This is a genomic window from Klebsiella sp. SWET4 (assembly GCF_024296565.1).
Taxonomy (GTDB): domain Bacteria; phylum Pseudomonadota; class Gammaproteobacteria; order Enterobacterales; family Enterobacteriaceae; genus Klebsiella; species Klebsiella variicola.
In genome coordinates, this window is sequence record NZ_JANCOB010000005.1 from 285,461 (window position 1) to 341,102 (window position 55,642).

56 protein-coding genes and 1 pseudogene (1 of these 57 only partly in view) are annotated in these 55,642 nt (G+C 57.5%); 32 read left to right on the plus strand and 25 right to left on the minus strand.

Features of this window, described 5'->3' with window-relative positions:
- Positions 1–75: 75 nt before the first annotated feature.
- On the minus strand, positions 76–315 hold the full coding sequence (locus tag NKJ21_RS14500; protein ID WP_012542928.1) for a DUF1435 domain-containing protein: 240 nt from the start codon (positions 313–315) through the stop codon (positions 76–78).
- Positions 316–385: 70 nt separating this feature from the next.
- Between NKJ21_RS14500 and NKJ21_RS14505 the strand changes: the two genes are divergently transcribed.
- The 3 genes from NKJ21_RS14505 to fhuF all read left to right on the plus strand — a co-directional run bounded on the left by NKJ21_RS14505 (position 386) and on the right by fhuF (position 2,526).
- Positions 386–556 carry a hypothetical protein gene (locus NKJ21_RS14505; RefSeq protein ID WP_012542929.1) on the plus strand — a complete coding sequence of 57 codons (171 nt, stop codon included), beginning with the start codon at positions 386–388 and terminating at the stop codon, positions 554–556.
- A 23-nt stretch (positions 557–579) separates the two neighbouring features.
- A complete protein-coding gene (locus NKJ21_RS14510; RefSeq protein WP_008807534.1) occupies positions 580–1,626 on the plus strand; it encodes a GGDEF domain-containing protein in 1,047 nt (348 codons plus the stop codon).
- 111 nt (positions 1,627–1,737) lie between these two features.
- Positions 1,738–2,526, plus strand: a complete 789-nt coding sequence (gene fhuF, locus NKJ21_RS14515) for a siderophore-iron reductase FhuF (RefSeq protein ID WP_016160257.1) — start codon at positions 1,738–1,740, stop codon at positions 2,524–2,526.
- A gap of 48 nt (positions 2,527–2,574) precedes the next feature.
- On the opposite strand, the gene NKJ21_RS14520 is transcribed toward fhuF, so the two are convergent.
- Positions 2,575–3,918 carry a PTS cellobiose transporter subunit IIC gene (locus tag NKJ21_RS14520; RefSeq protein WP_008807536.1) on the minus strand — a complete coding sequence of 448 codons (1,344 nt, stop codon included), beginning with the start codon at positions 3,916–3,918 and terminating at the stop codon, positions 2,575–2,577.
- 333 nt (positions 3,919–4,251) lie between these two features.
- On the opposite strand from NKJ21_RS14520, the gene NKJ21_RS14525 reads away from it, so the two are divergent.
- Positions 4,252–4,710 carry a YbaK/EbsC family protein gene (locus NKJ21_RS14525; protein ID WP_008807537.1) on the plus strand — a complete coding sequence of 153 codons (459 nt, stop codon included), beginning with the start codon at positions 4,252–4,254 and terminating at the stop codon, positions 4,708–4,710.
- A 5-nt stretch (positions 4,711–4,715) separates the two neighbouring features.
- On the opposite strand, the gene bglJ is transcribed toward NKJ21_RS14525, so the two are convergent.
- The 4 genes from bglJ to pobA form a co-directional block, all read right to left on the minus strand.
- A complete protein-coding gene (gene bglJ, locus NKJ21_RS14530) occupies positions 4,716–5,390 on the minus strand; it encodes a DNA-binding transcriptional activator BglJ (RefSeq protein ID WP_022065583.1) in 675 nt (224 codons plus the stop codon).
- On the minus strand, positions 5,351–6,073 hold the full coding sequence (locus tag NKJ21_RS14535; protein ID WP_008807539.1) for a LuxR C-terminal-related transcriptional regulator: 723 nt from the start codon (positions 6,071–6,073) through the stop codon (positions 5,351–5,353). The genes bglJ and NKJ21_RS14535 overlap by 40 nt, the downstream gene beginning before the upstream one ends.
- A 264-nt stretch (positions 6,074–6,337) precedes the next feature.
- The gene (locus NKJ21_RS14540; protein WP_023297031.1) at positions 6,338–7,219 is read right to left on the minus strand and encodes a helix-turn-helix domain-containing protein; all 882 of its coding nucleotides are present in this window, start codon (positions 7,217–7,219) and stop codon (positions 6,338–6,340) included.
- Between the two features lie 16 nt (positions 7,220–7,235).
- On the minus strand, positions 7,236–8,420 hold the full coding sequence (gene pobA, locus NKJ21_RS14545; protein WP_022065581.1) for a 4-hydroxybenzoate 3-monooxygenase: 1,185 nt from the start codon (positions 8,418–8,420) through the stop codon (positions 7,236–7,238).
- Positions 8,421–8,701: 281 nt separating this feature from the next.
- Here pobA and NKJ21_RS14550 point away from each other — a divergent pair, with 281 nt between their 5' ends.
- The 6 genes from NKJ21_RS14550 (at position 8,702) to opgB (ending at position 14,433) form a co-directional block, all read left to right on the plus strand.
- Entirely contained in the window at positions 8,702–9,478 is a 777-nt protein-coding gene (locus NKJ21_RS14550; RefSeq protein ID WP_008807542.1) for a threonine/serine exporter ThrE family protein, read from the plus strand.
- Complete coding sequence (locus NKJ21_RS14555; RefSeq protein ID WP_012542936.1) at positions 9,469–9,942, plus strand: threonine/serine exporter; 474 nt, start codon at positions 9,469–9,471, stop codon at positions 9,940–9,942. The genes NKJ21_RS14550 and NKJ21_RS14555 overlap by 10 nt, the downstream gene beginning before the upstream one ends.
- Before the next feature lie 102 nt (positions 9,943–10,044).
- Positions 10,045–10,584, plus strand: a complete 540-nt coding sequence (gene dnaT / locus NKJ21_RS14560; protein WP_049138961.1) for a primosomal protein DnaT — start codon at positions 10,045–10,047, stop codon at positions 10,582–10,584.
- Between the two features lie 2 nt (positions 10,585–10,586).
- Positions 10,587–11,324 carry a DNA replication protein DnaC gene (gene dnaC / locus NKJ21_RS14565; RefSeq protein ID WP_008807545.1) on the plus strand — a complete coding sequence of 246 codons (738 nt, stop codon included), beginning with the start codon at positions 10,587–10,589 and terminating at the stop codon, positions 11,322–11,324.
- A 65-nt stretch (positions 11,325–11,389) separates the two neighbouring features.
- Positions 11,390–11,884, plus strand: a complete 495-nt coding sequence (locus tag NKJ21_RS14570; protein WP_008807546.1) for a DUF2501 domain-containing protein — start codon at positions 11,390–11,392, stop codon at positions 11,882–11,884.
- 257 nt (positions 11,885–12,141) lie between these two features.
- Positions 12,142–14,433 (plus strand): phosphatidylglycerol--membrane-oligosaccharide glycerophosphotransferase, encoded by a 2,292-nt coding sequence (opgB, locus tag NKJ21_RS14575; RefSeq protein ID WP_012542938.1) that lies wholly within the window; start codon positions 12,142–12,144, stop codon positions 14,431–14,433.
- 60 nt (positions 14,434–14,493) lie between these two features.
- Here the strand turns inward: opgB and NKJ21_RS14580 are convergent, their stop codons facing one another.
- The 9 genes from NKJ21_RS14580 to NKJ21_RS14620 form a co-directional block, all read right to left on the minus strand.
- The gene (locus NKJ21_RS14580) at positions 14,494–15,444 is read right to left on the minus strand and encodes an Rpn family recombination-promoting nuclease/putative transposase (RefSeq protein WP_164875686.1); all 951 of its coding nucleotides are present in this window, start codon (positions 15,442–15,444) and stop codon (positions 14,494–14,496) included.
- A 133-nt stretch (positions 15,445–15,577) separates the two neighbouring features.
- Positions 15,578–16,588, minus strand: a complete 1,011-nt coding sequence (locus NKJ21_RS14585; protein ID WP_008807549.1) for an SIS domain-containing protein — start codon at positions 16,586–16,588, stop codon at positions 15,578–15,580.
- A gap of 17 nt (positions 16,589–16,605) precedes the next feature.
- A complete protein-coding gene (locus NKJ21_RS14590) occupies positions 16,606–17,667 on the minus strand; it encodes an SIS domain-containing protein (protein ID WP_110227814.1) in 1,062 nt (353 codons plus the stop codon).
- Between the two features lie 12 nt (positions 17,668–17,679).
- Positions 17,680–18,531, minus strand: a complete 852-nt coding sequence (locus tag NKJ21_RS14595) for a PTS system mannose/fructose/sorbose family transporter subunit IID (protein ID WP_012542940.1) — start codon at positions 18,529–18,531, stop codon at positions 17,680–17,682.
- The gene (locus NKJ21_RS14600; RefSeq protein ID WP_008807552.1) at positions 18,509–19,288 is read right to left on the minus strand and encodes a PTS mannose/fructose/sorbose/N-acetylgalactosamine transporter subunit IIC; all 780 of its coding nucleotides are present in this window, start codon (positions 19,286–19,288) and stop codon (positions 18,509–18,511) included. The genes NKJ21_RS14595 and NKJ21_RS14600 overlap by 23 nt, the downstream gene beginning before the upstream one ends.
- A gap of 16 nt (positions 19,289–19,304) precedes the next feature.
- Positions 19,305–19,775 (minus strand): PTS sugar transporter subunit IIB, encoded by a 471-nt coding sequence (locus tag NKJ21_RS14605; RefSeq protein ID WP_012968994.1) that lies wholly within the window; start codon positions 19,773–19,775, stop codon positions 19,305–19,307.
- Between the two features lie 14 nt (positions 19,776–19,789).
- A complete protein-coding gene (locus NKJ21_RS14610) occupies positions 19,790–20,212 on the minus strand; it encodes a PTS sugar transporter subunit IIA (RefSeq protein ID WP_012542942.1) in 423 nt (140 codons plus the stop codon).
- A gap of 99 nt (positions 20,213–20,311) precedes the next feature.
- The gene (locus NKJ21_RS14615) at positions 20,312–23,077 is read right to left on the minus strand and encodes a sigma 54-interacting transcriptional regulator (RefSeq protein WP_063266765.1); all 2,766 of its coding nucleotides are present in this window, start codon (positions 23,075–23,077) and stop codon (positions 20,312–20,314) included.
- Positions 23,078–23,177: 100 nt separating this feature from the next.
- Entirely contained in the window at positions 23,178–24,008 is an 831-nt protein-coding gene (locus NKJ21_RS14620) for a GNAT family N-acetyltransferase (RefSeq protein WP_072121947.1), read from the minus strand.
- A 32-nt stretch (positions 24,009–24,040) separates the two neighbouring features.
- Here NKJ21_RS14620 and NKJ21_RS14625 point away from each other — a divergent pair, with 32 nt between their 5' ends.
- Entirely contained in the window at positions 24,041–24,574 is a 534-nt protein-coding gene (locus NKJ21_RS14625; protein ID WP_023339545.1) for a GNAT family N-acetyltransferase, read from the plus strand.
- Positions 24,575–24,602: 28 nt separating this feature from the next.
- Here NKJ21_RS14625 and NKJ21_RS14630 read toward each other — a convergent pair whose 3' ends face one another.
- From NKJ21_RS14630 to NKJ21_RS14650, 5 genes are all read right to left on the minus strand, one after another.
- A complete protein-coding gene (locus NKJ21_RS14630; protein WP_254732957.1) occupies positions 24,603–25,613 on the minus strand; it encodes an Ldh family oxidoreductase in 1,011 nt (336 codons plus the stop codon).
- 11 nt (positions 25,614–25,624) lie between these two features.
- Positions 25,625–27,226 (minus strand): APC family permease, encoded by a 1,602-nt coding sequence (locus tag NKJ21_RS14635; RefSeq protein ID WP_117143417.1) that lies wholly within the window; start codon positions 27,224–27,226, stop codon positions 25,625–25,627.
- A 15-nt stretch (positions 27,227–27,241) separates the two neighbouring features.
- Positions 27,242–28,846, minus strand: coding sequence for an aldehyde dehydrogenase (NADP(+)) (locus NKJ21_RS14640; RefSeq protein ID WP_064144621.1), 1,605 nt, complete (start codon positions 28,844–28,846; stop codon positions 27,242–27,244).
- 14 nt (positions 28,847–28,860) lie between these two features.
- The gene (locus NKJ21_RS14645; protein WP_008807565.1) at positions 28,861–29,781 is read right to left on the minus strand and encodes a dihydrodipicolinate synthase family protein; all 921 of its coding nucleotides are present in this window, start codon (positions 29,779–29,781) and stop codon (positions 28,861–28,863) included.
- A 151-nt stretch (positions 29,782–29,932) separates the two neighbouring features.
- A complete protein-coding gene (locus NKJ21_RS14650) occupies positions 29,933–30,757 on the minus strand; it encodes a helix-turn-helix domain-containing protein (protein ID WP_008807566.1) in 825 nt (274 codons plus the stop codon).
- Positions 30,758–31,067: 310 nt separating this feature from the next.
- On the opposite strand from NKJ21_RS14650, the gene NKJ21_RS14655 reads away from it, so the two are divergent.
- From NKJ21_RS14655 to NKJ21_RS14670, 4 genes are read left to right on the plus strand one after another with little or no spacing between them, the layout of a single operon-like run.
- Positions 31,068–32,015, plus strand: coding sequence for a 4-hydroxyproline epimerase (locus NKJ21_RS14655; protein WP_016160240.1), 948 nt, complete (start codon positions 31,068–31,070; stop codon positions 32,013–32,015).
- Positions 32,012–33,121: an FAD-binding oxidoreductase gene (locus NKJ21_RS14660; RefSeq protein ID WP_016160239.1), complete on the plus strand. Its 1,110-nt coding sequence runs from the start codon at positions 32,012–32,014 to the stop codon at positions 33,119–33,121. The genes NKJ21_RS14655 and NKJ21_RS14660 overlap by 4 nt, the downstream gene beginning before the upstream one ends.
- Positions 33,118–33,381 (plus strand): (2Fe-2S)-binding protein, encoded by a 264-nt coding sequence (locus tag NKJ21_RS14665; RefSeq protein ID WP_012542953.1) that lies wholly within the window; start codon positions 33,118–33,120, stop codon positions 33,379–33,381. The genes NKJ21_RS14660 and NKJ21_RS14665 overlap by 4 nt, the downstream gene beginning before the upstream one ends.
- Positions 33,362–34,624 (plus strand): FAD/NAD(P)-binding oxidoreductase, encoded by a 1,263-nt coding sequence (locus NKJ21_RS14670; RefSeq protein WP_012969002.1) that lies wholly within the window; start codon positions 33,362–33,364, stop codon positions 34,622–34,624. The genes NKJ21_RS14665 and NKJ21_RS14670 overlap by 20 nt, the downstream gene beginning before the upstream one ends.
- A gap of 3 nt (positions 34,625–34,627) precedes the next feature.
- Here NKJ21_RS14670 and hpaR read toward each other — a convergent pair whose 3' ends face one another.
- Positions 34,628–35,068: a homoprotocatechuate degradation operon regulator HpaR gene (gene hpaR / locus NKJ21_RS14675; RefSeq protein WP_002887503.1), complete on the minus strand. Its 441-nt coding sequence runs from the start codon at positions 35,066–35,068 to the stop codon at positions 34,628–34,630.
- 64 nt (positions 35,069–35,132) lie between these two features.
- On the opposite strand from hpaR, the pseudogene NKJ21_RS14680 reads away from it, so the two are divergent.
- From NKJ21_RS14680 to NKJ21_RS14735, 12 genes and pseudogenes are all read left to right on the plus strand, one after another.
- Positions 35,133–35,297: pseudogene (locus NKJ21_RS14680) on the plus strand (hypothetical protein).
- A gap of 58 nt (positions 35,298–35,355) precedes the next feature.
- The gene (locus NKJ21_RS14685; protein WP_012969003.1) at positions 35,356–35,988 is read left to right on the plus strand and encodes a fumarylacetoacetate hydrolase family protein; all 633 of its coding nucleotides are present in this window, start codon (positions 35,356–35,358) and stop codon (positions 35,986–35,988) included.
- Positions 35,985–36,749, plus strand: a complete 765-nt coding sequence (locus NKJ21_RS14690; RefSeq protein WP_008807571.1) for a fumarylacetoacetate hydrolase family protein — start codon at positions 35,985–35,987, stop codon at positions 36,747–36,749. The genes NKJ21_RS14685 and NKJ21_RS14690 overlap by 4 nt, the downstream gene beginning before the upstream one ends.
- On the plus strand, positions 36,746–38,212 hold the full coding sequence (gene hpaE / locus NKJ21_RS14695; protein ID WP_008807572.1) for a 5-carboxymethyl-2-hydroxymuconate semialdehyde dehydrogenase: 1,467 nt from the start codon (positions 36,746–36,748) through the stop codon (positions 38,210–38,212). Before NKJ21_RS14690 ends, hpaE begins: the two co-directional genes overlap by 4 nt.
- Before the next feature lies 1 nt (position 38,213).
- Positions 38,214–39,071, plus strand: coding sequence for a 3,4-dihydroxyphenylacetate 2,3-dioxygenase (gene hpaD, locus NKJ21_RS14700; RefSeq protein ID WP_002887492.1), 858 nt, complete (start codon positions 38,214–38,216; stop codon positions 39,069–39,071).
- 9 nt (positions 39,072–39,080) lie between these two features.
- The gene (locus NKJ21_RS14705) at positions 39,081–39,461 is read left to right on the plus strand and encodes a 5-carboxymethyl-2-hydroxymuconate Delta-isomerase (protein ID WP_008807573.1); all 381 of its coding nucleotides are present in this window, start codon (positions 39,081–39,083) and stop codon (positions 39,459–39,461) included.
- 108 nt (positions 39,462–39,569) lie between these two features.
- Positions 39,570–40,373, plus strand: a complete 804-nt coding sequence (hpaH, locus tag NKJ21_RS14710; protein WP_002887487.1) for a 2-oxo-hept-4-ene-1,7-dioate hydratase — start codon at positions 39,570–39,572, stop codon at positions 40,371–40,373.
- Positions 40,374–40,383: 10 nt separating this feature from the next.
- A complete protein-coding gene (gene hpaI, locus NKJ21_RS14715) occupies positions 40,384–41,181 on the plus strand; it encodes a 4-hydroxy-2-oxoheptanedioate aldolase (RefSeq protein WP_023297016.1) in 798 nt (265 codons plus the stop codon).
- A gap of 21 nt (positions 41,182–41,202) precedes the next feature.
- A complete protein-coding gene (gene hpaX, locus NKJ21_RS14720) occupies positions 41,203–42,561 on the plus strand; it encodes a 4-hydroxyphenylacetate permease (RefSeq protein ID WP_004222447.1) in 1,359 nt (452 codons plus the stop codon).
- Between the two features lie 9 nt (positions 42,562–42,570).
- Positions 42,571–43,461 carry a 4-hydroxyphenylacetate catabolism regulatory protein HpaA gene (gene hpaA, locus NKJ21_RS14725; protein ID WP_110197200.1) on the plus strand — a complete coding sequence of 297 codons (891 nt, stop codon included), beginning with the start codon at positions 42,571–42,573 and terminating at the stop codon, positions 43,459–43,461.
- A gap of 225 nt (positions 43,462–43,686) precedes the next feature.
- Entirely contained in the window at positions 43,687–45,249 is a 1,563-nt protein-coding gene (hpaB, locus tag NKJ21_RS14730) for a 4-hydroxyphenylacetate 3-monooxygenase, oxygenase component (protein ID WP_002887473.1), read from the plus strand.
- A 19-nt stretch (positions 45,250–45,268) separates the two neighbouring features.
- Positions 45,269–45,781 (plus strand): 4-hydroxyphenylacetate 3-monooxygenase reductase subunit, encoded by a 513-nt coding sequence (locus NKJ21_RS14735; protein WP_002887467.1) that lies wholly within the window; start codon positions 45,269–45,271, stop codon positions 45,779–45,781.
- Between the two features lie 74 nt (positions 45,782–45,855).
- Here NKJ21_RS14735 and NKJ21_RS14740 read toward each other — a convergent pair whose 3' ends face one another.
- Both NKJ21_RS14740 and NKJ21_RS14745 read right to left on the minus strand, forming a co-directional pair.
- Entirely contained in the window at positions 45,856–46,566 is a 711-nt protein-coding gene (locus NKJ21_RS14740) for a transcriptional regulator (protein ID WP_074183194.1), read from the minus strand.
- Positions 46,567–46,693: 127 nt separating this feature from the next.
- Positions 46,694–47,317, minus strand: coding sequence for a hypothetical protein (locus NKJ21_RS14745; protein ID WP_008807579.1), 624 nt, complete (start codon positions 47,315–47,317; stop codon positions 46,694–46,696).
- Between the two features lie 384 nt (positions 47,318–47,701).
- On the opposite strand from NKJ21_RS14745, the gene NKJ21_RS14750 reads away from it, so the two are divergent.
- The 4 genes from NKJ21_RS14750 (at position 47,702) to NKJ21_RS14765 (ending at position 52,073) form a co-directional block, all read left to right on the plus strand.
- Positions 47,702–49,852, plus strand: coding sequence for a carbon starvation CstA family protein (locus NKJ21_RS14750; protein ID WP_008807580.1), 2,151 nt, complete (start codon positions 47,702–47,704; stop codon positions 49,850–49,852).
- Positions 49,853–49,962: 110 nt separating this feature from the next.
- Positions 49,963–50,166: a YbdD/YjiX family protein gene (locus tag NKJ21_RS14755; RefSeq protein ID WP_002887451.1), complete on the plus strand. Its 204-nt coding sequence runs from the start codon at positions 49,963–49,965 to the stop codon at positions 50,164–50,166.
- A gap of 11 nt (positions 50,167–50,177) precedes the next feature.
- Complete coding sequence (yjiA, locus tag NKJ21_RS14760; RefSeq protein ID WP_008807581.1) at positions 50,178–51,134, plus strand: GTPase; 957 nt, start codon at positions 50,178–50,180, stop codon at positions 51,132–51,134.
- 393 nt (positions 51,135–51,527) lie between these two features.
- On the plus strand, positions 51,528–52,073 hold the full coding sequence (locus NKJ21_RS14765; RefSeq protein ID WP_004204167.1) for a YfaZ family outer membrane protein: 546 nt from the start codon (positions 51,528–51,530) through the stop codon (positions 52,071–52,073).
- A gap of 96 nt (positions 52,074–52,169) precedes the next feature.
- Here NKJ21_RS14765 and NKJ21_RS14770 read toward each other — a convergent pair whose 3' ends face one another.
- Positions 52,170–53,540 (minus strand): NAD-dependent succinate-semialdehyde dehydrogenase, encoded by a 1,371-nt coding sequence (locus NKJ21_RS14770; RefSeq protein WP_022065036.1) that lies wholly within the window; start codon positions 53,538–53,540, stop codon positions 52,170–52,172.
- 162 nt (positions 53,541–53,702) lie between these two features.
- Positions 53,703–54,617, minus strand: coding sequence for an Rpn family recombination-promoting nuclease/putative transposase (locus tag NKJ21_RS14775; RefSeq protein ID WP_239270609.1), 915 nt, complete (start codon positions 54,615–54,617; stop codon positions 53,703–53,705).
- A 217-nt stretch (positions 54,618–54,834) separates the two neighbouring features.
- On the opposite strand from NKJ21_RS14775, the gene NKJ21_RS14780 reads away from it, so the two are divergent.
- A protein-coding gene (locus tag NKJ21_RS14780) for an AraC family transcriptional regulator (RefSeq protein WP_016160229.1) crosses the window boundary here: on the plus strand, positions 54,835–55,642 show its 5' portion. 8 nt of this gene lie beyond the right edge of the window; 808 of the gene's 816 nt are visible here — the first part of the coding sequence; the start codon lies at positions 54,835–54,837; its stop codon lies off the right edge, out of view.

Sequence of the window (55,642 nt, forward strand, 5' to 3'; positions counted from 1 at the left end):
TCAGGTGTTAGTGTCCTTACGGACGTGGGGGTTCAAGTCCCCCCCCTCGCACCAATATTCTTTTCTCTTCCGGCATTATCCCCCCAGTTTAAAATCCAGAATCATCAGCATTATTCCACCAATCAATGCAACGCAAGATGGCAGCAGGATAAAGTGGCGCAGTTGACGATGCCATATCATCGCTGCGGACATCAGCATGCCCACCGTGACCAGCGCCCGCCACACATCGGCCGAGACTCCGGCATACCCGAGAGCGGCAATCAGCACGCCGGGAACCACCACACCCCAACCACTCCCTAATGCCCGCTGCAACATGGTTTCACCTCTCAAAACGATAATGATAACCAATATCATATGATAACATTTATCATTTGTCATTTGCGATGTGCTTTGCGTCTTTTTCTTTACGTTCGCGGTAATGACATACATTCATGAAGGTGATAAATTAAGCGGATTATCGATATATATTAAATATTTTGCTTATTTTGCAAATAACCTTTTTTTGCACATTGTTATCAGACTCTTCATTTTTGGCTTTCATCATTTTGAAATTTAACGACTAATAATGATTCTTCCGATATGACTGCACAAACCTGGCGAGCACACTACGCACAAAAATATCAATATTCCTTACGGCTTTTTTTACTGCTTAATTTCATTTCCTCCTCTCTGTCGCTGGTCAGCCCACTATTTACGGTAGTTCGTTTTACGCTGCCCTGCGCCCTGATCGTGGCCTGCAGCGGGCTGTTGCTGCTCTGGCACTGGAAATGGCCGCAAGCGAAAATAAATATTCCGGCTATCTCGTTGTTATTTGGCATGCTCTGGGCATGGCACGTGGTGGCAAAAGCGATGCTATTGACACCGCCGCATTTTAACTATCTGGTAATCGCCCTATTAAGCATTCTGTTTATCGGCACCATCGCTTTTTCCAATAATATCACTGCCTTTACCCTTCACTCTTTACCGACTTTCCTTATCTGCCTGATAATGTCAGAGGGGGAACAATGGTTGCGCATGACCTACTGTTTTGTGCTGCCTATTGCCGGTATTACCCTGCAAAATATTATCCAGAAGCGCAACGATGCCTTCACGCAAGGATTAATGGATAAACTGATGCAGGAACGCAACACGCTCAACGATCTCAGTATGCTGGATCCCCTGACCGGTTTGTATAATCGCCGCGGGCTACAGAACCGCCTCGACACCCTGCTGGCACTGGACGGCGACAACCACTTTGTGCTGCTCCTCGATATCGATCACTTTAAAGCCTATAACGACCACTATGGCCATATGATGGGCGACCAGGCGCTGATTCGCGTCTCTGCCGCGATCCGCAACGCCGTGCGCTCACGCGATATTGTCGCTCGTTTTGGTGGGGAAGAATTTATGGTCCTGCTGACCAACAGCAGCGAGGAAACCGCCTGGCAGGCTGCCGAACGCATTCGCCAGCGGGTCTATGATCTGAAGATCCCGCATATGTTTAATGAAAGTGTCGCCACCAACGTGACCATCAGCATTGGCCTGACGCCGCTCATTGATGACAACATTGAGCAAGCGCTGGCACGAGCCGATGGCGCACTGTATGAGGCCAAAAATAAAGGACGCAATATTATTCTTGCCAGTTAGCTTTTCCTTCGCGCGCCGCGGTATCGCGGCGCCGACAAACTCCTTGCCATGCCGCCTGCAAACAACTAATATCAGGAATCATTATCATTTAGATTTGTATCTGGAAATCAAATGGCCTGGCGCTCCCTTTCTCTTAGCGACGAACTCATCTGGCGGGCTCCCTTCCCGACGGCTGAACGCGCGCTGGCGGAGAGTCTTCGGGCAAAAATCACTGCCCTGCGCCCTCATCTGCTGGATTTCCTACGTCTGGATGAGCCTGCCCCGCCGCATGCGTTAACGCTCGCCGAGTGGTCGCAACCCATCGCGTTACGCTCCCTGCTGGCCACCTGGTCCGATCATATCTATCGTCATCAGCCCACGCAGCCGCGTGAACAGAAGCCCCTGCTCTCGCTCTGGGCCCAGTGGTATATCGGCCTGCTGGTGCCGCCGCTGATGCTGGCGCTGCTTAATGAACCGCAGGGACTCAGCCTGGCGCCAGAACATTTCCATGTCGAATTTCACGAGAGCGGTCGGGCTGCCTGCTTCTGGATTGATGTGCATAACGATGCCAGGATAGCAGCGCTTTCACCGCAGGCGCGGATAGATGCCCTGGTGATTCGTACCCTGCAGCCGGTTGTTGAGGCGCTGGAAGCGACGGGCGAGATCAATGGCAAACTTATCTGGAGTAATACCGGCTATCTGATCAACTGGTATTTAGGTGAAATGCGCACGCTGCTGGGCGATGAGCAGGTCGCCGCTCTGCGTCAGCACTGCTTCTTTGAAAAACAGCTCGCCGATGGTCAGGATAACCCGCTGTGGCGAACGGTGGTGCTGCGTGAAGGGCTGTTAGTCCGACGCACCTGCTGCCAGCGCTATCGCCTGCCGGATGTCCAACAGTGCGGCGACTGCACGCTGAAATAACGCCCCCTACCTCAAAATTAACGGGCGGCCCTTGCCGCCCGTTGCTATTTATGCGGTCTGTTGACTCTCCTGCTCCGCTCGCTCGGCCTCTTCCGCTTCCTGAGCAAGCAGCTGTTTCTCATACACCTTAAAGAACGGGAAGTAGATAATCGCCGACACGCAGGCCAGAACGATCACCAGAACCGCCGCCCGAAAATCCCAGCCCAGCGCCCAGGCGCCGCCAATCGGTGCTGGCGCCGTCCACGGTACCACCGAGATAACGCGGCCAATCAGATCCAGCTTCATTGCTGCCCAGGCCAGCACCGCGTTCACCATTGGCGCCAGCAGGAACGGAATAAAGAACACCGGATTCATGACGATAGGCGTCCCAAAGATAACCGGCTCGTTAATGTTAAACAGGCTTGGCACCACGCTCAGACGGCCAATGGAGCGCAAATGCGCTGAGCGGCTACGCAGATAACAGAACACCAGCCCCATGGTCGCCCCGGAACCACCAACCACTATGAAGAATGTCCAGAACGCCTCCATGAAGATATGCGGCAGAGGCGCCCCCTGGGCCAGCGCCTGCTGGTTCATACCGAGGTTGGTCAGCCAGAACATCTGCAGCATCCCGGACACAATCGCGGCACCGTGGATCCCGGCGAACCACAACAGGTGGCCAATAAGCACCGCCAGCAGAATTGCCGGCAGAGAGTCGGCTGCCGAAACGAGCGGTTTGAAGATGGCCATAATGGCCTGCGGGATCAGCATGTCAAAATGGTGCTGGATAAACAGACTCAGCGGATACAGCGTCAGCACGACCACCAGCACCGGGATCAACAGATCAAAGGAGTTTTTGATCATCGGCGGAACCTGGTCCGGCAAGCGGATCCCAATGTTGTGCGCTTTCAAAAAACGCATCATTTCCACGCAATAGATCGCCACCAGAATCGCGGTAAAGATCCCGGTCCCCCCGAGGCTATCCACCGGCAGCGTGCCATTGGTCTTCGGCGCGGCAATCAGCAAAAAGGCCATGATCGACAGCATTGCGCACATAAAGGGATCGAGCTGATTGGATTTCTCGTAGTGCTTACCGAGGTTATAGGAGATCGCCGCGCAGATGTAGATCGACATGATCCCCATCGTCATATCAAAGGGGGTCAGAATACGCCCCTCAAATTCTTTTGCCAGATCCAGCCAGGCGCGAGCAAAACCCCAGGTGGTATCCGGTGAGAAAGGTGGATAAGCAAACACCAGCAGGAACGATCCGACGATCATAAATGGCATCGCTGAGATAAAACCGTCACGGATAGCCATGACGTGACGCTGCGATGAGATCCGCCCTGCTATGGGGCTTATGTAATTTTCTACAAAGCGAAATATCAAATTAAACGCAGCATGGTTAGCAGACATAGTAGCCCTCCTGACAGGCTATTGATACTGGCCCAACAACGATTACCCTGCCGTTACGATGACCGCTTTTTGATGCAGCAGGCCGCTGATGGATTACCGGCTATACTGCTCATGACGCAACGATTCATACACGGCTCTTATGTTATAAATAAAGTGAGAAGTGACTGTTCCAGTATTCATCTCTACGCGCACAACCGCAACCGGTTACAGTAACCGGTTACGGTGAATGTGAAGGAGATCGACAAAATAGAAAGAATCTGGATTGTCCGCGCTGTTATTTACACTCCGCCAGGCTTGTGACAGATTTAACCAGGCTTAAATCAGGAGAATCCAATGAGTCTGCAGTCTGTACGGCAGTTTTTTGCCGAACACGCCCCCGATATCGAAATTATTGAGTTAAATCAGAGTACCGCCACCGTCGCGCTCGCCGCTGCCGCACACAACGTTGAGCCTGGACAAATCGCCAAAACGCTGTCGCTCAAGATCAAGGATAAGATTGTACTGATCGTCGCCAGGGGCGATGCGCGGCTGGATAACAAAAAGCTGAAAGAGACCTTTGGTGCGAAGGCCAGAATGTTAAGCAGCGATGAGGTGGTGACCTGGACCGGTCATCCGGTAGGCGGCGTGTGCCCTTTTGGTCTGGAAAATCCGCTGGCCGTCTATTGCGACGTCTCGCTCAGGCACTATCAGGAGGTGCTACCCGCAGCGGGAGCCATTCACAGCGCCGTTCGTATTGAACCAGAACGATTGGCGCAGCTCACCGATGCGACATGGGTAGACGTGTGTTTATAGCCGCGTTACGCCACCTGTTTAACGGCGTTGTTCGCGCCGCTCATCGGTAAATGCAGCAAGATATCCGCCGCGTTTAATAAACCGATATCTGAGCGAACCCCGAGCTTGGTCATGGCGTTAAATTTATGCGCGCGGATAGTTTTAATGTTCCGGTTCAGCTGTATCGCAATATCAGAAAGCGAATATCCCCACGACATATACCGAAGGATGGCGTGCTCCGTTGGACTTAGCGGATCGTTGCACGCCTCTCTGTCGCAAAATTGTTCGCTGCCGCTGAGGTGATGATTGTCCAGCAACTGTAACAAACGCTCCTGTAACCCGCGTCGCGGCGCGGATTTATTCAGTATGCCGTGCAGACAGGCCGGCATAAGATGGCCGATCAGATGCATTTCACTTTCATTATTAGCCAGAATAATTGCCTGGACTTCCGGCCGACACCGCGCCATTTCATGAACAAAAAGCAGACTCTCAGCTCGTGAAGAACGGCTTCCCGAAAGAGAAAAGATAATGGCCGACCAGGAAAACGATGTTTCCGCCGCCCTGAGCATACTGACATTTTTAAAGAGATGAATATGATATCGGCTATTATCTTCACGACTAAAGATATAGCGCCAGGCCATTTCCGTCATCACACATTTTTCTACGATGGCGACATGGCGGGTTGTGCTATTTTTTTCCATTCCATTTGCTCCCCGTAAGCTGAATTGATATTCAGCTCTTGCATTCCCTGCACGCTGTTGATCCAGGCATACATTTCAGCATTGCTTCGCAGTGATAAGCGTCGCATTGCGCTATTTTTCTGCGCACTGATGGTTTTATTGCTCTTTTTCAACAGCGCAGCGATCTGATTGATTCCCCATCCCTTTGCCAGAAGACGCAAAACCTTGCGTTCCGAAAGGGTCAGCATCGCCGCAGAGTGGTAGCTTGCGAAATCGCTATCCTCGTCTCCGGTGAACAACGTCCGGCTAATTTGCTCAGCGGCACGACTGCCGGCGCAAATCACCTCAATCAACCGGTTAACCGGCTCACTCTCCGAGATCAGCGAACTTTCAGGGCGAATTAAAAGCTCAACGGCCAATGGATAGAGGCTGTCACTGACCATAAAAACCCAGTGAATATCACGATACTGCGTCATCAGAGAGTAATACCGTTCGCAGACGGCACGGGGATGCGCAATCTCGCCGGAGATATCCGCGACGACCAGCACTGCCCGCCGCAGTTGCAAAAGGGTGAGCTCATCATGAGAACGACAAAAACTGAGTTCGTAATCAGGGAGATTTTCATTGAAGATAACCTTTAACCCTGACTGCATGACGGGAATTTTACTAATAACAACACCAAACTTACCTTGTCCTGGTAACATAACACCTCCGCTTCCTGTCGAAGTTCCTTCGCCTGCCGGCAAACAATCGGCGCTTAACATCATCGCCTTATCATTCTCTGAATGAATATAAAAAGTATATTCATGGCCTGCGTACACGGTATACGTTACGACCGAACCGTGGTCATACCGTGTAAATATTATTGCTGTGTATACTTGCGATTAATATTAGCACAGACGCTCCTGCGCTAATAAATTAGAAAAGATAAAACTATTATTTAGCAAAAGTAATTTCAGGCACGTGAGTTATAAAGCATTATCTTTGATTGTTTCTCTAAATGCTTTAGGCGACATCCCGCTATAGCGGCGGAAAAAGCGAGAAAAATAGGCAGCATCACTAAACCCTAAGTAATCAGAGAGTTGTGTTACCGTCATGCGGGTGTACTGCAGATTGCGTCGCGCTTCCAGCATCAGGCGTTGATGCAATACTCCCAGCGCGCTACAGCCATAGAACTCGCGGCATAAATAATTTAAGTGCGTGACCGACAACCCAATTAGCTTCGCATACTCCGCCAGCGGGAGATGCTGCCGGTAGTGGCTCTCAATAAGCCGGGAAAAGTGGCGCATCATACTGCGCTTCCGCTCCGCTTTATCTTCCGCGGGCGGTGCGGGGCGGCACTGCCGGTTCAGCCAGACCAGCAGCGTCCCCAGCAACGAGTACAACATCATCTCCCGGGCATCATGCTCTTCGCAATATTCCTCGCGAAGCGCCGAAAATAGCGTATGCATATGCCCCCGGGAACGGCCTACCGGCACGCACTGCGGTACGCTAAGCACATCCAGCGGCCGGCCGAACTGGTTTTCAAACCGGCTCAGCAGCGGCAGCGCCAGGGAGAGCACATACCCTTGTGTCCCGGGTGAAAAATGAAACCCATGAATACAAAGGGCGGGAACCACCTGGATGCAGGACGCCGTCATCACCGCGGTGGCGCCTTCAATTTCGATCTCCGCCCGGCCCTGATGCAGGTAGAGGAGCTGGACCATTTCCGCATGCTGATGAACGCGAATATGCCACTCATACAGACTGCTACGCTGCAAAATCGACTCGCAGTGCAGCAGGTCCGGCGTTGGCCAGCCGCGCTCTTCGCCATACAGCTTAAATACGGGGACGACTTGCATGGGCGGCATAATCACTCCTCTTTAGTCAGGTAACGCGTTCCATGGGCAAGCCCACGTAGTTTTCCGCGATGGTGGTCAGCCCGGCGCGGGAGCCAAGGTAGTAGCGGCGGTCGGCGGCCTGCATTTTGGCGTCGAACGCATTCTGGTCCGGGAAATCATGCAGCAGGCGAGTCATAAACCAGCTAAAGCGTTCCCCTTTCCACACCCGATCCAGCGCCAGTTGCGAGTAGGTCGCCAGCAGATCGCTGCGGCCACGATGATAGTATTCACGCAGGATCCTCCACAGGTAGTTAACATCCGATGCCGCCAGGTTTAACCCTTTGGCGCCGGTTGGCGGAACAATATGCGCCGCATCTCCCACCAGAAACAGCCGCCCATACTGCATCGGCTCCACCACGAAACTGCGCAGCGGGGCAATGCTCTTCTCAAGTGAGTGACCAGTCACTAACCTGGATGCTAGGTCCTCCGGCAAGCGGCTTTTCAGCTCCTGCCAGAAACGTTCGTCCGACCAGGCTTCAACCTTATCGCTCAGCGGAACCTGTAGATAATAGCGGCTGCGCGTAAGTGAGCGCTGACTACACAATACAAACCCCCGCTGATGGTGTGCATAAATCAGCTCCGGATTGACCGGCGGCGTATCCGCCAGCAGGCCTAACCAACCAAACGGCCACACGCTCTCGTAGGTTTTGAGAATGTCAGCGGGAATGCTTTGCCGTGACACCCCGTGAAAACCGTCGCAACCGGCGATAAAGTCGCACTCCAGGCGGCAGGTTTCACCTTCGCTGAGGTAGGTGACCGTCGGTCGGTCGCTTTTCGCGTCATGAATAGCCACCTCGCTCACGCCATAGACGATCGGCGCGCCGCTGGCGGCCCGGGCCGCCATCAGATCGCGGGTCACTTCCGTCTGGCCATAAACCATCACACTCTTGCCGTCAGTCAGCTCGCTCAGTGCGACGGGTACCCGCTGGCCATCAAACAGAAACTCCACCCCATGATGCACCAGGCCTTCGGCATCCATCCGCTGCGCCACGCCCGCTTCGCGTAGCAGATCGACGGTGCCGCTTTCCAGAATTCCCGCGCGGATGCGCCCCAGCACATACTGTGGCGTTTGACGCTCGAGGATCACGGTATGGATCCCGGCGTTGTGCAACAACTGCCCCAGCAGCAGCCCGGAGGGACCTGCGCCAATAATCGCGACCTGTGTTTTCATAGGGTTGTCTCACTCTTGCAGGGTTAATTATTTGTATATTTTTTGTTTAATAAAAGTACTTTCCTGCATTTTTGATAAGTCAGACGGGAAAATGAAGGGATGAATGGCGGCAAAAATTGCACTTTTCACCAAACTGGCAAAAGTGTGGGATGCTTCAAATTCTGCCGCCCCGCCAGCCGGGACATTTTTGCATATTATTTGATCCCGCCCCCCTCAGCCGCTACGGCGCTTCAGGTTAAAGTATCGACAGATAACCAGACGTCGCGGACAGCAGAGGAATTATGCAGGTTGATCGGTCACAGCAGCGGGCAATCACACGATTGTGCATCCAGTGTGGTCTTTTTTTGTTACAGCACGGCGCCGAAAGTGCGCTGGTGGAAGAGCTATCCACCCGCCTCGGACGGGCGCTGGGAATGGACAGCGTCGAAAGCGCCATCTCGTCTAATGCCATCGTGCTGACCACCATTAAAGATGGCGAATGTCTCACCTCAACGCGTAAAAATGTCGACCGCGGCATCAATATGCATGTGGTAACGGAAGTGCAGCACATTGTGATCCTCGCCGAACATAAGCTGCTCGACTATCGCGATGTCGAGAAGCGCTTTGCGCAGATCGTTCCCTTGCGTTATCCGCGCTGGCTGCTGGTCATCATGGTGGGGCTCTCCTGCGCCTGTTTCTGCAAACTGAATAACGGCGGCTGGGACGGCGCGCTGGTCAGCTTCTGCGCCAGTACGGTAGCCATGTACATTCGCCAGGTGCTGACCCACCGGTCCATGCATCCGCAGATCAACTTCTGCATCACCGCCTTTGTCGCCACAACCATCTCCGGGCTGCTGCTACGCCTCCCGGCCTTTGCCAGTACGCCGACCATTGCCATGGCCGCCAGCGTCCTGCTGCTGGTTCCGGGTTTTCCTTTGATCAACGCCGTCGCCGATATGTTTAAAGGGCATATTAATACGGGGCTCGCCCGCTGGGCGATCGCCAGCCTGTTAACCCTTGCCACCTGCATTGGCGTGGTGATGGCGATGACCGTATGGGGGCTGCGCGGATGGGCATAATCTCGTTTATTTTCGCACTGGCGGAAGACATGCTGCTGGCGGCAATCCCTGCCGTTGGTTTTGCCATGGTCTTTAATGTCCCCCAGCGCGCCTTGCGCTGGTGCGCGCTGCTGGGGGCGATCGGTCACGGCTCGCGCATGGTCATGATGAGCGCCGGTTTTAACATTGAATGGGCCACCTTTCTCGCCGCGCTGCTGGTGGGCAGCATCGGCATTCAGTGGTCACGCTGGTATCTGGCGCATCCGAAGATTTTTACCGTCGCCGCCGTGATCCCGATGTTTCCCGGCATCTCGGCCTATACCGCGATGATCTCCGCGGTAAAGATCAGCCATTTTGGCTATTCTGAAGAGATGATGATTTTGCTGCTGAGCAATTTTTTAAAGGCGTCGTCTATTGTGGGCGCCCTTTCTATTGGCCTGTCGATACCCGGTCTGTGGCTGTATCGTAAGCGCCCTCGCGTCTGATCCCGGCGTCGCGGTACAGCCGCGACGCTCCTTCCGCGACGGGCTCTGTGCTACTATGTGCAGATCACCCCACTCTTTGCAGTTCAGAGTTGAGATAGAGTTATGTCTTCGCGAATTTTAACCTCCCATTTTAGCGGCCTGGAAGAGTTCCTCCAGCAGCACGCGGCGCTGCTGGCGAAATCAACTGACGGCACCGTTGCCGTTTTTGCCAATAACGCGCCGGCATTCTATGCGCTGACGCCAGCGCGGCTGGCGCAGTTGCTGGAGCTGGAAGCCAGGCTGGCGCGCCCCGGCTGCGACATCGCGCTTGACCCGCAGTTTTTCGAGGAGCCATCCGCGGCGCCAGTTGCGGTGCCAATGGGCAAATTTGCCATGTACGCGGACTGGCAGCCTGACGCCGATTTTCAGCGCCTGGCCGCGCTGTGGGGCATTGCCCTGAGCCAGCCAGTCACGCCGGAAGAGCTGGCTGCCTTCGTCGCTTACTGGCAGGCGGAAGGTAAAGTGTTTCACCACGTGCAGTGGCAGCAGAAGCTGGCGCGTAGCGTGCAAATCAGCCGCGCCAGCAACGGCGGACAGCCGAAGCGCGATGTGAACAGCGTGAGCGAACCCGACAGTCATATTCCGCGAGGTTTCCGAGGATGAGCATGAAAAACGTGGGCGACCTGATGAAGCGTCTGCAGAAAATGATGCCGGCCCATATCGAACCGGCGTTTAAAACCGGCGAAGAACTGCTGGCCTGGCAAAAAGAGCAAGGCCGGCTGCGTTCCGAAGCGCTGGAGCGGGAGAATCGCGCGATGAAAATGCAGCGCACCTTCAACCGCTCAGGGATCCGCCCGCTGCATCAGAACTGTTCCTTTGATAACTACCGCGTCGAGTGCGAAGGACAGATGAACGCCCTCGCCCGCGCACGTCAGTATGTGGAAGAGTTCGATGGCAATATCGCCAGCTTTATCTTCTCCGGTAAACCGGGGACCGGCAAAAATCACCTGGCGGCAGCCATCTGCAACGAGCTGCTGCTGCGCGGGAAGTCGGTCTTAATCATCACCGTGGCCGATATTATGTCGGCGATGAAAGATACCTTTGGCAACCGGGAAACGAGCGAAGAGCAGTTACTGAGCGACCTCAGCAAAGTCGACCTGTTAGTGATTGATGAAATTGGTATGCAGACGGAGTCTCGCTATGAGAAGGTCATTATCAATCAGATAGTTGACCGTCGTTCTTCATCCAAACGGCCTACCGGGATGCTCACCAACAGTAATATGGAAGAGATGAACAAGCTGCTCGGCGAGCGGGTAATGGACCGTATGCGGCTGGGGAACAGTCTGTGGGTTATCTTCAACTGGGAAAGTTACCGGCACCGCGTCACTGGCAAGGAGTATTAAGAGATTTCCGGACGATGACGGCGTTATACTAAAGCGATTATTCAGTCACGCTTATGAGTCCGTCTATGAAATCGTTTAAAAATGGCTTACTTGCCGCTTTTGCCGCCAGTGCATTTACCCTCGCCGGCGCTCACGCTGCCTCCTGGCAGGATTCTCTTAACAGCGCCGCCAGCCAGCTTAGCGGCAGCAGCACCCAGGCTGGCAGCGGCGGCATGTCCGTCTCCTCGCTAACCAGCCTGCTCAGCGGCAGCAGCCAGTCTCTGACCGCCAGCAGCATGAATAATGCGGCCGGGATCCTGTCATATTGCGCGCAACAGAAACTGGCCTCCGTGACCAGCGCCGATAACGTCAAAAACCAGGTGCTGGATAAACTGGGACTCAGCACGCCGGAAAAACAGAAACAAGACACCAACTATCTCGATGGCCTGCAGGGCTTGCTCAACAGTAATAACGGCCAGCAGCTGGACCTGAATACGCTTGGCAACAGCTCGCTGGCGAAACAGGTGAAAACCAAAGCCTGCGATCTGGTCTTAAAACAGGGCGTTAACTTCCTCTCCTGATACGTACTGCTCATGCCGCGTTTGTTGCCTTCGCGACGGCAGCGCGGCCTGAAACGGTTTTTTTACCCTTTTTCCCTCTCCGCTTCCCCGCCACACCCGATGCGACACCGATCAAAAAAGGCAACATCTAAACCAATTCTGAATAACTGCACAGTTTCATGACGCTAGAATTGCAGCAAGATGGCGCTGCAATTACAGTGTGGCGTGAAAAGTAATCTATTCTGCCAGCCGACAACTGGCGCTAATGAGGATGAGCTGTGTCAGAGTTGTTATCCATCGCCTTATTTTTAGCTTCGGTGGTGCTGTATGCCTGGAAAGCGGGTCGTAACACCTGGTGGTTTGCCGCCACGCTCACGGTGTTAGGTCTGTTCGTGGTGCTGAACATCACCCTCTACGCCAGCGACTACTTTACCGGCGACGGCATCAACGACGCGGTGCTCTATACCCTGACCAACAGCCTGACTGGCGCCGGGATCGGCAAATACATTCTGCCGGGCGTCGGGGTGGGCGTCGCGCTGGTTGCCGTCTTTGGCGCGCTGGGCTGGGTGCTGCGCCGCCGTCGGCATCATCCTCATCACGTCGGTTACAGCCTGGCGGCGCTGCTGCTGGCGCTGGCCTCCGTGGATGCCAGCCCGGCCTTCCATCAGATCAGCGAGCTGGTGAAATCGCAGTCACGGGAAGGTGACCCGGACTTTGCCGCATACTACAAAGAGCCGTCGAAGCGTATCGACAATCCACAGCTGAACCTGGTCTATATCTATGGCGAAAGCCTCGAGCGTACCTATTTTGATAACGATGCCTTTCCTAACCTCACCCCTGAGCTCGGCAAAATAAAAGATCAGGGCCTCGATTTCAGCAATACCATGCAGCTCCCGGGGACGGATTACACCATCGCCGGTATGGTCGCCTCGCAGTGCGGCATTCCGCTGTTCGCGCCGTTTGAAGGCAACGCCTCGGCCTCGGTCTCCAGCTTCTTTCCCCAGAATATCTGCCTTGGCGATATCCTGAAAAACTCCGGCTATGAAAACTATTTTGTGCAGGGAGCCAACCTGCGCTTTGCCGGCAAAGACGTGTTTCTCAAATCCCACGGCTTCGATCACCTGTACGGGGCGGAAGAGCTCAAAACTACGGTAGCGGATCCCGCCTATCGCAACGACTGGGGCTTCTATGACGACACCGTGCTCGATGAGACGTGGAAAAAATTCGAAGAGCTGTCGCGCTCCGGTAAACGCTTCTCGCTGTTCGCCCTGACGGTGGATACCCACCACCCCGATGGCTTTATCTCGCGCACCTGCGAGCGTAAACGCTATGACGTGGACGGTAAGAAAAACCTCTCCTTCAGCGCCGTTAGCTGCAGCCAGGAACATATCGCCGCGCTGATAGAGAAGATTAAAGCCTCACCCTATTTCAAAAACACGGTCATCGTGGTCTCTTCCGATCACCTGGCCATGAAAAACAGCGCCTGGGATTACCTCAACAAGCACGATCGCAGCAATCTGTTCTTCGTCCTGCGCGGCGATAAACCGCAGCAGGAGACCCTGGCGGTGAAACGCAACACCATGGATAACGGCGCGACGGTGCTCGATATTCTCGGCGGCGATAACTATATCGGCCTCGGGCGCAGCAGCCTCTCCGGCCAGTCGCTCTCCGGTATTTTCATGAATATGAAAGAGAAGGTCCTGGCCTGGAAACCGGACGTGATCCGCCTGTGGAACTTCCCGAAAGAGATGAAAAACTTCACCATCGATTCGCAGAAGAACATGATCGCCTTCTCCGGCAGCCATTTCCGTCTGCCGCTACTACTCAGGGTATCAAACCAGCGCGTTGAACCGCTGCCGGAGAGCGAATACTCTGCGCCGCTGCGCTTCCAGCTGGCCGATTTCGCGCCGCGGGATAATTTCGTCTGGGTCGATCGCTGCTATAAAATGGGGCAGCTGTGGGCGCCTGAACTCGCGCTCTCTACCGACTGGTGCGTCTCGCAGGGGCAGCTGGGCGGTGAGCAAAAGGTTCAGCACGTCGATAAGCCGCAGTGGCAAGGCAAAACCGCTTTCAGGGATACCCTTATCGATATGGAGCGCTATAAGGGGAACGTCGATACGCTAAAAGTCGTCGACAACGATATTCGCTACAAGGCCGACAGCTTCGTGTTTAACGTCGCCGGCGCCCCGGAAGAGGTCAAGCAGTTCAGCGGCATTTCGCGTCCCGAGTCCTGGGGTCGGTGGTCCAATGCCCAGCTGGGCAGCGACGTGAAGATTGAATATAAAGAGCCGCTACCGGAAAAATTTGATCTGGTGATCACCGCCAAAGCTTACGGCCCAAACGCCAATAAGCCGATCCCGGTGCGGGTAGGTGAAAGTGAGCAAGTGCTTACGCTGGCCAATGATGTGACCACTACGACGCTGCATTTCGACAACCCGTCGCGCAGCAACACCCTGACCATCACTCCGCCGGACCCGCAGTCCACCAACGAGGGCAATATCCTTGGTCACTCCCCACGTCAGCTGGGGATCGGAATGGTGGAGATCAAAGTGGTGAAAAGCGAAGGCTAAAACCATCCTGCCCGGCGGGTTTCCGCGCCGGGCAACGGTTGCCGTGGCAGGGCGTTAACCCTACAGCGGCTGTAGTTCATCAGCCGACAATCCAGTGATTTTCTGTACCATCTCTTTGTCGAGGCCATTTTGTAACATACTGCCGGCAATGCGCAGCGCCTCGCGCCGGCTTCCTTCCTGCAAGCCCTCCTGGTGCCCTTCTTCCCGGCCTTCTAGTCGACCTTCTTGCCGACCTTCTTGCCGACCTTCCTGCTTAAGCTTTTGCGCGATAGACATCAGTGTCTCCTCATACTGTGGCAGACGGCGGGCCAGCCGGCGGAGAAACACGCCCGGCTCGGCCGTATTACCGTACTGCAGCATATAGTGAAACAGCATTCTCAACTGCCGACGGTTAGTGTATCCCAGCATCACAACGGCCGCCAACGACTCCGTTATGCCGCTGAGATCGCGCTGGCGAATATGTTTTTGCATCAGCTCCAGCAAGGCGACTCGCCGATGCTGCACGATGTCATCGTCCGGCATCACCGTAACGTCGATCAACGGAAACGAACAGCCATACAGCGTCTTCGCCATTTGCGGGTCGGCAAATTCATCCAGCCAGTTGAGGGAAAAGGGGTATGGACTGGTCACTCCGTGATAAAAAAGCATCGGCACCACCAACGGCAGCGTTTTGTGCCCGGCATCCAGATGGCGCTGCATTGCGGCAATCGCATAGCGCATCAGGCGAAACGCCATATGGTTATCCGGTGAGCTCTGATGCTCTATCACCACATAAACATACCCCGCACCGCAGGTAGTTTGCACCGACCAGAGGACGTCCGAATACCAGGCGCGCAGATCCTCATCGATAAAGCTCGCCGATTGCAGTCTCAGGGTAGCGAAATCGCACTGCTGGCGGATCGCTTCGGGAAGGTAGAGGGCGAGGAAATCATTCGCCGTCTCCGGGTGGCGAAGAAATCGTTTAAAGACCGCATCGTGCGGCGTCGAGGTCATCCGTTTTTTCATGGCCATCCGCTTGCCTGAAAGAGAAGGAAAGCCGGACTCTACCACCGGTTTTTGCCCGGTGGGGTTTGACGATAATTTTCTGGGAAGCGCCTCGGAGAATAGCATGGCGGCCAGCCCGGCTGGCCGCCATCAACACAGCTTAGTAATCAAACTGACGGTAGTAACGGCGGATATTGAGGTCGTGGCCGGTATGGTGTTCAAAGTGGGCCGCCAGCCGATCCACCAGCAGGGTGGACACCACGCACGGCGCCATAATCCAGCGGAACGCGTCATCAATGCCGTTCAGCGGATAGTCGCGCGGGTCGATTACCACCAGATGGTCAGTTATCTTTTCGGCAAAGCGTTCGACGCGCTCGTCCAGCGCCCGGCATTTCCCCTCACCTTTCACCAGAAACAGCGGAACCTCTTTTTCCAGCAGCTCCAGGGTGCCGTGGAAAAATTCAGCCGAGCTCACGGATTTCGTCCGCTTCCACTGCATCTCTTCGAGAATACACATTGAGAACAGGTAGACCTCGCCCCACATTTCCGCGCCGCCAATCCACATCATATAGTCGCAGTCATGGTATTGTGCGGCAATGCTATCCGCCTGGAGATCGAACTGGCGCTTGGCCTGCAGGAGATTTTCCGGCAGTAATTCGAGCTGGCTGGCAAATCGCGCATAATTTTCAAACTCGCCGTGACGATAAATAACGCGGAAGAATAACCAGTACAGCAGCATATATTCATATTCCACACCGTTCTTGTGGCACATCGGAATATGCCAGCTGGCGGCGGCGGCCAATGGCGAGTCGGCATGACGGGTAATAGCCACCACGCGGATCCCCTGCGCCTTGCACCACTCGGCAATAGCCACCGACTCTTTGGTATCACCGGATTTAGATAACGTAACGACAACTGCATCTTTATTTAATTTTTTATGTCCGCGATGAATTAATTCGGCCGCCTGCTCAAGATATACCGGCACACTGGTTAATTCTTTGGCAAACTCATTAATGGCCATCATCGGTGCCAGAGAACCGCCTACCGAGGCAAAAAATAATGCGCTGCAGCCGCTGTCATAAATATCATCGGCCACGGTTTCAGCCTGTTTACGCGCAGCGATGATCTCGCGAGCACTGGTCAGGTACTCGTCCTGATTAAAACCCAACATAGTTTTCTCCTGAATATTCAGATTTTACTTTTTAATACGTGGTCAAAATCGTCAAAAATACGTTTAGCCAGATCGATGCCTTTCAGTCCGGCGGTATGCCAGGCCAGCATCTGGACGGGAACAATCAGCAACAGCGGCGCCAGGTGATGCTCGCACGGACAGTTTAGCGCCAGCGTCTGCGCATCCTCGTCATCGCTCAGCGTTAGCGTAAAAGCCCGGGCAATGGACGGCGCCATATAGTCCCGCAGCGCCCGGGTTCGCGCATCAGGCGCATCTTCAATAAACAGCATCACATGGCGGGCGTTGGCTTCCAGATAGGGACCGTGCATATAGGCTTCCAGCTCAAAGCCGCTGGAAGGCACGCGCACCGTTTCAGTAAATTTGGTTTCAAATTCCTTCGCCACGCCAACCAGCGCACCGTAGCCGGTGGCGACAAAGCGCTCCCCGCTCCGCAGCGTTTCGCTATACCGGTCGATAAAGCGCGAGGTGCGGGCGATAACATCCGGGATCGCCGCAAGCAGCCGCTGGAATTCAGCGAGATAGTGCTGCTCCTCCACCTCGCTGACTTTCCCCTGCTGACGAGCAATGATCAGCGCTATCAGCAACAGATTCAGCACCGTCGCGCTAAAACCACGGGTCACAAACCCTACGCTCTCGATCCCGGTATTGATATCCAGAACGCCATCGCAAGCGCGGGCTATCGGGCTTTGCGGGTCGGAGGTCAGGGCAAATACCGGCAATCCTAAGGCCTGTACCTTACGCATCGCCTCCAGCGTTGACGCGCTTTTCCCGCTCTGTGAAATCGCCACCACCAGATCGGTATGCGGGTCGATCGCTTCGTAATGGGTAAAGTTGTACGGCTCTTTAATGTCAACCAGCACACCGAAGCGTTGTTCAAAGAAATAGCGCGCGCACAGCGCGGCATTCAGCGACGATCCGGTCGCCAGCAGCAAAATTCGGCGTACCGGGTGCTGGCGGGAAAAGGTCTCAATCGCCGCCAGCTTTTGCCGGTAGCCACGCAGGATCTGCGCCAGGCAGGCCGGCTCTTCACGGATATAGGTCATCATTGTTGGTCGCATAGCTCACTCCCGTTAAAACAATCCGATCCACGAACCCAGAATGCCTACCAGCGCCATGCCGCCAATAATTGAGAGCGGTTTAACTTTCCGTCCCAGCAGCCAGTAGACGATGCCAAAACTTACCAGCGGCAGCATGCAGGGCAGAATGTCATTGATAATGTCCTGCACCTGAGTTTTGGCTTCTCCGGCACCAAAGGAGAGAGGGATGGTGATATCGATCATTGAGGCGGTCATCGCCCCGACCACCATCAGGCCGATAATCGACGCTCCGTAGGTCAGGCTCTCCATCATTCCGCTCTTCTGGATCCGCTGCAGGACCCCGGTTCCCAGCACGTAGCCCCAGCGGGTAAAGCACCAGCGCACCAGAATGTGCGGCACGTTAAACACCAGCAGAAACAGGATCGGCCCGAGGATGTTGCCCTTCAGCGCCAGGCTGGTGCCGATCCCGGTGGCGATCAGGCGCAGCGTCCCCCAGAAGAAAGAGTCCCCCAGCCCGGCCAGCGGCCCCATCAGCGAGGCTTTGACGTTATCAATCGCAGTGGCATCCATGTTTTTCTGCTGGCTGTTTTTCTCCTCCATCGCCGTGGTGATCCCCAGCAGCAGGGTAACGATATGCGGCGTGGTATTGAAAAACACCAGATGACGTTTCAGCGCCCTGGCTAGCTCCTCTTTGCGCGGATAGAGCTTTTTCAGCACCGGAATCAGCGCGTAAACAAAGGCGAGATTCATCTGCCGCTCATAGTTCCACGAGAACTCCATCTGGAAGGAGCGCCAGAACACCCGGCGTAAATCTCGTGGCGTAATCCGGGTTTCTTCCTGCTCCTGCGGTTGCAGGGTCTCTTCAGAAATCGTCTTCGTCGTCATCGCTGACTCCTTGTTCTGTCGTCGTACGAGGTGAATTCAACGCGGTGACGTTAACCATGACCACCGCCACGATGGCGCCGAGAATGGCGATGCCGGTCACCGGGATTTTCAAATAAGCCATTAGCACAAAGCCGAGGAAAAAGTACGGCGCAACTTTCTTGTTAATCAGCAACCTGGCAAGCATCGCGAAGCCGAGCGCCGGGATCATGCCGGTGGCGACGCTGAGCCCGTGTTTGATAAATTCCGGGATGGTATCGAGCAGGGATTTCACCGCGTTGCTGCCCACCAGGAATGAAACGGTCACCACCGTGGCCAACATCAGCGACAGCCCGAAGCCGGCAATCAGATGCATCCGCTCAATGCCCCGCGTATCCGCCCGTTCCGCATACCCGTCCGCCTTCTGGCTGAGCATCGGGATAAACATCCCCAGATAAACGTTTTTCAGGATCAGGGTCAGGGTGGCGATAGGCAGGCCGAGCAACAGCGCCGTTTCCGTGCCCGCGCCGGAGGTGATGGCGAACGCCACGCCGAGAATACCGCCCGTCACCACGTCGGGCGGGATCGAGGCACCAACGGAGAAAGAGCCGATAAACGCCAGCTCCAGCGTCGCGCCCATAATGACGCCGGTCTGTACATCCCCCAGCACCAGTCCGGTCAGCAGCCCGGTGACGATAGGCCGGGAAATCAGCGACGTCCCTAAGGCATATTCCGATTGCGCGATAAACGCCACCAGACCCAGTAAGAGAGCCTCTACCATAATCTGTCCTCCGGAATTACACGCATTCCGTAAAAAGCTGTTTGCGATCGTTCGGGACCTGGCGAATCTCCACCTCGACGCCCTTCCCCACCAGTTGTTGTAGCTGCTCTATTTCTGTCGGCAGTAAATTAATCGCCTTAGAGATATTTTTACTGCCCTCTTTAGCCTTAATTCCACCGAGATTTATGCTTTTTATTTCCCCGATAGCGCTGGCAATACGCCAGGCGTCATTGACCGATTCCACGACAATAAATAAATTATATTTATCGGTCACCCCACTTTTTATCGCCTCAATAGCATCATTGATATTTTTAATCACCAGTTTTACCGAGGGCGGTTTGGCAAGCTTAATGGTGGTTTTCCGCAGTTCATCTTCAGGGACACTGTCGTTGGCGATCAAAATGCAATCGGCGCCGACATATTGGGTCCAGGAAAAGGCCACCTGGCCGTGAAGTAATCGATGGTCTACCCTTAATAACGTAATCATCATGCTTCCTCATTTCAGAAGTCTTTATCCATAGTCATCGCACTGGCAATCGTTTGATTGCAGTACTGAATGCTCTCTTTGGCGCTGGTTAATGCTTCAGTAATTAATTTTTCAGTATTCTCTTCCGCTGCGGAAATCAGCAAGTCAATAATTAACGGCAGATTTAAACCGGATAATAAATGGAAGTGTGGGCGTGATAAAAAACGCACAAACTCGTTATTCACGCTACCGGCAAAAATATCCGTAATCACTATCAGCTCATCCTGCGCCGGGAAACGCGCCAGTAGCGCCTCCACCTGCTGCGTGAGATCGGACTCCTCTTCTACATAGGCGCACAGGGTATGAATATCCGGCTGTTTACCGAGGATTAGCTCCACGGAGTTCAGCAAACCGTTAGCAAAGGTGCCATGGCTGGCAAAAATATAGTGTCGTTTCATCCTTACCTCGAAAGCGCATTCCACTGCTTTCTTAATTGCAACCGGCGTGCCAGAAACAGTGGCGCGCTGGTTAGCGCAAAGACGAACGGACTGAGGGAACTAAAACTCTTGATCTTCCTGAATAAATTCCGTTTCCCGCGTCAGAATATCGTGAATGTAGCAGAGCTCGACGACGGGGATTTTGACACTATACCCGCTCTCTATGACACTAAAAGCCTCGCGGAGCGTCGCCAGCTCGCTCTGCGGACACTGCCTTCCGGAATAATGGGATGGCGACGCGTTGCGGATCAGGCGCTCTATCAGACAGCTGATATGCACATACAGCGCCACCTTGCGATCGTTGGGCACGTCGCAGCCGGCCAGATGCTCATAGCGCAGTAAAAACTGCTCGACCTGATTGATGACCTTTGCGGTATCGAGGATCGTCACCGACTCGATCACCCGGCGCAGCGAGAAATTTTTCAGGATCAGGTTATTGATCTCGCTGACTTGTTCAGAGGAGGTCAGCTCGCCGAAGATACGCATCAGCGGGCGGCTGCCCTGACCGGAAATCAGCGAATCCAGCGAGATCCACGGCAGATCGGCAAGCTGCGGATCCAGGGTACCGACGATCGCCAGCACCTCATAGCGGCTGAGCATCGGTTGCCGCCGCGCAGGATCGGCGAGCGTTTCCACATCACAGGCCACAATATCGATCCCCAGCGCTTCAGGAATGCTGGCTTTTAACAGCGCCGACAGATTCGCTGCCGCGCCCAGACCGGTCGCGCAGGTCGTAAGAATCGCCCGCGGTTTATCGGTTTGCGGGTAATAGAGCTGGTGCTCAACCGCAAGGTCATCGCCGATGTCGCGGACGATATCTTCCAGCATAACGCCCTGCAAAATGCGCTCCCCAACGTACATCGCCATCCCGGTCGAGACGTTATTAATTATCGCCATCGGCGTACTCAGCCGACGATTAAAATGGCGATGAATGGCGTTCAGCGATCCCATATCGACCAGAATGATCAACCCTGACGCCAGAGCGTGGCTCTCAATATAGGCCATCACCTGGTTAGCAATAGCCTCCGGCGTCACGTCGAGCGGCATATCGAATGACTCAAACAGCTGGCTTTTCAGCAACCGGTTCGCCACGTTGGCGATGCTGCTGGCGGTGGCGTAACCGTGGGCGAGGATAATTGCCCGGGTCACCTGCTGCTGGCTGATGGCGCCATTTTTATGTAACCACAGCACCAGCAGCAGCAGGTCAATGCGCCGGGGTTCAATGTCCAGCTTCAGCGCCAGCGCAGCGAGGATCTCTTCGCAAAAGCGATACAGCAGCGGATATTTCTGCGCCAGAAAATCCTCCAGCAGGCGGCTTTTCTCGTTGCTCATCGTGGAAGGCCCCTGCCGGGAACGATGTATCAGGTAGTGGCTTAAAGCGTAGATACAGTTGCCGTTAAACTGGATATTGAAGCGCTTTTCAAGGCGATAAAACTCCTCCCGCACCTGATGCGTTATCAGCAGCAGCATATGCGAACTATTGGCATCGTGATTATCGAAAATCAGCCGATCGAAGAGGGTTTCAATCTCCTCGCCCATGCTTTTTTGCGCCTCTTCCCAGAGCGTTTTTTTACTCTGCACCGCCTCATACAGCGCGAGAACGCGGCACTGAGTATCGTAAATCAGCCCCTGAATCGGGTCGCGCGCGCGCAGCAGCCAGACCAGGCTGGTCTGCGGCTCGATAAGCAGCGGCTCCTGCTGGCCCATCGCTTCACTGAGCGCTGGCGTCGCAGCCATGATATTTTCCGGCAGATCGTGCAGCGTCACGGTAAGCATCTCGCTGCCCGGACACCTGGCCCAGGCCGACGCCACGGCGTATTTCACCACATTCTTCAGCTCACCGACGTTACCGCGATAAACATAGTGCGTCAGCACCTGTAGCAGCCGGGGCGTCAGCTGCAGCCGGGTAGCCAACGTGCGCGCCTCCTGCCAGAAAAACTGCAGCGTGAGCGCGTCTTTTTCGTGGCGGCTGCGGGTCTGTAAATCAGGCAGGCTAACGAGGATCGGGATACGACGAATAAAGGTGGTCAGAAACGTGCTGTGAATATCTTCGGTGGTGGCAAACACCAGCCTCAGCGAAATCGGCATCCCCTGCGCCGTTTCCCCCACCCGATAGATCTCCTTACGGTCCAGCCAGGTGAACAGCTTCTCCTGCCCCTGCGCATCCAGGCGGTGGACTTCGTCGAGAAACAGCACGCCGCCGTTTGCCGCTTCAAACGCCCCGGCTTTATCGCTCTGCGCGCCGGTAAACGCGCCTTTGACGTAACCAAACAGGTTGGCGGCCAACAGCTCCGGGTTGCTGGCATACTGGGCGCAGTTAAAGCTGACAAAAGGCGCATCGGGCGGCAGCAGCCCCTGGGCGATAGCAAACTCATGCATCAGCTCCGCCATATAGCTCTTGCCAGTTCCGCTGTCGCCAACGATCAGCAGCGGAAGCCCACCGTTGGGATAAAACAGCGCGGTTTTCATCTGTTCGATAGGCTTGCGCAGGCTACCGTCATGGCCGGTCAGCAATGAGAAATGATCCGCCTGCTCCGGCTGCCGGTCGCTCTCTGCGAGCAGCTCCGCCATGCTGGCGTACTCGCTGCGGGAAAGAGGGAAGAACTGCTGGCAGAAGGCGGCCTTATGCAGGAAATAGACTGGTCGAGTATTGATCTTCACCAGCACATCCTGGGCCACCAACTGATTGAGATAGTGGCTGGCGGTATTTCTTTGCATCGCGAAACGCTGAGCCAGGTAGCCAGCGGTGAAGACCTCGCTCAGGTTATCCGGATCGAAAAAATCGGTCTGATTTTGCAGAAAAGCCAACAGTTCCGTTTTACGCATGACATCCCCCATCATTGCCATTACGAAGGGATATGATGCGGCAAAAGAGAGGCTTATCGACGGCCCGTGCTGTTTTTTGCGGTCCAGCGCACACTCCCGGCTAAGCCGACTTCGCGTCGGCCAGATCCATCGTCATTTCATACTGCTGCAGCGATAGCGGCGCATATCCCGCCGCGGCAAACAGCGGTGTAAACGTTTCCGGGACCGTCACCGAAGTCCCCACACCCGGGAACTGCTGCGCCAGCGTCACCAGCAGCTCACGCGCCAGCCCCTGACGGCGGGCGGCGGGCTCCACCCACAAAAATTGCAGTACAGGCCGTGAGCCCGCCGTTGTTAGAATCGCGAAGGCGCGCTGTTCCAGCGTCACGACCTGACATGGCAGGGTGGCGAAGGTGAGCGGATCCAGCAGCCAGGGGAGCTGACTGTTACTCTCATCAATGACTCGCCGTAGCAGGGCCAGGGTGGGATAAAGCTGTAATACGCCCGCTACCGGAGCCAGAGGTTCATTGCTCAGGTAGCCGCAGAGCCCATAGCGCCGCGTAAAGCCCAGCGTCTGATATAGCGCGACGGCCGCATGGTTATCGCGGATCACCTCCAGAGATACCGTCTCAACCCCCTGTTGTTGCAGGAGCATTAGCAGATCTTGCATCAGTTCCCGGCCCAGGCCTTTGCCGCGCCAGGCCGGGCGCAGGGCAAAGGCCGCCAGGCGAGCGGCACTTCCCCGGCGGGCGACAATCGCGATCGCCGCCGGTTCATCTCCGGCCAGCCAGACGCGGGAATCGATCAGGCTCATCCCCTCGGCGCTGAAACGCTGTACAAATCCCGCCACCGACTGGGTAACAGGCACCAGATAGGCTTCAAAACAGGCGTTGAGAATATCCGTTAACTGCACGCTGCTGAACTGCGTGGCGGGAACGGCGGTCAGCTCCATACTTTTCTCCCGAAGGCTGCTATGCTGAGGTGATGAAAACTAACACTATAACTGCCGATGCCGTATTACGCCTGACTCAGGAGAGCGATATCGCCCTTCTGCCCGCCATTGAACGTTCTGCCGCCCAGGCATTTCGCCAGATCCCCTCTATCGCCTGGCTGGCGGACAGCGAGGTGATTAGCGTTGCGCGTCATCATGATTATCTGGAAACCGAGCATAGCCTGCTGGCGGAAGCCGCCGGGCAGCCGATTGGCTTTATTCTGACCGAACCGCTCGACGATGCATTATTTATCGTCGAAGTCGCCGTCCATCAGAACTGGCAGCATCAGGGCATCGGCCGGATGCTGCTGAAGCAGGTTATTGAGGGCGCACAGCAGATGGGCTATCCGGCGGTAACCCTCACCACCTTCCGCGAGGTGCCGTGGAATGCGCCGTTTTATACCCGTCTGGGATTCACCATGCTCGATGAGCTGACCCTGCCTGCCGGACTGGCGGCAAAAAGGGAACAGGAGACCCGGCACGGCCTGCCGCCCGAGTCGCGCTGCGCCATGCGCCTGTCGCTCTGATGGTCGGCCCGCCGCGCTCCGCGCTTTACTATGGCCGCAAGGCGCAAATCTCATCATGCAATGAACGGCTGATGGTAACCCCCTGCTGCTCACTCTGCTGACGGCAGGCGAAACGCCGCTCGCCCGGCAGCCGCGCCCCCTGATCCTGCATCGCATTGAACAGCGTTTCGGCGCGCGCCAGCTGCTCTTGTGCCTGCGCGCCGAGAAAGCGCTGCGGATCCAGCGCCAGGATAAGCTCGCCGCCGTAGGGGAGCCCACCCGCGCCGTTATCCCACGCCAGCGATTCGGCGCTGGTCATATCGCCGATAAGCGGCCCGGCCAGCAGCTCAACCATTGCCGCCAGCGCCGAGCCCTTATGGCCGCCAAAGGTTAACATCGCGCCGTTCAGCACCTCTGCAGCATCGGTCGTTGGCTGTCCCTGACTGTCGATTCCCCATCCTTGCGGTAGCGCTTTGCCGGCACGCTGATGCAGCTGGATCTCACCACGCGCCGCGGCGCTGGTCGCCATATCAACAATAAACGGCGGCTTATCCCGCCGCGGCCAGCCAAAGGCAATAGGGTTGGTGCCGAACAGCGGACGCGTGCCGCCCGCCGGGGCGACCCAGGCGTGGCTTGGCGTGCAGGCCAGCCCCACCAGCCCTGCCTCGGTCAACGGCTCAATATCGGCAAACAGCGCGGAAAAATGGACGCAGCGGTTAATCGCCAGCGCCGCAATGCCGTTTTGCCGCGCCTTCTCCAGCAGCAGCGGCAGCGCGCGCTCGTAGGCCAGCAGTGAAAAAGCGCCCCCGGCGTCCGCCCGCGCAATCGCCGGCGCCTGGTCATGGATCTGCGGCTCGGCATCGGGCGATACCTTACCTTTGCGCAGGGTATCGACAATGCCCAACAGCCGCCACAGGCCGTGGGAAGCGCAGCCATCGCGTTCCCCGGCGGTCACATTGCGGGCAATCGCCGCCGCGTGGTCGGCGCTAAATCCATTGGCGCTGAGTACCTCCAGCGCCAGGCCATAAGCTTCAGGTAACGATAGAGTTACCGACTCCATACTGTTCTCCTTTACTCTTCTTCGTCTCCGCTAAAGTTAGCCTGCGGCAGGCAGCTGCGCGCGCCCCAGTAGTAAATCCCCAACGACATCGCCGCCACCAGCACCGTATCCCAGGGGTGACCGATAACATTAAGCCCGCCGAAGCTGCCCAGCCAGGAAAAGAGGATAATCAACGCATAAAACACGATCAGCCACAGCGAAGACTTCACCTGCTGCGCCAGGCTCACGGTATGTTCCGGCACCTTACCTTTGCACATCACGTAGACGACAAACATCACGATTTGCAGCCCCAGCAGCCACGAGAGCGTATTCCAGCCTGACCAGTAGACAATCAGCGCCGAGATCATAAACGATACCGGGCCGATGATGCCGAAGGCGCGCACGCGGAACGGCCGCGGCAGATCCGGCGCGTTGCGGCGCAGCCCGGCGGCGGTTACCGGGGCGATGGCGTAGCTCAGCACCAGGGCCGCCGACACCACGCTAATCAGCTGTTCCCAGGAGGGGAACGGCAGCGTCCAGAAGATTGAAAGCCCGAAGGTCAGCCACAGCGCCGGACGCGGAATCCCGGACGCTTTATCGATATGGGTAAAGGCTTTAAAGAAAGTACCCGCCTTCGCCCAGCCGTAGATCACCCGCGGCGTCGCGTTCATATAGATATTGCCGGTGCCGCTCGGGGAGATGATCGCATCGCTTATCACCATAAGGGCCAGCCAGCCCATGCCGAGGGTAATGGCAATATCGCGATACGGCAGCGAGAACTGTTTGCTCACCTCGGCCCAGCCGCCGTTCAGCATCTCGGTGGGGATACTGCCAAGGAACGCCAGCTGCAGCAGCACGTAGATAATCGTCGACAGCACCACTGATAAAATCAACGCAATAGGGATAGTCCGCTGCGGCTTTTGTACTTCGCTGGCCACCGAGATAATCGGCGTCAGTCCCAGATAAGCGAAGATAATTCCGCCCGCGCTGATCGCCGCTTCCACTCCGGACATGCCAAACGGCGCAATCCCCTGCGCATGCAGGTTCTCCGGTTTAAAGAAGGCGAACAGCGTCACCACCACCAGCAGCGGCACCAGAAACTTGAGCACGCTGATGAAGTTGTTCGATCGGGCGAAGGTCTTAACGCTGTAGTAGTTAAGCGCGAAGAAGAAACAGAGCAGCAGGAACTGCACCACCCACCCCAGCAGCGTCGGCGAGCTGGAGCCCGGCTGGGTCAGCGCCGGAAACCAGGCCGCGGCATATTGCCGGGCGGCGACGATTTCAATTGAGATCAGGCTGGAGAAAGCGATCAAGGTGATGAACCCCAGCAGATAGCCCATCAGCTCACCGTGGGAAAAGACCGGGTAGCGAATAATGCCGCCGGCGCGCGGCAGCGCCGCCCCCAGCTCGCAGTAGACAATCCCCAGCAGCAATACTGCAAAGCCGCCGATCACCCACGAGGCGATCCCGGCCGGACCGGCGATGGAGGCCACGTGGCTGGCGGCGAATAACCATCCGGAGCCGAATATCGCCCCCAGGCCGATAAAGGTGAGATCGGTCAGGGTCAGCTGTTTTTTAAACTTACCCGACTCAGCAACGCGGGTTTGACTGTTATGCGTAGTGTGAATGGTCATGGTGATGCCCTTGCGTCAATGAGAGGAGGAAATCGCTTCCCGGGTCCACTGGCCGTTGACCAGGCGCAGCAGGTTCAAAGGGTTCGCATCCTGCAGCGCCGGCGGTAACAGGGCAGCCGGCGCGTTCTGCAGACAGACCGGGCGCAGAAAACGCTCAATCGCCCGGCTGCCGACCGAGGTCCCGCGCGCGTCGGTAGTCGCCGGCCACGGACCGCCGTGGACCATCGCATCGCACACTTCCACGCCGGTGGGATACCCGTTAAACAGCACCCGTCCGGCCTTCTCACACAGCAGCGGTAGCAGGCTCGCCGCCAGCGGGCCATCATCCGCCTCAGCATGCACCGTCGCGGTGAGCTGCCCCTGCAGCGCTTTCACCACCGCCTGCAGCTGGGCCTCATCGTCCACTTCCACCAGCAGCGACAGCGGGCCGAAAACTTCGCTCTGCAGCAGCGTATCCTGAGCCAGCAGATCCTCGACCTGAGCCTGCCACAGCAGGGTCTGCGCCTGCCCGGCGCCGGCGGCGATGCCGCTCGCCAACTTCTCGATACGCGGGTGCGCCGCAAGCGCCGCCACGCCCTGACGGTAGTGCTGAAGAGTCGGCGCATTGAGCAACACCTGCGGCGTGGAGCCCGCTACCGCCGCGCACAGCGCCGACTTAAAGCGTTCCAGCCCGGCGCCGCGCAGCGCCAGAATCAGCCCCGGACGGGTACAGAACTGGCCGCCGCCGAGGGTGAATGACGCCACCAGCTCGTTTGCCAGCGCCCCGGCCCGCGTCTGCAGCGCCTGCGGCAGAATAATCAATGGGTTAATCGCCGACATTTCAGCAAACAGCGGAATTGGCTGCGGGCGCTGCTGCGCCAGCTGATACAGCGCCTTACCGCCGGCCAACGAACCGGTAAAGCCAACGGCCTGAATCGCCGGATGACGGACCAATTCGGCGCCGATATCGGTCCCGAAAATCATATTGAATACGCCGCCGGGTAAACCGCACCGTACCACCGCCCTGACGATCGCCTCGGCGGTCAGCTCGGCGGTGGCCATATGGCCCGGATGGGCCTTCACCACCACCGGACAGCCAGCCGCCAGCGCCGAGGCGGTATCGCCGCCGGCGGTGGAAAAGGCCAACGGAAAGTTGCTGGCGCCAAACACCGCCACCGGCCCTAACGCCTGCTGATACTGGCGCAGGTCCGGGCGCGGCAGCGGCTGACGGTCGGCTAAGGCGGTATCAATACGGGCGGCGAAGGTATCGCCGCGCAGGATCACGCCAGCAAACATCCGCAACTGGCCGCTGGTGCGCGCCCGCTCTCCCTGTAGCCGCGCCAGCGGCAGCGCGGTCTCCTGCCCGGCGATAGCAAAAAACGGCTCGCCCAGCGCGTCCAGTTCATCGGCAATCGCGCAGAGAAAGTGCGCCCGCTGCTGCGGCGTGGTTTGTGAATAGACGGCAAAGGCCTGCTGCGCGGCTTCTGCGGCCAGTGCGGCTTCCTCACGGGAAGCCGGATAAAAGCGGTGGCCGGTGGCTTCGCCGTCCACCGCCCGCAGGCTCAATAGCGTCGCCTCACCGCTGGCAATACGGCGTCCGGCGATAAACTGCCGTCCCGCCATGGTCTGAGATGCATTCATAGTGACTCCTGTGCTCAGAGGCCGACATCCGGCAGCGTCGGACGAGTGGCCAGCGCCTGTTCAACGATCGCCACCACCTGCTGGCGCGTTTCGCCTTCCAGCGCCAGACGCGGCGGACGGGTAATGGCGCTGCCGCGGCCCAGCAACTCTTCACACAGCTTGATGCACTGCACCAGATCCGGACGCGCATCGAGATGCAGCAGCGGCATGAACCAGCGGTACAGCGCCATCGCCTCTTCGTAACGCTGCTGGCGGGCGAGACGGAATAACGTTTCCCCTTCGCGCGGGAAGGCGTTGGACATTCCGGAGATCCAGCCTTCCGCGCCGACGGCGATGCTTTCCACCACCACGTCATCCAGCCCGGCAAACAGCACGAAGCGGTCGCCAACGGTGTTACGCAGGTCGATAAAGCGGCGGGTATCGCCGGAGGAGTCTTTAAAGCAGACGATGTTGTCGCAGTCAGTCAGGGTGGCGAGAATGTCCGGCGTCACGTCGTTTTTGTAAATCGGCGGGTTGTTGTAGACCATAATCGGCAGGTCGGTAGCGCTCGCCACGCTGCGGAAGTGGGCCGCGGTTTCATGCGGTTTTGAGGAGTAGACCAGCGCCGGCATCACCATGATCCCGTCGACGCCGACGCGCTCCGCCTCTTTCGCCATTTTCTGGGCGAAGGCGGTGGTGAACTCGGCCACCCCGGCGATGACCGGAATTTTGCCGCCGGCGGCATCCTTCGCCACCTCGATAATCTGTAGTTTTTCATCGGTGCTCAGCGAGGTGTTTTCACCCACGCTGCCGCATACCACCAGCCCGGAAACGCCATCTTTCACCAGGTTTTTCATCACCGCGTGAGTGGCGTCTAAATCGAGGGAGTAATCGCTACGAAACTGCGTGCTGACCGCCGGGAATACGCCGCTCCAGTGAATCGCTTTTTTGCTCATGCTCGGTTCCTTGTCGTCATTTTGTTAAGTCGAAGTGAATGAATGGTGAATATTCACTGACAGATTGACGTGTCGCGGAACCGGCGGCTTGTCGGTTTTCCCTCAATACGATGACGAAATTAGCACAGTCGGCAAAAGTGTGAGCCAGCGTTTATCCGAGCAGCGTGAGGCGAAAATCGCGCGGCGTCGAGCCGGTCATCGCCTTGAACTGGCGGCTAAAGGCGCTGTGATCGGTATACCCGCACTGCAGGGCGATATCGGTAATCGGCGTATCGCCAGCCAGCAGTTCGGTCGCTTTTTCCAGCCGCACTTTGTGGATCATCTGCCGCGGAGTGAGATGAAAGATCCGTTTGCAGTAGCGTTCGATCTGCGCAATCGACATCCCGCTTAAGGCGGTTAACTCTTCCATGGCGATCGGCCGGTGATAATGGCGGCGGATATGATCGTCGACGATCGCCAGCCGCTGCCACGCCGGATGGCGGGCATGAGCCTCCTGCAGATCGTGCGAGATCCCGGCCATGCCGATCACCTGCCCGCGGACATCGCGCAGCGCCAGTTTCTGCGTCAGGCACCAGCCGCGCTCGCGGCCATTGTAGAGATGCATTTCCAGCTGATCGCGCAGGGTCACACCTTCGCGCAACACCCGCAGATCCTGTTCGGTATAACCCTGACCCAGCGCGGAAGGAAAGACATCGGCGGAGGTTTTGCCCAGCAGCGAGGAGACGCTTTTGAAACCACAGCGGCGGGCCAGCGTCAGGTTCGCCAGCAGATAGCGCGCCTGACGATCTTTGATAAAAAAGACCACATTAGGAATGGCATTGAGCAGGGGCGCAATCAGCGCCAGCGCATTCAGCAGCGCTGGCATATTTTCCGGCCGCTGGCGCGCCAGCCCTTCGCAGATCTGGCTCAGCTCATCGACGGCCAGCTCAGGTTGGTTAACCGCGCGCGGCGGCGCCGCATCAGAAACACCGATCATAAGGCCTCCTCATGGTAAGTGACCGAAGGATATTTATTCACTTTCCGTTAACACCTCAAGCAGCATCCCTCGGTTTTGCGATCCTGGATCCGCTTTACGCCTTCCCCTGATTTAGCCACTGGCGCAATGGTCACTTTCGGTTTACCACAGCATTAAGCAAATGATTAATAAGAAATAACTATGTGAAATAGAAATATACCGCGCTCATGACTGTGCAGATTTCGTCATTTTCTCTGACGAAAGCGCTCAAGCAGGTCGGGAAAGGTTGCGCCAGCATGATGAAACATGTTGTTAACTTCCGGAGAGCCTGATGACCGCGCCACGCCCCCCTGTTACGTTGAGAGCTATTGATTCACATACCGGCGGCGAACCGACCCGCCTGATCGTTGACGGATTCCCCGATCTCGGCGGCGGCAGCATGGCGAAGCGCCGCGACCGCTTCGCCCGCGACTTTGACCATTGGCGTCAGGCGGCCATTCTCGAACCGCGCGGTAATGACGTACTGGTCGGCGCGCTGCTGTGCAAACCGGTCTCGGCGGCGGCTACCGCTGGCGTGATTTTCTTCAACAATGCCGGTTTTCTGAATATGTGCGGCCACGGCACAATCGGGCTTATCGCCTCGCTGGCCTGGCTTGGGCGTATCCAGCCCGGCGTACATCTGATTGAAACCCCGGTCGGCGACGTAAGCGCTACGTTGCACGACGATGGCAGCGTATCGGTGCAAAACGTCCCGGCCCGCCGCTGGAAAAAACAGATCCGCGTTGAGACCGCGCATGGTCCCGTCATCGGCGATATTGCCTGGGGCGGCAACTGGTTTTTCCTGATTAACGACCACCCGTTCGCCATTACCCCCGAACATATTCCACAGCTCACCGCCTACGCCTGGGCAGTGCGCGAGGGGCTGGAAGCCGCGGGGATCCGCGGCGACGACGGCGGCGTTATCGACCATATCGAACTCTTCGCCGATGACGATACCGCCGACAGCCGCAACTTCGTACTCTGTCCGGGAAAGGCCTGGGATCGCTCGCCGTGCGGTACCGGCACCAGCGCCAAGCTGGCCTGCCTGGCGCAGGATGGCAAGCTGCAGCCGGGGGAAATCTGGCGTCAGGCCAGCATCATCGGCAGCCAGTTTACCGCCAGCTACCAGCGCACCGCGGAAAGCATCATCCCAACGATCCGCGGCGAAGCCTGGGTGTGTGGAGACAACCAGTTGATCCTCAACCCTGACGATCCCTTCTGCTGGGGGATCGCGCCGTGAAGCAGTGCGACGTCATCGTGATCGGCGCCGGGATCATCGGCGCCGCCTGCGCGTGGCAGCTGGCGAAGCGGGGGCAGAGCGTGACGCTTATCGATGACGGTCAGCCCGGCGCGACGGCGGCCGGTATGGGCCATCTGGTGTGCATGGATGACGACCCCGCCGAGCTTGCCTTGTCGGCATGGTCGCTGGAACGCTGGCGCGCTATCACGCCACGGATGCCCGACCATTGCGCCTGGCGCGGCTGCGGCACGCTGTGGCTGGCGGAAAGCGAAGAAGAGATGGCCGTGGCTGGCGACAAACAGCGGCGGCTGGCCAGCTATCAGGTGCCCAGCGAACGCCAGACCCCGCAGCAGATCGCCGGACGCGAGCCGCTGCTGCGCAGCGGGCTGGCGGGCGGCCTGTGGGTGCCAGGCGATGGTATCGTCTACGCGCCAAACGTCGCCCGCTGGCTGATGGCCGATGCCGGAGACCATCTCACCTGCCTGCACGACAGCGCGCAGGCGATTACCGAACCGCAGGTGCTGCTCGCCAGCGGCAAACGGCTACAGGCGCGGGCCATCGTGGTGGCCTGCGGACTTGAAGCCAACGCGCTGTTAGCGGAAAACTGGCTGCGACCGAAAAAAGGCCAACTGGCGATTACCGATCGCTACCGGCCGCGGGTGCAGCACCAGCTGGTTGAGCTGGGTTACGGCGCCAGCGCCCATGGCGGCGGCACCTCGGTGGCGTTTAACCTTCAGCCGCGGCCAACCGGCCAGCTGCTGATTGGCTCTTCGCGTCAGTTTGATAACCGTGAGCGCGAGTTGGATCTGCCCTTGCTGGCGCAGATGCTCGATCGCGCCCGCCATTTCGTGCCGGCGCTGGCGACGTTGAATATCATCCGCTGCTGGAGCGGCCTGCGCGCCGCCTCGCAGGATGGCAACCCGCTGATCGGCCCGCACCCCACCCGCCGTGGTTTATGGCTGGCGCTGGGCCATGAAGGGCTGGGCGTCACCACCGCTCCGGCCACAGCTGAACTGCTGGCGGCGCAGATCCTCGATGAACGCTGCCCAGTGGCGCCCGACGCCTGGCTCCCGGCCCGTTTGTGTCAACAGGAGGCGATTGCATGAAGGCCACGCTCACTATCACCATTGATGGCGAAGCGCTGACGGTGCCGGAAGGCATTAGCGTGGCGGCGGCGCTGGCGTTGACCGGCGACCCCACCACCCGCCAGGCGGTTAACGGCGATCTCCGCGCGCCGTTTTGCGGCATGGGCGTCTGCCAGGAGTGCCGGGTCACCGTCGATGGCCTACGGGTACTGGCCTGCCAGACCTTGTGCCGGTCCGATATGCAAATAGAAAGGAGCCGCGATGAACACGCTGCGCTGTGACATTTTAATCCTCGGCGCCGGCCCCGCAGGGATGGCGGCCGCGCTCTCCGCCGCCGCCTGCGATAAACAGGTGATTATTCTCGACGATAATCCCGCCCCTGGCGGGCAAATCTGGCGGGCCGGTCCGCAGGCGACGCAACCCGCCCTGGCCCGGCGCTACCGCGACGCCATCGCCGCGTCTGCCGCCATCCGGTTAGTGAACGGCGCGCGGCTGATTGCCCGCCCCTCCGCGTACAGCGTGCTGTTTGAAACCGCCGACGGCGGCGGCGTGGTTTGCTGGCAGAAACTGATCCTCTGCTGCGGCGCGCGCGAGCTGTCGCTGCCCTTTCCCGGCTGGACCTTACCCGGCGTAACCGGCGCGGGCGGCCTGCAGGCGCAAATCAAACAGGGCCTGTCGCTGAAAGGAGAAAAGGTGGTGATTGCCGGCAGCGGTCCGCTACTGCTGGCGGTGGCGGATACGGTGAACAAGGCCGGAGGCGACGTGACGAATATCATTGAGCAAGCGCCGCTCCCGGCGCTACTGCGCTTCGCCAGCGGGCTGTGGCGCTGGCCGCAGAAGCTGCGCCAGTTAGCGACGCTGGCCCCGAAAGGCTATCTGAGCGGCGCGCAGGCGATCCGCGCTCACGGCACAACGCGGCTGGAAGCCGTTACGCTTCGCCAGCGCGGCGTCGAGCGAACTATCGCCTGCGATCGGCTGGCTATCGGCTACGGGCTGATACCCAATATCGAGACGGGGCTGCTGTTTGGCTGCGCCACGGCACAGGAGGCGATCCAGGTTAACCGCTGGCAGCAGACCAGCGTCACGGATATCTATGCCGCCGGCGAGTGCACCGGTTTCGGCGGTAGCGAGCTGGCGCTGGCGGAGGGCGAAATCGCCGGGTATGCCGCCGCCGGGGCCAGCCAGCAAGCGCAGGCGTTATTTACCCGCCGCGCCCGCTGGCAGCGTTTCGCCGAAGCAATCAACCGTACCTTCCGGCTGACGGAATCCTTGAAAGACGCCGCAACGCCGGAGAGCCTGCTGTGCCGCTGCGAGGATGTACGCTGCGGCGATGTGGCGGCCGCCGGAGGCTGGCTGCAGGCCAAACTGACCCAGCGCTGCGGAATGGGCGCCTGTCAGGGGCGTACCTGCGCCGCCAGCGCCCGCTGGTTGTACGGCTGGCCGCTGCCGCAGCCAAGAGAACCGCTGGCCCCCGCCCGCGCGGAAACGCTTATTGCCCTCGCCCGGCCGAGCGCCGAGCCGTAACCACTACTCTTCTTCATCACCGCGCCCGGCAGGGACGCCAAGCGCAATAAACTCCTCCAGCAGCGAGGTCAGTTGCTGCAGCTTTTCCGTGGTGAACTGGGCCTCCAGCAGACGATAGGTTTCTTCCACCTCGGCCTGAGCGCTTTCATACAGCGCGGTTCCGGCAGGCGTCAGCGAGACGTACAGCTTGCGCTGATCGTTAACCGGCTTTAAGCGCAGCACCAGCCCATCCCGCTCCATGCGCGTCAAAATCCCGGTCAGGCTGGGGCGCAGGATGCAGGCGCGAAAGGCCAGATCGTGAAAATCCATCGACGGACGTTCGGCGAGAATTCGCACGATCCGCCACTGCTGTTCGGTGAGATTGTGCCGTTTGACGATCGGCCGAAAGTAGGCCATCGCCGCCTCACGCGCCTGCAACAAGGCAATGGTTAATGAATCATGCATAGTATCCCCTCTACAGCCTCATCCAAAACTTATTAACAACTTAATAATTAGCTTTAATCCTGCCATGTACAACCGGTTTCTGCACCTGAAAAGTACCAGCCTCTTCCTGAAAAACAGTCAACTCATTGATTAAAAACCAATAAGTTATTGATGTGTAAATATTGTGTTAATCAGATCACAAAACATTCACTTCCAGTTGCTAAACCTGGCCGCAAAGCATAAAAGATGATCATTAACATATTAATGAAATGCATTTAAATCCGAAATCAGTACCAGAGGAGTGGTGAATGAAAGGTACCATCTTCGCCGTTGCGCTCAATCATCGCAGCCAGCTCGACGCCTGGCGCGAAGCGTTTCAACAGGCCCCCTACAAGACGCCGCCGAAAACCGCGGTCTGGTTTATCAAGCCGCGCAATACCGTGATTGGCGACGGCGAGGCGATCCCCTATCCGCAGGGCGAGACCGTACAAAGCGGCGCGACGGTGGCGCTGATTGTCGGCAAAACCGCGCGTAAAGTGGCGGCGGCAGAGGCAGCGAACTATATCGCCGGCTACGCGCTGGCTAACGATGTGAGTCTGCCGGAAGAGAGTTTTTATCGCCCGGCGATCAAGGCGAAATGCCGCGATGGCTTCTGCCCCGTCGGCGCGCTGTCGGCGGTGCGTAACGTCGATAACCTGACCATCATCACCGAAATCAACGGCCGCGAGGCGGATAGCTGGCATACCGGCGATCTGCAGCGTAACGCCGCGCAGCTGCTGAGCGCCTTAAGCGAGTTCGCCACCCTCAATCCCGGCGACGCGATCCTTATCGGCACGCCCCACTCTCGCGTCACGCTGCGCCCCGGCGACCGCGTACGTATTCTCGCCGACGGATTCCCGGCGCTGGAAAACCCGGTTGTCGCAGAAGGAGAGCTGGCATGAAACAGGCACGCATTGAATGGCAGGGACAGGTACGCGACGTGCTGGTCGATGAACGCGACCAGGTGCGCCTGAACGATGGCACGGTATTGAAAGAAGGCGAATTCCGCTGGTTGCCGCCCGCCGACGGCACGCTGTTCGCGCTGGGGCTGAACTACGCCGACCACGCCAGCGAGCTGGAATTTAAGCCGCCAACCGAGCCTTTGGTGTTCATCAAAGCGCCGAACACCTTTATTGGCCACCAGCAGCAGTCGGTACGCCCGGATAACGTCGAATACATGCACTACGAAGCCGAACTGGTGGTGGTGATCGGGAAAACCGCGCGCCGCGTCAGCGAAGCCGAGGCCATGGACTATGTCGCTGGCTATACCGTGTGCAACGACTACGCGATCCGCGACTACCTGGAAAACTACTACCGCCCGAACCTGCGGGTCAAAAGCCGCGATACCCTGACGCCGATTGGCCCGTGGATCGTCGCCAAAGAGGCGATCCCGGATCCGCATAATCTGGCCCTGCGCACCTGGGTCAACGGCGAACTGCGCCAGCAGGGCACCACCGCCGATCTGATCTTCAGCATCCCGTTCCTCATCGCTTATTTAAGCGAATTTATGACCCTGCAACCGGGCGACATGATCGCCACCGGCACGCCGAAAGGGCTATCCGATGTGGTGCCGGGCGACGAGGTGATCGTTGAAGTCGAGGGCGTGGGCCGCCTGGTCAACCATATCATCAGCCAGCAAGCGTATGAGGAGACACTGTCATGAAAAAGATTAACCATTGGATCAACGGTAAAAACGTTGCCGGCGCAGACTATTTTCATACCACCAACCCGGCCACCGGCGAGGTACTGGCTGAAGTCGCCTCCGGCGGCGAAGCCGAAATCAACCAGGCGGTAGCGGCGGCGAAAGAGGCCTTCCCGAAGTGGGCTAACCTGCCGATGAAAGAGCGCGCGCGCCTGATGCGCCGCCTCGGGGATCTGATCGATCAGAACGTCCCGGAGATCGCGGCGATGGAAACCGCCGATACCGGCCTGCCTATCCACCAGACCAAAAACGTGCTGATCCCGCGGGCGTCGCATAACTTCGAATTTTTCGCCGAAGTGTGCCAGCAGATGAACGGCAAGACCTATCCGGTCGATGACAAGATGCTTAACTATACCCTCGTGCAGCCGGTTGGCGTCTGCGCGCTGGTGTCGCCGTGGAACGTGCCGTTTATGACCGCCACCTGGAAGGTGGCGCCGTGCCTGGCGCTGGGGAATACCGCGGTGCTGAAAATGTCCGAGCTGTCGCCGCTGACCGCCGATCGTCTGGGCGAGCTGGCGCTGGAAGCCGGGATCCCGGCTGGCGTGCTCAACGTGGTGCAGGGCTATGGCGCCACCGCCGGCGACGCGCTGGTGCGCCATCATGATGTGCGCGCCGTCTCCTTCACCGGCGGCACCGCCACCGGCCGCAACATCATGAAGAACGCCGGTCTGAAAAAGTACTCTATGGAGCTCGGCGGAAAATCGCCGGTGCTGATTTTTGAAGACGCCGATATTGAGCGCGCGCTCGACGCCGCGCTGTTCACCATCTTCTCGATCAACGGCGAACGCTGCACCGCCGGTTCGCGCATTTTCATTCAGCAGAGTATTTATCCGGAGTTCGTCAAGCGCTTCGCCGAGCGCGCCAACCGCCTGCGCGTGGGCGATCCGACCGATCCGAATACCCAGGTCGGCGCGCTGATTAGCAAGCAGCACTGGGAGAAAGTGTCCGGCTACATTCGCCTCGGCATCGAAGAGGGCGCCACCCTGCTGGCCGGCGGCGCGGATAAACCGTCCGACCTGCCGGCGCATCTGAAAGCCGGCAACTTCCTGCGCCCGACGGTACTGGCGGATGTCGACAACCGCATGCGCGTCGCCCAGGAAGAGATTTTTGGCCCGGTCGCCTGCCTGCTGCCGTTCAAAGACGAAGCGGAAGGGCTGCGCCTGGCGAACGATGTGGAATACGGCCTGGCGTCGTATATCTGGACCCAGGACGTCAGCAAAGTGCTGCGTCTGGCGCGCGGTATTGAAGCCGGGATGGTGTTCGTCAACACCCAGAACGTGCGCGACCTGCGTCAGCCGTTCGGCGGCGTGAAGGCCTCCGGCACCGGCCGCGAAGGCGGCGAGTACAGCTTTGAAGTGTTCGCCGAAATGAAAAACGTCTGCATCTCGATGGGCGACCATCCGATCCCGAAATGGGGAGTCTGATATGGGTAAGTTAGCGTTAGCAGCAAAAATCACTCACGTGCCGTCGATGTATCTGTCTGAGCTGCCGGGGAAAAACCACGGCTGCCGCCAGGGCGCGATCGACGGGCATAAAGAAATTGGCAAGCGCTGCCGTGAAATGGGCGTCGATACCATCATCGTGTTCGACACCCACTGGCTGGTCAACAGCGCCTATCACATCAACTGCGCCGACCATTTTCAGGGCGTCTACACCAGTAACGAACTGCCGCATTTTATTCGCGACATGACCTACGACTACGACGGCAACCCGGAGCTGGGCCAGCTTATCGCCGACGAGGCCGTAAAGCTCGGCGTACGCGCCAAAGCACACAATATTCCCAGCCTGAAGCTGGAGTACGGCACCCTGGTGCCAATGCGCTACATGAACAGCGATAAGCATTTCAAAGTGGTGTCCATTTCCGCCTTCTGTACCGTTCACGATTTTGCCGACAGCCGCAGGCTGGGAGAGGCCATCCTCAAGGCCATTGAGAAATATGACGGCACCGTGGCGGTGCTGGCCAGCGGTTCGCTGTCGCACCGCTTTATCGATGACCAGCGCGCCGAAGAGGGGATGAACAGCTACACCCGCGAATTTGACCATCAAATGGATGAGCGGGTGGTGAAGCTGTGGCGGGAGGGCAAATTCAAAGAGTTCTGCACCATGCTGCCGGAGTACGCCGACTACTGCTACGGCGAAGGCAATATGCACGACACGGTGATGCTGCTCGGTCTGCTGGGTTGGGATAAATACGACGGCAAGGTGGAGTTTATCACCGAGCTATTCGCCAGCTCCGGTACCGGCCAGGTTAACGCCGTGTTCCCACTGCCGGCGCAGGCGTAAGGAGGCCCCATGCCGCATTTTATCGCCGAGTGTACCGACAATATCCGTGAACAGGCCGATTTACCGGGCCTGTTCGCCAAAGTCAACGAGGCGCTGGCCGCCACCGGTATCTTCCCGATCGGCGGTATTCGCAGCCGCGCCCACTGGCTGGATACCTGGCAGATGGCCGACGGCAAGCAGGATTACGCCTTCGTGCATATGACCCTGAAAATCGGCGCCGGGCGCAGTCTGGAGAGCCGTCAGGACGTGGGAGATATGCTGTTCGCGCTGATCAAAGCCCATTTTGCTGCGCTAATGGAGAGCCGCTATCTGGCGCTGTCGTTCGCCATGGAAGAGCTCGACCCGACGCTGAACTACAAACAGAACAACGTGCACGCGTTATTTAAATAATGTGCAAATTGCCCGGTGGCGCTGCGCTTACCGGGCCTACAACGGCCATGAATTTGTAGGCCGGATAAGCGAAGCGCCATCCGGCAATACAATGCCACAGGAATCACTATGCTCGATAAACAGACCCGCACCCTGATTGCCCAGCGGCTGAACCAGGCCGAAAAACAGCGTGAACAGATCCGCGCGATCTCGCTGGATTATCCGTCGATCACCATTGAGGACGCCTACGCCGTCCAGCGCGAGTGGGTCGAGATGAAGATCGCCGAAGGCCGCGTGCTCAAAGGCCACAAGATCGGCCTGACCTCTAAAGCGATGCAGGCCAGTTCGCAGATCAGCGAGCCGGACTACGGCGCGCTGCTCGACGATATGTTCTTCCACGACGGCAGCGATATTCCCACCGACCGCTTTATCGTTCCGCGTATTGAAGTCGAGCTGGCCTTCGTGCTGGCCAAACCGCTGCGCGGCCCGAACTGTACGCTGTTTGATGTCTACAACGCCACCGACTACGTTATCCCGGCGCTGGAGCTTATCGACGCGCGTTGCCACAACATCGACCCGGAAACCCAGCGTCCGCGCAAAGTGTTCGACACCATCTCCGATAACGCCGCCAACGCCGGGGTGATCCTCGGCGGCCGGCCGATTAAACCGGATGAGCTCGACCTGCGCTGGATCTCCGCCCTGCTGTATCGCAACGGCGTGATTGAAGAGACCGGCGTCGCCGCGGGCGTACTCAATCATCCGGCCAACGGCGTGGCCTGGCTGGCCAACAAACTGGCGCCGTACGATGTCCAGCTCGAAGCCGGGCAAATTATCCTCGGCGGCTCCTTCACCCGCCCGGTCCCGGCGCGCAAGGGCGATACCTTCCACGTCGACTACGGCAACATGGGCGCCATCAGCTGCCGCTTTGTTTGAGGAGAGCAACATGAACAACGCATTTAAAGAGGCGCTCAAGGCCGGCCGTCCGCAAATCGGCCTGTGGCTTGGGCTGTGCAGCAGCTACAGCGCCGAACTGCTGGCCGGCGCGGGCTTCGACTGGCTGCTGATCGACGGCGAACACGCGCCCAACAACGTACAAACGGTGCTGACCCAGTTGCAGGCCATTGCGCCCTACCCCAGCCAGCCGGTAGTGCGTCCGTCGTGGAACGATCCGGTACAAATTAAACAACTGCTGGATGTCGGCGCGCAAACTCTGCTGGTGCCGATGGTGCAGAATGCCGAAGAAGCGCGGCTGGCGGTAAGCGCCACCCGCTACCCGCCTGCCGGCATCCGCGGAGTCGGCAGCGCGCTGGCCCGCGCCTCACGCTGGAATCGCATTCCGGATTATATCCACCGGGCCAATGACGCCATGTGCGTCCTGGTACAGATTGAGACCCGCGAAGCGCTGAAAAATTTGCCGCAGATCCTCGATGTCGACGGGGTGGACGGCGTGTTTATCGGCCCGGCGGATCTCAGCGCTGATATGGGCCACGGCGGCAATCCACAGCACCCGGAAGTGCAGGCCGCCATTGAAGATGCCATCCAGCAAATCCGTCAGGCCGGCAAGGCGCCGGGGATCCTGATGGCCAATGAACAGCTGGCGAAACGCTATCTCGAACTGGGCGCGCTGTTCGTCGCCGTCGGCGTCGATACCACCCTGCTGGCCCGCGGCGCAGAAGCGCTGGCGGCCCGTTTTACCCACACCGCAACCACCACAACCGATAACAATAAATCCGTCTATTGAACGGATAATGTGGAGCGCAACATGACTACCTCTACCCTGCAACACAATGATAATAAAGCCGTTGAAGTAGAAAACCGGGTGATCAAAAAGCTGTTCCGCCGCCTGATTACCTTCCTGTTTGTTCTCTTTGTTTTCTCATTTTTGGATCGAATTAATATCGGCTTCGCCGGTCTGACGATGGGTAAAGATCTCGGCCTGACCTCCACCATGTTCGGCCTGGCGGCGACGCTGTTCTACGTCACCTACGTGCTGTGCGGGATCCCCAGCAATATCATGCTGGCGAAAGTTGGCGCGCGCCGCTGGATCGCCGGGATCATGGTGGTCTGGGGGATCGCCTCGACCTGCACCATGTTCGCCACCAACCCGCATACGCTGTACATCCTGCGCATGCTGGTCGGCATCGCCGAGGCCGGTTTTCTACCGGGGATCCTCGTCTATCTGACCTGGTGGTTCCCGGCCTACCATCGCGCCCGCGCCAACGCCCTGTTTATGATCGCCATGCCGGTGACCATGATGCTCGGCTCGATACTTTCCGGCTATATCCTGGCGCTCGACGGCCTGTGGAACCTGAAAGGCTGGCAGTGGCTGTTTCTGCTGGAAGGCCTGCCGTCGGTGGTGCTCGGCGTCGTCACCTGGTTCTTCCTCAACGACACGCCGGATAAAGCCAACTGGCTGGATAACGAAGAGAAACAGGCGCTGAAGGCGATGATCGATCGCGAACGGGAACATGCGGCGATCGTCCCGGCTTCGCCGCGCTCCACGCTGCGCGAAGTACTGACGCCAGCGGTGCTGATGTATACCCTCGCCTACTTCTGCCTGACCAATACCCTCAGCGCCATTAATATCTGGACGCCGCAGATCCTGCAGAGCTTTAACACCGGCAGCAGCAATATCATGATTGGCCTGCTGGCGGCGATCCCGCAGTTCTGCACCATTTTCGGTATGATCTGGTGGAGCCGCCGCTCCGACCGGCGCAAAGAGCGCAAGATGCATACCATCCTGCCCTACCTGTTCGCCGCGGCGGGTTGGCTGCTGGCTTCGGCAACGCACCACAGCCTGATCCAACTGATCGGCATTATTATGGCTTCGGTGGGATCCTTTACCGCGATGGCCATTTTCTGGACCACCCCGGATCGGGTGATCAGCCTGCAATCGCGTGCGGTAGCGCTGGCGGTGATCAATGCCATCGGCAACGTCGGCTCTGCCGTCAGCCCGCTGTTGATCGGCATATTACGCGATACCACCGGCAGCTTTAGCTCCGGGCTGTGGTTTGTCGCCGGGCTGCTGATCGTCGGCGCGCTGGTGCTCACCCGCATTCCGATGAGCCAGCGCGAGGACGCCGCCGCCGCACCGGGCTTAGCGGCGCAAAAAGGCCACTAAGGAGCGGGTATGTGCCAGCATCCAATCGCCAACATCGATATCAATAAAGAGTACGACGAGAGCCTGGGCACCGAAGAGGTGCACTACCAGTCGTTTTCCCGCATGGCGGCCTTTTTTGGCCGCGACATGCAGGCGCATCGTCACGACCGTTATTTCCAGATGCACTACCTTGATACCGGGCAGATTGAGCTGCAGCTTGATGACCATCGCTATTCGGTGCAGGCGCCGCTGTTTGTGTTAACGCCGCCCTCGGTGCCGCACGCGTTTATTACCGAGTCCGATAGCGATGGTCATGTGTTGACGGTCCATGAGGAGCTGATCTGGCCGCTGCTGGAGGTGCTCTATCCCGGTACACGGGAGACCTTCGGCCTGCCGGGGATCTGTCTGTCGCTGGCGGATAAACCCGACGAGCTGGCGGCGCTGGCGCACTACTGGCAGCTGATTCGCCGTGAATCTACCGCTCAGCTGCCGGGGCGCGAGCATACCCTGGCGCTGCTGGCGCAGGCGGTATTTACCCTGCTGCTGCGCAACGCCAGGCTCGACGATCATGCCGCCAGCGGGATGCGCGGCGAGCTGAAATTATTCCAGCGCTTTAACCAGATGATCGACAGCCACTTTCATCAGCACTGGACGGTACCGGATTACGCCAGGGAGCTGCATCTGACCGAATCGCGGCTGACCGATATCTGCCGCCGCTTCGCCAACCGTTCGCCGAAGCGGCTGATATTCGACCGCCAGCTGCGCGAGGCGAAGCGGCTGCTGCTGTTTTCCGATAGCGCGGTCAATGAGATTGCCTGGCAGCTGGGGTTTAAAGACCCTGCCTATTTTGCGCGCTTTTTTAGCCGCCAGGTCGGCTGCTCGCCCAGCAGCTACCGGGCGCAAAAAGTACCGGTGTCGTAATACCCCGGCGGCGCTGCGCTTGCCTGGGCTACAGGCCACAGGACGGGTCAGCGCCGCGCCACCCGCCAAAAGCTGCCGAGATCACAAAATTTAATCCCGCCTGAAAAGTACCCGCCGTTGTCGCAAACGTCCCTTCACGGCAAGCGCAATAACCGCTTCAATTAAACAACAAAAACAAAACATATATTTAACATTATTTTTCCGATAAATACTGAAGAGGCCCCTATGAAACCTGAAGATTTCCGCGCCGACGCGAAACGCCCGTTAACTGGCGAAGAGTATTTAAAAAGCCTGCAGGATGGCCGCGAAATTTATATCTACGGCGAGCGCGTAAAGGATGTCACCACCCACCCGGCCTTCCGTAACGCCGCCGCTTCCGTCGCGCAGCTGTACGATGCGCTGCACAAACCGGAGATGCAGGATTCCCTGTGCTGGGGCACCGATACCGGCAGCGGCGGCTACACCCATAAATTCTTCCGCGTGGCGAAAAGCGCCGACGACCTGCGCCAGCAGCGCGACGCCATCGCCGAGTGGTCGCGCTTAAGCTACGGCTGGATGGGCCGCACCCCGGACTACAAAGCCGCCTTCGGCTGCGCGCTGGGCGCCAACCCGGCGTTTTACGGCCAGTTCGAGCAGAACGCCCGCAACTGGTACACCCGCATTCAGGAAACCGGCCTGTACTTTAACCACGCGATCGTCAACCCGCCGATCGACCGCCACAAGCCGGCTGATGAAGTGAAGGATGTCTACATCAAGCTGGAAAAAGAGACCGATGCCGGGATCATCGTCAGCGGCGCGAAAGTGGTCGCCACCAACTCGGCGCTGACCCACTACAACATGATCGGCTTCGGCTCCGCACAGGTGATGGGCGAGAACCCAGACTTCGCGCTGATGTTCGTCGCGCCGATGGATGCCGAAGGCGTCAAGCTTATCTCCCGCGCCTCCTATGAGATGGTCGCCGGCGCGACCGGATCGCCATACGACTATCCGCTTTCCAGCCGTTTCGACGAGAACGACGCGATTCTGGTAATGGATAAGGTGCTGATCCCATGGGAGAACGTACTGATTTATCGCGACTTTGACCGCTGCCGCCGCTGGACCATGGAAGGTGGTTTCGCCCGCATGTACCCGCTGCAGGCCTGCGTGCGCCTGGCGGTAAAACTGGACTTTATCACCGCCCTGCTGAAGCGCTCTCTGGAATGTACCGGCACCCTCGAGTTCCGCGGCGTACAGGCCGACCTCGGCGAAGTGGTGGCGTGGCGCAACATGTTCTGGGCGCTTAGCGATTCCATGTGCTCGGAAGCGACGCCGTGGGTCAACGGTGCATGGCTGCCGGATCACGCCGCGCTGCAGACCTATCGCGTGATGGCCCCGATGGCCTACGCCAAGATCAAGAACATCATCGAGCGCAACGTCACCAGCGGCCTGATTTATCTGCCGTCCAGCGCCCGCGATCTGAACAACCCGCAGATCGATCAGTATCTGGCGAAGTACGTGCGCGGCTCCAACGGTATGGATCACGTTGAACGTATCAAGATCCTCAAACTGATGTGGGACGCCATCGGCAGCGAATTCGGCGGCCGCCATGAACTGTATGAGATCAACTACTCCGGTAGCCAGGATGAGATTCGCCTGCAGTGTCTGCGCCAGGCGCAGAGCTCCGGCAATATGGACAAAATGATGGCGATGGTCGACCGCTGCCTGTCCGAGTACGACCAGAACGGCTGGACGGTGCCGCATCTGCACAATAACGCTGATATCAACATGTTGGATAAGCTGCTGAAGTAATTCACAGCGGGAGGTCATAATGCAATTAGATGAACAACGCCTGCGTTTTCGCGATGCCATGGCTAGCCTGTCGGCGGCGGTGAACGTTGTCACCACCGCAGGTGAAGCCGGCCGCTGCGGCATTACCGCCACGGCGGTTTGCTCGGTGACGGATACGCCGCCATCGGTGATGGTGTGTATCAACGCCAACAGTGCGATGAACCCGGTGTTTCAGGGTAACGGCAAGTTGTGCATCAACGTGCTGAACCACGAACAGGAAATCATGGCCCGTCATTTCGCCGGGATGACCGGGGTGACGATGGAAGAGCGGTTCGCCCTCAGCGGCTGGCAGCAGGGCGCGCTCGGGCAGCCGGTGCTGAAGGGCTCGCTGGCCAGCCTCGAAGGCGAAATTAGCCAGGTGCAAACCATCGGCACCCACCTGGTGTATCTGGTGGAGATCCGCAATATTACCCTGAGCCCGCAAGGGCACGGCCTGATTTACTTTAAACGCCGTTTCCACCCGGTGATGATGGAAATGGAAGTGGCAGTCTAAAATCCGCGCCCAGGTTTACTTATCGCCCGATGCGTAAACCTGGCGCTTAATATGCGTCATCTCACCCGCCAGCCTTATTCAACAGCGCGACATGAAGCCCAATCAAAACGTCCACCGCCGCGGAAATTTTGTTCCCGGTAGTCAGCAGGTAATGTTAAGTGCCAGCCTTTTCGCCTGGCGGTACAGGCAATAACCGGAAATTGAGAATAATCTATAGCGTCATGAATAAATTGTTGTTTACCTATATTTGTTAAAAAGGCATCTCCCCGATTCCAGATAGCTTTTTTTAACTTGATATTCCAGGTCTGATAGCTTTCGCCAGCAATTGTATAACCTTCACCTTCAGGCGCTTTTTTGGTCCAGTCAATCTCGCCGCCATCGTATAAATATTGCCATACAGCATAGCGCTCAAGGGTAAACTGGCTGGGTAAAGTACTGACATTTTTAGAATCGATTTTATCGAGTAATTGCGAATTCGCTAACAGTAGCGCCATGGCTTTATGCATGTAACCCAACATAATATCGGGACGTTCGGGCACTCCCTCTTCTGCTTCAAACAAAGAGATATAAGCGAGATAGAGCGCATCATCACGCACTTTTTGACCGTTCGCCGCGGCGTTGGCGACGATTTTCGCCGCCCGATATTGTAAACTTCCCCAGGATTCCTCACCGCTAACAGGCCTGTAGCGATTATTGTATTTTTCTCCCGTCAGGTAGCCCTGAGCTGCGTTTAAATCGTTAGCGTTTAACGCCGATTTAGCGCGCTGATGGTCGGATAAGGTCATTATATTGCGCCCCGTATTTCTGGCAATATAATACGACTGACGACAATCAGAAAGGAGCATAACCATAATGACCATGGCAATAATTCTAAAAAAAATCTTATATATTCTCACCGTGAAGTCCTTTAATTTATTTATAAATATAATGTTTGGAAACTTGTCTCGGTTCGATGTATAGCAAAACGGTTACCCGACCTTTTTTATAAGTACGTTGCCAGGTAGAACAATTTGTTATTTTATTCAGATCTAATCTTTTACTATACCACTCCTGCTGTTTTGCAATGCAGGCGGAAAGACTTTGATAGAATTTCCCTTTGTCTGCAATGAACTCTTCTTTGATTGTCGCTGGCCCATATTCTCGATCAAGGACCTTAACTTCCTCATTATATAAGGCGAGTGCTTCCCGGCCATCATCAACTTTATAGGCCTGCTGACTGGAATCAACATCAGCGCTAACAAAAACACTTTTCAGCCCTTTATTCTTATCGAAATAAAGCTTCATCTCCTGATATTTCAATGCCCCCACTTCCTGGGGAGTCAGCGTTGAGATAATCAGATCCGGGTCTTTTCCGGCATAATTGATATCTGATACCTCAAGAGAATATAAAGGCGTGTTTCTGGCTTCATCGTAACTCATCCCCCAGCGCAAATTATAAGGGGCTGCCGGCTCATCAACAGCCTGATGTATCTCTCTTGCATGAGCAAATGTTAAATAAAAAGCACTGGCGACGATCATTATCTTTACAAATTTCATAACACGAATTCCCTTTGCTAAACGCTATCCATACGACATGACAAAGCCAGCATAATATCAAAATACCTCTATTTGAAATAAAGATAGTAATCTGCGGGTGATAAAAACCGTTATCCTCAGTTTGAAAGCATATCTTTGAGATGCGCAGAATAATATTGTGAACTTAATCACACATTTACGCGCTCTCGTACTCATATCTAACCGCTTACCCCTTCCAGTAACCGCTTAACCCCCTATACAACCACTCACCCATTTACCCAACTTTACGCGCACGGCGTTCTGGCAAGATCGGAGGCAGCCTAGCTAATCAATACCTCCATCAACCCTTACTTAAAACCAGACGGCTTCGGCCAATTATTCATCTAATTAACGCCAGGTTTTACTATGGATACCAAAAAACTATTCAAGCACATACCCTGGGTGATTCTCGGAATCATCGGGGCATTTTGCCTCTCAGTCGTCGCGTTGCGCCGCGGTGAGCACGTCAGTGCCCTGTGGATCGTCGTCGCCTCGGTTTCTGTGTACCTCGTCGCCTACCGTTATTACAGCCTGTACATCGCGCAGAAGGTGATGAAGCTTGACCCAACGCGCTCGACGCCGGCGGTCATTAATAACGATGGCCTGAACTACGTGCCAACCAACCGCTACGTGCTGTTTGGCCACCACTTCGCCGCCATTGCCGGCGCCGGCCCGCTGGTTGGCCCGGTGCTGGCCGCGCAGATGGGCTATCTACCGGGCACCCTGTGGCTGCTGGCCGGCGTGGTGCTGGCGGGCGCGGTACAGGACTTCATGGTGCTGTTTATCTCCTCGCGGCGTAACGGCGCCTCGCTGGGCGAGATGATCAAGCAGGAAATGGGGCCGGTTCCGGGCTCTATCGCGCTGTTCGGCTGCTTCCTGATTATGATCATCATCCTCGCGGTGCTGGCGCTCATCGTGGTGAAAGCGCTGGCGGAAAGCCCGTGGGGCGTCTTTACCGTCTGCTCGACGGTGCCTATTGCCCTGTTTATGGGGATCTACATGCGCTTCCTGCGCCCTGGCCGCGTGGGTGAAGTCTCGGTTATCGGTATCGTGCTGCTGGTGGCGTCCATCTGGTTTGGCGGCATCATTGCCCACGACCCGTACTGGGGCCCGGCGCTGACCTTCAAAGACACCACCATCACCTTTACTCTGATTGGCTACGCGTTTATCTCCGCGCTGCTGCCGGTATGGCTGATTCTGGCGCCGCGTGACTATCTGGCCACCTTCCTGAAAATCGGCGTAATCGTCGGCCTGGCGCTGGGGATCGTTATCCTCAACCCGGACCTGAAAATGCCGGCGGTGACCCAGTACATTGATGGTACCGGCCCGCTGTGGAAAGGCGCGCTGTTCCCGTTCCTGTTTATCACTATCGCCTGCGGCGCGGTCTCCGGCTTCCACGCGCTGATCGCCTCCGGCACCACGCCGAAGCTGCTGGCCAACGAAACCGATGCCCGCTTTATCGGCTATGGCGCGATGCTGATGGAGTCTTTCGTGGCCATCATGGCGCTGGTCGCGGCATCGATTATCGAACCGGGTCTCTACTTCGCGATGAACACCCCGCCGGCAGGCCTGGGCATCGTCATGCCGAACCTGCATGAGATGGGTGGCGAAAACGCGGCGATGATCGCCGCGCAGCTGAAAGAAGTGACCGTCCATGCGGCGGCGACCGTCAGCTCCTGGGGCTTCGTGATCTCCCCTGAGCAGATCCTGCAGACGGCGAAAGATATCGGCGAACCTTCGGTACTGAACCGCGCCGGCGGCGCGCCGACGCTGGCCGTCGGTATCGCCCATGTGTTCCATAAAATCATCCCGATGGCGGATATGGGCTTCTGGTACCACTTTGGTATCCTGTTTGAAGCGCTGTTTATCCTCACCGCGCTGGATGCCGGTACCCGCGCAGGCCGCTTTATGCTGCAGGATCTGTTGGGTAACTTCGTGCCGTTCCTGAAAAAAACCGACTCGCTGGTCGCCGGGATTATCGGTACCGCGGGCTGCGTCGGGCTGTGGGGCTACCTGCTGTATCAGGGCGTGGTCGACCCGCTGGGCGGTGTGAAGAGCCTGTGGCCGCTGTTCGGTATCTCTAACCAGATGCTGGCCGCCGTGGCGCTGGTGCTTGGCACCGTGGTGCTGGTCAAGATGCAGCGCACCAAATATATCTGGGTCACCGTTATCCCGGCAGCGTGGCTGCTGCTGTGCACCACCTGGGCGCTGGGTCTGAAGCTGTTCAGCAGCAATCCGCAGATGGAAGGCTTCTTCTTTATGGCTCAGCAGTATAAAGAGAAGATTGCCGCCGGCGGCGAGCTGACCGCGCAACAGATTGCCAACATGAATCATATCGTGGTCAACAACTACACCAACGCCGGGCTGAGTATCCTGTTCCTGGTGGTGGTGTACAGCATCATCTTCTACGGCATCAAAACCTGGCTCAACGTGCGCAACAATAAGGTGCGTACCGACAAAGAGACCCCGTACGTGCCGGTACCGGAAGGCGGCGTGAAGACCTCGTCACATCATTAACCCTGATGCCGGATAGTGCTACGCGTATCCGGCCTACAGAAAAGTGCATCAACGTAGGCCGGATAAGGCGCTAGCCGCCATCCGGCTTTATTCGTTATCTGGAACTTACAATGTTTGGTAACTTAGGTCAGGCAAAAAAATATCTCGGTCAGGCGGCAAAAATGCTGATTGGCATTCCGGATTACGACAACTACGTCACGCATATGCAAACCAACCATCCGGATCAGCCCTACATGACTTATGAAGAATTCTTCCGCGAACGCCAGCAGGCCCGCTACGGCGGAGACGGCAAAGGCGGCGTACGCTGCTGTTAATGGAGGCAATAATGGCACCGATTGCAGTCACCCTACTCACCGGTTTTCTCGGCGCAGGAAAAACCACCCTCCTGCGCCATATCCTGAATGAGCAGCACGGTTTCAAAATCGCCGTGATTGAAAATGAATTTGGCGAAGTCTCCGTTGACGATCAGCTGATCGGCGACCGCGCCACGCAGATCAAAACCCTGACCAACGGCTGTATCTGCTGTACGCGCTCCAACGAACTGGAAGACGCCCTGCTCGATCTCCTCGACAGTCGCGATCGCGGCGAAATCGAGTTTGACCGGCTGGTGATTGAGTGCACCGGCATGGCCGACCCGGGGCCGATTATCCAGACCTTTTTCTCCCATGAGGTGCTCTGCGAGCGCTATCTGCTGGACGGCGTGATCGCCCTGGTGGATGCCGTCCATGCCGACCAGCAGATGGATCAGTTCACCATCGCCCAGTCGCAGGTCGGCTATGCGGACCGCATTTTGCTAACCAAAACCGATGTTGCCGGCGACACCGAGAAGCTGCGCGAACGGCTGGCGCGCATCAATGCGCGGGCGCCGGTTTATACCGTCATTCACGGCGATATCGATCTAAGCCAGCTGTTTAACACCAGCGGCTTTATGCTGGAAGAAAAGGTTGTCAGCGCCACACCGCGTTTTCATTTTGTTGCAGAAAAGCAGAACGACGTCTCGTCGATTGTGGTCGAGCTCGACTATCCGGTGGATATCAGTGAAGTTTCACGGGTAATGGAGAACCTGTTGCTCTCCTTCGCCGAGCAACTGATGCGCTATAAAGGCATGCTGTGGATCGACGGCGAGCCAAATCGCCTGCTGTTTCAGGGCGTGCAGCGCCTCTACAGCGCCGACTGGGATCGCCCGTGGGGCGATGAAACGCCGCACAGCACGCTGGTATTTATCGGCATTCAGCTGCCGGAAGAGGAAATTCGCGCCGCATTTGCCGGGTTACGACGCTAACCTGCCCGCCTGCGCCCCAAGGCGCAGGCACCATCCTCTCTCTGACACCTCGCCAAAAACAGGGACCAAACGTCGGCAGCGCGTCGAAAAATGTAAAGCAACGTTTTAATAAGTAACAGCAGAAACACTTTTGGAAATAATAAGAAACTAAATGAATAGGATCCTTAATAATTAATGCCCGCCCTGTTCAGTTTCTGTTTAGCCCACCCATTAAACCGCGGCTAAACAGACCAAATTTGATGATTGACCTCGCCGTAACCCAACGTCATTACAACATTTTCAAAACACCGCCCTGACAAACCCAGCATAAAAAATTGACGTAAGTCACATTTGCAGAGGTAAACATCGATTGTTAAGGTGCGCTCAGACAAATTTAATGACGAGGAGCAAACCATGAAAAAGCTTAACATCCTGATTGTTGCTGCCCTGACCGCGGTCTCTGGTTCCGCCATGGCGATGGGATTTACCGTTGAACAAGGTAAAAACTTCACCAATCTGAATATGGAAATGGGTAAATCCTCTTCTGGCCTGTACGCCGAAAGCCACTGGCTGAAGAATACCGATGATGGTAGCCAGACCGGCGGCGTTGGCGCGGGTTACAATCTGGAAGTCGGTCCGGTTATGCTCAACGCTGGCGCGAAAGCTATCTACCTCGGGCCGAAAAAAGGCGATAACGGCGTCGCGTTTCCGGTCGGCGGCGGGGTGAACGTGGCTCTGACCGACAGCATCCACGTGTTTGGCGAAGGGTATGTCGCGCCGGACGGCCTGAACAACAGCGTAAAAAACTATGTCGAAGCGAACGGCGGCGTAAGCTGGTCCCCGGTTGGCCCACTGACCCTGAAAGTGGGTTACCGCCATGTGAGCGTTGACGGCAAAGAGGGTCGCCCGAACCACACCCTGATTGATGGCGCCTACGTGGGCGGCGGGGTCACCTTCTGATAGCGGCCAACGTCCCTGCAATAAGATTGACATGCAATAAGGTCTATTCATAAAAAACCTGCCGGATGGCAGGTTTTTTATTGCCGGGTTAAGGGCTTAGCGTCGCACCACCACCAGCTTCTGGTTCACAAACTCTTTGATGCCGAGATCGGAGAGCTCCCGTCCGTAACCGGAACGCTTCACGCCGCCAAACGGCAGCTCCGGCGCGGTATCGGTAAGCCAGTTGATATAAACCATCCCGGTTTCAATGGCGGAGGCCATCCGTTTGGCGCGTTCGATATCCTGACTGAAGACCGCGCCGCCCAGACCATAGTGGGAATCATTGGCCAGCTGGATTGCCTCCTCGTCATTTTTCACCACGTAGATCTGCGCCACCGGACCAAAGAACTCTTCGAAGTACGCCGGGTTGTCACGGGTGATACCGGTCAAAATGGTGGGTTCAAAGAAATTGCCTTCTCGTGCCACCGCTTTGCCGCCCAGATGCAGCGTAGCGCCATTTTTCACCGCCTCGTCCACCTGTTTGCTTAGGGTGTCCAGCGCATCTTTGGAAGAGAGCGGCCCCAGCGTGGTGCTTTCATCCAGCGGATCGCCGATTTTCACCTGGCGAAACGCCTCACTAAATTTCGCCAGAAACGACTCAGCGATATTTTCGTGCAGGATAAAACGCTTGGCAGCGGTACACACCTGGCCGGCGTTATTCAGCCGCGCCTGGACGCCGATTTTCACCGCGCGTTCCAGGTCGGCATCGTCCAGTACCACAAATACATCGTTACCGCCCAGTTCCAGCGTCGATTTCTTAATATGCTTCGCCGCCTGCGCCGCCACCACGCTGCCGGCTTTCTCCGACCCGGTGAGCGCCGCGCCCTGCACGCGATCGTCGGCGATAATCTTCGCCACCTGCTCCTGGGAGATAAACAGGTTGGTCCACGCCCCTTCCGGTGCGCCGGCCTCACGCACCAGATGGGCAAAGGTCTCCGCGCAGTGCGGCACAATGCTGGCGTGTTTGGCGATAACCGGGTTGCCGGCCGCCAGGTTTGGCGCCAGGACGCGCATCAGCTGGTAATAGGGGAAGTTCCACGGCTCCACCGCCATTAAGACGCCGATGGGATGATGCTCAACCCAGGCGTCGCCGAGTTCGGAGGGATATTTCACCGGCGCCAGCAACGATTTGGCGTTATCGGCATAATAGCGGGCGATCTGCGCGCAAAGTTTCACTTCGCCGCGGCTCTGCTTAATGAGTTTCCCCATCTCCTGGCTGGCGATTTTTGCCAGTTCCTCCGCCCGGCTGTCGATCAGATCCGCCAGCTTATGCAGTACCGCCAGCCGCGGTTCAATATCGCCTTTTGCCCAGGCTGAATGGTAGAGCGCATCCGCCTGCTGCAGCGCCGCCTCCACGTCCGCGTCGCTGTGCGCCGGGTACGTTTTAATAAGCTGATTATTCGCAGGATTCACCGTCTGATAGGCCATATCGCATGTCTCCTTGTTATCGCTATTAAGGCAGTCAAAAATGCCGTTAAGGATATTAAGGGTAGTCGAGATGGCTGGCGATGCGGGTAAAGTTAGGTATATCCGGAATATTCCATAACGTTGGTGGCTAACCGGGGCTACCCTCAGGCCGCTCCAGCGTTATCAATGCGCCAGCGTGGCGATCTCGTCGGCGGCCAGGCCAGTGATTTTCACCACCGTCTCGCGGGCAATACCGTCGTCCAGCATCCTCTGTGCGATGCGCAGCGCCTCGGCATGCTGTCCTTCTTGCCGGCCTTCCCGTTTGCCTTTTCTGCGGCCCACTTCCTGTAATCTTTCGGCGATGGTCATTAAGCTCTCCCTGTGCTGAGGAACCCGTTGCGCCACTTCGTGGATAAACCGGCCAAAGCGGCGCGCGTTGCCAGTTTGCAGCAGATAATTAAACAGCGTTTTTAGCTGTCTGTCATTAGCGTCACCGCTAAGTAAAATCGTCGTCAGTTGCTCAACAATGCCCATTAAATCGCGCTGGCGAATATGCTTCTGTATCAGCTCGAGTAATGCCACGCGCCGGTGGCGAACGATCTCATCGTCGGGGATCACCGTGACATCCACCAGCGGAAAGGGCGATGCATAAAGCTCCCTCACCAGCTGTGGATCGGCAAAACAGTCCAGCCAGTTGAGTGACCACGGGTATGGCGTGGTCGCTCCGTGATAGAACAGCATCGGCACCACCAGCGGTAGTCTGGTATGACCCCCATCAAGATGGCGCTGCATCGCGGCGATGGCGTAGCGCATCAGGCGAAAAGCCATCTGCGCGTCCGGCGAGCTCTGATGTTCGATAACCACATAAATGTAGCCCTCGCCAGACGCGGTTTTGAGTGACCACAGCACATCGGAGTACCAGGCCCGCAGGCTCTCCTCGATAAAGCTTGCCGATTCCAGCTGTAAGGTATCGAGGTCGCAGCGCTGACGCAGCGCAGGCGGTAAGTGGATCGCCAGGAAATCACGCGCGGTGTCGGCCTGAGTGAGAAACTGTTTAAACACCGCATCATGCGGCGTCGAGGTGGTGCCCTTTGCCATCGGCTCATCCCTGCCTGCTTATCCTGCAGGGACTCTACGCGCTCGGAATGTCTCTGACACCCGGGCAATACAACCTTTACGCACCGCCACGAAAATAGATTTCCCCGGACTGCAAGCGCGACATCCTTTTTCGAGGCGGTACGCAAATCCAGGCGGGCGACAGCCTCCGCGCAGCATGCTATAAACGACCTCTCCCTCCTCAGCAAAGGTCGATGCGGTGAACCATACCCGAGATATCCCCCAAACCTTCTGGCGAGACGATCGTCTACCGTGGCTGGAGCTGCGCAGCACCTGGCGCAGCCGCCAGGCCTACAAACGCCACAGCCACCCGCAGCTCTCGGTGGGGGCGATTATCGAGGGGGAAACGCGCTGCCTGTGCAATGGTGAGGAATATCTCCTGCAGCCCGGGGATCTGATCGTGATCCCCCCGCACGCGCCGCATAGCTGTAATCCGCTGCATGACAGGCCGCGCAGCTATCATATGCTGTACCTGGAGGCGGCATGGTGCCACGCGCAGCGCCCGGATATTCCCCCTGGCGCCAGTATCGCCTCGCCGCAGCCACTGTTGCGCGACAGCCCTCTCTTTGCCTGTTTCCAGCAGGTTGTCGCCCTGATGAGCCGCGGGAGCCTTGAACAACTGCCCGCCCGGCTGGCGCAACTCCTGCACGCGCTGCCGCTGTGCGCCGCCGCGCCGCAGGCGCCACATCACGCCAGCGCCCTGCTGTTTCAGCGCCTGGCGACAGATCTGCCAGCGCCGCCGTCGCTGGATAAGCTGGCCCACGACAGCGCGCTTCGTAAAGAGACCGTTATCCGCGCCGTGAAACAGGATACCGGCCTGACACCCGCCAGTTTGATCAACATGGCGCGCATCGAATATGCGAAAACGCGTTTACGCGCCGGGGACCCTATTGCCGATGTCGGCTATCAGGCTGGCTTTGCCGATCAGAGCCATTTCCATAAAACCTTTGTCAGCTATACCGCCGCCACGCCGCGGCAATATGCGCACAGCAGATCAATATCCGACA

What these genes read in the sequence shown, in the direction of transcription:
- NKJ21_RS14500 (WP_012542928.1), bottom strand. Translation starts at nt 315, where the DNA reads ATGTTGCAGCGGGCATTAGGGAGTGGTTGGGGTGTGGTGGTTCCCGGC.
- NKJ21_RS14510 (WP_008807534.1), top strand. Translation starts at nt 580, where the DNA reads ATGACTGCACAAACCTGGCGAGCACACTACGCACAAAAATATCAATAT.
- fhuF (WP_016160257.1), top strand. Translation starts at nt 1,738, where the DNA reads ATGGCCTGGCGCTCCCTTTCTCTTAGCGACGAACTCATCTGGCGGGCT.
- NKJ21_RS14520 (WP_008807536.1), bottom strand. Translation starts at nt 3,918, where the DNA reads ATGTCTGCTAACCATGCTGCGTTTAATTTGATATTTCGCTTTGTAGAA.
- NKJ21_RS14525 (WP_008807537.1), top strand. Translation starts at nt 4,252, where the DNA reads ATGAGTCTGCAGTCTGTACGGCAGTTTTTTGCCGAACACGCCCCCGAT.
- bglJ (WP_022065583.1), bottom strand. Translation starts at nt 5,390, where the DNA reads ATGGAAAAAAATAGCACAACCCGCCATGTCGCCATCGTAGAAAAATGT.
- NKJ21_RS14535 (WP_008807539.1), bottom strand. Translation starts at nt 6,073, where the DNA reads ATGTTACCAGGACAAGGTAAGTTTGGTGTTGTTATTAGTAAAATTCCC.
- NKJ21_RS14540 (WP_023297031.1), bottom strand. Translation starts at nt 7,219, where the DNA reads ATGCCGCCCATGCAAGTCGTCCCCGTATTTAAGCTGTATGGCGAAGAG.
- pobA (WP_022065581.1), bottom strand. Translation starts at nt 8,420, where the DNA reads ATGAAAACACAGGTCGCGATTATTGGCGCAGGTCCCTCCGGGCTGCTG.
- NKJ21_RS14550 (WP_008807542.1), top strand. Translation starts at nt 8,702, where the DNA reads ATGCAGGTTGATCGGTCACAGCAGCGGGCAATCACACGATTGTGCATC.
- NKJ21_RS14555 (WP_012542936.1), top strand. Translation starts at nt 9,469, where the DNA reads ATGGGCATAATCTCGTTTATTTTCGCACTGGCGGAAGACATGCTGCTG.
- dnaT (WP_049138961.1), top strand. Translation starts at nt 10,045, where the DNA reads ATGTCTTCGCGAATTTTAACCTCCCATTTTAGCGGCCTGGAAGAGTTC.
- dnaC (WP_008807545.1), top strand. Translation starts at nt 10,587, where the DNA reads ATGAAAAACGTGGGCGACCTGATGAAGCGTCTGCAGAAAATGATGCCG.
- NKJ21_RS14570 (WP_008807546.1), top strand. Translation starts at nt 11,390, where the DNA reads ATGAAATCGTTTAAAAATGGCTTACTTGCCGCTTTTGCCGCCAGTGCA.
- NKJ21_RS14580 (WP_164875686.1), bottom strand. Translation starts at nt 15,444, where the DNA reads ATGGCCATGAAAAAACGGATGACCTCGACGCCGCACGATGCGGTCTTT.
- NKJ21_RS14585 (WP_008807549.1), bottom strand. Translation starts at nt 16,588, where the DNA reads ATGTTGGGTTTTAATCAGGACGAGTACCTGACCAGTGCTCGCGAGATC.
- NKJ21_RS14590 (WP_110227814.1), bottom strand. Translation starts at nt 17,667, where the DNA reads ATGCGACCAACAATGATGACCTATATCCGTGAAGAGCCGGCCTGCCTG.
- NKJ21_RS14595 (WP_012542940.1), bottom strand. Translation starts at nt 18,531, where the DNA reads ATGACGACGAAGACGATTTCTGAAGAGACCCTGCAACCGCAGGAGCAG.
- NKJ21_RS14600 (WP_008807552.1), bottom strand. Translation starts at nt 19,288, where the DNA reads ATGGTAGAGGCTCTCTTACTGGGTCTGGTGGCGTTTATCGCGCAATCG.
- NKJ21_RS14605 (WP_012968994.1), bottom strand. Translation starts at nt 19,775, where the DNA reads ATGATTACGTTATTAAGGGTAGACCATCGATTACTTCACGGCCAGGTG.
- NKJ21_RS14610 (WP_012542942.1), bottom strand. Translation starts at nt 20,212, where the DNA reads ATGAAACGACACTATATTTTTGCCAGCCATGGCACCTTTGCTAACGGT.
- NKJ21_RS14615 (WP_063266765.1), bottom strand. Translation starts at nt 23,077, where the DNA reads ATGCGTAAAACGGAACTGTTGGCTTTTCTGCAAAATCAGACCGATTTT.
- NKJ21_RS14620 (WP_072121947.1), bottom strand. Translation starts at nt 24,008, where the DNA reads ATGGAGCTGACCGCCGTTCCCGCCACGCAGTTCAGCAGCGTGCAGTTA.
- NKJ21_RS14625 (WP_023339545.1), top strand. Translation starts at nt 24,041, where the DNA reads ATGAAAACTAACACTATAACTGCCGATGCCGTATTACGCCTGACTCAG.
- NKJ21_RS14630 (WP_254732957.1), bottom strand. Translation starts at nt 25,613, where the DNA reads ATGGAGTCGGTAACTCTATCGTTACCTGAAGCTTATGGCCTGGCGCTG.
- NKJ21_RS14635 (WP_117143417.1), bottom strand. Translation starts at nt 27,226, where the DNA reads ATGACCATTCACACTACGCATAACAGTCAAACCCGCGTTGCTGAGTCG.
- NKJ21_RS14640 (WP_064144621.1), bottom strand. Translation starts at nt 28,846, where the DNA reads ATGAATGCATCTCAGACCATGGCGGGACGGCAGTTTATCGCCGGACGC.
- NKJ21_RS14645 (WP_008807565.1), bottom strand. Translation starts at nt 29,781, where the DNA reads ATGAGCAAAAAAGCGATTCACTGGAGCGGCGTATTCCCGGCGGTCAGC.
- NKJ21_RS14650 (WP_008807566.1), bottom strand. Translation starts at nt 30,757, where the DNA reads ATGATCGGTGTTTCTGATGCGGCGCCGCCGCGCGCGGTTAACCAACCT.
- NKJ21_RS14655 (WP_016160240.1), top strand. Translation starts at nt 31,068, where the DNA reads ATGACCGCGCCACGCCCCCCTGTTACGTTGAGAGCTATTGATTCACAT.
- NKJ21_RS14665 (WP_012542953.1), top strand. Translation starts at nt 33,118, where the DNA reads ATGAAGGCCACGCTCACTATCACCATTGATGGCGAAGCGCTGACGGTG.
- NKJ21_RS14670 (WP_012969002.1), top strand. Translation starts at nt 33,362, where the DNA reads ATGAACACGCTGCGCTGTGACATTTTAATCCTCGGCGCCGGCCCCGCA.
- hpaR (WP_002887503.1), bottom strand. Translation starts at nt 35,068, where the DNA reads ATGCATGATTCATTAACCATTGCCTTGTTGCAGGCGCGTGAGGCGGCG.
- NKJ21_RS14685 (WP_012969003.1), top strand. Translation starts at nt 35,356, where the DNA reads ATGAAAGGTACCATCTTCGCCGTTGCGCTCAATCATCGCAGCCAGCTC.
- NKJ21_RS14690 (WP_008807571.1), top strand. Translation starts at nt 35,985, where the DNA reads ATGAAACAGGCACGCATTGAATGGCAGGGACAGGTACGCGACGTGCTG.
- hpaE (WP_008807572.1), top strand. Translation starts at nt 36,746, where the DNA reads ATGAAAAAGATTAACCATTGGATCAACGGTAAAAACGTTGCCGGCGCA.
- hpaD (WP_002887492.1), top strand. Translation starts at nt 38,214, where the DNA reads ATGGGTAAGTTAGCGTTAGCAGCAAAAATCACTCACGTGCCGTCGATG.
- NKJ21_RS14705 (WP_008807573.1), top strand. Translation starts at nt 39,081, where the DNA reads ATGCCGCATTTTATCGCCGAGTGTACCGACAATATCCGTGAACAGGCC.
- hpaH (WP_002887487.1), top strand. Translation starts at nt 39,570, where the DNA reads ATGCTCGATAAACAGACCCGCACCCTGATTGCCCAGCGGCTGAACCAG.
- hpaI (WP_023297016.1), top strand. Translation starts at nt 40,384, where the DNA reads ATGAACAACGCATTTAAAGAGGCGCTCAAGGCCGGCCGTCCGCAAATC.
- hpaX (WP_004222447.1), top strand. Translation starts at nt 41,203, where the DNA reads ATGACTACCTCTACCCTGCAACACAATGATAATAAAGCCGTTGAAGTA.
- hpaA (WP_110197200.1), top strand. Translation starts at nt 42,571, where the DNA reads ATGTGCCAGCATCCAATCGCCAACATCGATATCAATAAAGAGTACGAC.
- hpaB (WP_002887473.1), top strand. Translation starts at nt 43,687, where the DNA reads ATGAAACCTGAAGATTTCCGCGCCGACGCGAAACGCCCGTTAACTGGC.
- NKJ21_RS14735 (WP_002887467.1), top strand. Translation starts at nt 45,269, where the DNA reads ATGCAATTAGATGAACAACGCCTGCGTTTTCGCGATGCCATGGCTAGC.
- NKJ21_RS14740 (WP_074183194.1), bottom strand. Translation starts at nt 46,566, where the DNA reads ATGACCTTATCCGACCATCAGCGCGCTAAATCGGCGTTAAACGCTAAC.
- NKJ21_RS14745 (WP_008807579.1), bottom strand. Translation starts at nt 47,317, where the DNA reads ATGAAATTTGTAAAGATAATGATCGTCGCCAGTGCTTTTTATTTAACA.
- NKJ21_RS14750 (WP_008807580.1), top strand. Translation starts at nt 47,702, where the DNA reads ATGGATACCAAAAAACTATTCAAGCACATACCCTGGGTGATTCTCGGA.
- NKJ21_RS14755 (WP_002887451.1), top strand. Translation starts at nt 49,963, where the DNA reads ATGTTTGGTAACTTAGGTCAGGCAAAAAAATATCTCGGTCAGGCGGCA.
- yjiA (WP_008807581.1), top strand. Translation starts at nt 50,178, where the DNA reads ATGGCACCGATTGCAGTCACCCTACTCACCGGTTTTCTCGGCGCAGGA.
- NKJ21_RS14765 (WP_004204167.1), top strand. Translation starts at nt 51,528, where the DNA reads ATGAAAAAGCTTAACATCCTGATTGTTGCTGCCCTGACCGCGGTCTCT.
- NKJ21_RS14770 (WP_022065036.1), bottom strand. Translation starts at nt 53,540, where the DNA reads ATGGCCTATCAGACGGTGAATCCTGCGAATAATCAGCTTATTAAAACG.
- NKJ21_RS14775 (WP_239270609.1), bottom strand. Translation starts at nt 54,617, where the DNA reads ATGGCAAAGGGCACCACCTCGACGCCGCATGATGCGGTGTTTAAACAG.